Origin of the sequence: Pseudomonas sp. AM14(2022) (assembly GCF_036346455.1) — a bacterium.
GTDB classification, from domain to species: domain Bacteria; phylum Pseudomonadota; class Gammaproteobacteria; order Pseudomonadales; family Pseudomonadaceae; genus Aquipseudomonas; species Aquipseudomonas putida_A.
The window spans coordinates 1-57085 of sequence record NZ_JAOTNY010000010.1 but is presented as its reverse complement, the minus strand read 5'-3'; the positions used below and the strand labels follow the sequence as shown (position 1 = coordinate 57085).

At 59.3% G+C, this 57085-nt stretch carries 53 protein-coding genes (1 of these 53 cut by a window edge); 26 read left to right on the top strand and 27 right to left on the bottom strand.

The annotated features are described in order from the left end of the window. The 3 genes from flgG to V3W27_RS19425 form a co-directional block, all read right to left on the bottom strand. Window positions 1-613, bottom strand: partial view of a flagellar basal-body rod protein FlgG gene (flgG, locus tag V3W27_RS19435; RefSeq protein WP_003222804.1) — the 5' portion only. Its footprint begins 173 nt before the window's first position; the window shows 613 of its 786 coding nt (coding positions 1-613); it begins with the start codon at window positions 611-613; its stop codon lies off the left edge, out of view. Between the two features lie 45 nt (window positions 614-658). Continuing rightward, complete coding sequence (locus V3W27_RS19430; protein ID WP_007965507.1) at window positions 659-1399, bottom strand: flagellar basal body rod protein FlgF; 741 nt, start codon at window positions 1397-1399, stop codon at window positions 659-661. A gap of 271 nt (window positions 1400-1670) precedes the next feature. Continuing rightward, on the bottom strand, window positions 1671-3233 hold the full coding sequence (locus tag V3W27_RS19425; protein ID WP_047600009.1) for a sigma-54-dependent phenylalanine hydroxylase transcriptional regulator PhhR: 1563 nt from the start codon (window positions 3231-3233) through the stop codon (window positions 1671-1673). A gap of 383 nt (window positions 3234-3616) precedes the next feature. Between V3W27_RS19425 and phhA the strand changes: the two genes are divergently transcribed. From phhA to V3W27_RS19395, 6 genes are all read left to right on the top strand, one after another. Next, on the top strand, window positions 3617-4408 hold the full coding sequence (gene phhA, locus V3W27_RS19420) for a phenylalanine 4-monooxygenase (RefSeq protein WP_330207305.1): 792 nt from the start codon (window positions 3617-3619) through the stop codon (window positions 4406-4408). 118 nt (window positions 4409-4526) lie between these two features. Beyond that, the gene (locus V3W27_RS19415; RefSeq protein ID WP_003222798.1) at window positions 4527-4883 is read left to right on the top strand and encodes a 4a-hydroxytetrahydrobiopterin dehydratase; all 357 of its coding nucleotides are present in this window, start codon (window positions 4527-4529) and stop codon (window positions 4881-4883) included. Beyond that, on the top strand, window positions 4883-6076 hold the full coding sequence (locus V3W27_RS19410) for an amino acid aminotransferase (RefSeq protein WP_330207304.1): 1194 nt from the start codon (window positions 4883-4885) through the stop codon (window positions 6074-6076). The genes V3W27_RS19415 and V3W27_RS19410 overlap by 1 nt, the downstream gene beginning before the upstream one ends. A gap of 267 nt (window positions 6077-6343) precedes the next feature. Continuing rightward, the gene (locus V3W27_RS19405) at window positions 6344-6475 is read left to right on the top strand and encodes a hypothetical protein (RefSeq protein ID WP_256214475.1); all 132 of its coding nucleotides are present in this window, start codon (window positions 6344-6346) and stop codon (window positions 6473-6475) included. A 69-nt stretch (window positions 6476-6544) separates the two neighbouring features. Further along, on the top strand, window positions 6545-6727 hold the full coding sequence (locus V3W27_RS19400) for a hypothetical protein (RefSeq protein ID WP_025113527.1): 183 nt from the start codon (window positions 6545-6547) through the stop codon (window positions 6725-6727). A gap of 103 nt (window positions 6728-6830) precedes the next feature. Then, the gene (locus V3W27_RS19395) at window positions 6831-8030 is read left to right on the top strand and encodes an MFS transporter (protein WP_330207303.1); all 1200 of its coding nucleotides are present in this window, start codon (window positions 6831-6833) and stop codon (window positions 8028-8030) included. A gap of 62 nt (window positions 8031-8092) precedes the next feature. Here V3W27_RS19395 and V3W27_RS19390 read toward each other — a convergent pair whose 3' ends face one another. Continuing rightward, on the bottom strand, window positions 8093-9391 hold the full coding sequence (locus tag V3W27_RS19390; protein WP_247267728.1) for a hypothetical protein: 1299 nt from the start codon (window positions 9389-9391) through the stop codon (window positions 8093-8095). Window positions 9392-9590: 199 nt separating this feature from the next. After that, complete coding sequence (arfB, locus tag V3W27_RS19385; protein ID WP_103368136.1) at window positions 9591-10004, bottom strand: alternative ribosome rescue aminoacyl-tRNA hydrolase ArfB; 414 nt, start codon at window positions 10002-10004, stop codon at window positions 9591-9593. 146 nt (window positions 10005-10150) lie between these two features. Here arfB and queC point away from each other — a divergent pair, with 146 nt between their 5' ends. Next, on the top strand, window positions 10151-10849 hold the full coding sequence (queC, locus tag V3W27_RS19380) for a 7-cyano-7-deazaguanine synthase QueC (protein WP_247267729.1): 699 nt from the start codon (window positions 10151-10153) through the stop codon (window positions 10847-10849). Between the two features lie 62 nt (window positions 10850-10911). Here queC and V3W27_RS19375 read toward each other — a convergent pair whose 3' ends face one another. The 3 genes from V3W27_RS19375 to V3W27_RS19365 form a co-directional block, all read right to left on the bottom strand. Then, complete coding sequence (locus V3W27_RS19375) at window positions 10912-11787, bottom strand: queuosine precursor transporter (RefSeq protein ID WP_150367971.1); 876 nt, start codon at window positions 11785-11787, stop codon at window positions 10912-10914. Further along, a complete protein-coding gene (locus V3W27_RS19370) occupies window positions 11771-12376 on the bottom strand; it encodes a helix-turn-helix transcriptional regulator (RefSeq protein ID WP_247267730.1) in 606 nt (201 codons plus the stop codon). The genes V3W27_RS19375 and V3W27_RS19370 overlap by 17 nt, the downstream gene beginning before the upstream one ends. Window positions 12377-12586: 210 nt before the next feature. Further along, complete coding sequence (locus V3W27_RS19365; protein WP_330207383.1) at window positions 12587-12973, bottom strand: hypothetical protein; 387 nt, start codon at window positions 12971-12973, stop codon at window positions 12587-12589. On the opposite strand from V3W27_RS19365, the gene glyA reads away from it, so the two are divergent. Then, window positions 12948-14297, top strand: coding sequence for a serine hydroxymethyltransferase (gene glyA / locus V3W27_RS19360; RefSeq protein WP_150367969.1), 1350 nt, complete (start codon window positions 12948-12950; stop codon window positions 14295-14297). The genes V3W27_RS19365 and glyA overlap by 26 nt on opposite strands. Before the next feature lie 54 nt (window positions 14298-14351). Here glyA and V3W27_RS19355 read toward each other — a convergent pair whose 3' ends face one another. Next, window positions 14352-15773: an amino acid permease gene (locus V3W27_RS19355; RefSeq protein ID WP_183781817.1), complete on the bottom strand. Its 1422-nt coding sequence runs from the start codon at window positions 15771-15773 to the stop codon at window positions 14352-14354. Between the two features lie 893 nt (window positions 15774-16666). Here V3W27_RS19355 and V3W27_RS19350 point away from each other — a divergent pair. Together V3W27_RS19350 and V3W27_RS19345 are read left to right on the top strand one after the other, a co-directional pair. Beyond that, a complete protein-coding gene (locus V3W27_RS19350) occupies window positions 16667-16804 on the top strand; it encodes a hypothetical protein (protein WP_003222780.1) in 138 nt (45 codons plus the stop codon). Window positions 16805-16875: 71 nt separating this feature from the next. Next, entirely contained in the window at window positions 16876-17841 is a 966-nt protein-coding gene (locus V3W27_RS19345; RefSeq protein ID WP_041073062.1) for a hypothetical protein, read from the top strand. Window positions 17842-18038: 197 nt separating this feature from the next. On the opposite strand, the gene rluB is transcribed toward V3W27_RS19345, so the two are convergent. The 6 genes from rluB to V3W27_RS19315 all read right to left on the bottom strand — a co-directional run bounded on the left by rluB (window position 18039) and on the right by V3W27_RS19315 (window position 23050). Beyond that, a complete protein-coding gene (gene rluB, locus V3W27_RS19340) occupies window positions 18039-19253 on the bottom strand; it encodes a 23S rRNA pseudouridine(2605) synthase RluB (RefSeq protein WP_027613970.1) in 1215 nt (404 codons plus the stop codon). A gap of 142 nt (window positions 19254-19395) precedes the next feature. Then, complete coding sequence (locus V3W27_RS19335; protein ID WP_027613971.1) at window positions 19396-19587, bottom strand: DUF1289 domain-containing protein; 192 nt, start codon at window positions 19585-19587, stop codon at window positions 19396-19398. Between the two features lie 145 nt (window positions 19588-19732). Next, window positions 19733-20710 carry an SMC-Scp complex subunit ScpB gene (gene scpB / locus V3W27_RS19330; protein WP_330207302.1) on the bottom strand — a complete coding sequence of 326 codons (978 nt, stop codon included), beginning with the start codon at window positions 20708-20710 and terminating at the stop codon, window positions 19733-19735. Between the two features lie 11 nt (window positions 20711-20721). Then, window positions 20722-21420 carry a segregation and condensation protein A gene (locus V3W27_RS19325; protein ID WP_171061841.1) on the bottom strand — a complete coding sequence of 233 codons (699 nt, stop codon included), beginning with the start codon at window positions 21418-21420 and terminating at the stop codon, window positions 20722-20724. A 123-nt stretch (window positions 21421-21543) separates the two neighbouring features. Then, the gene (locus V3W27_RS19320; RefSeq protein ID WP_007966016.1) at window positions 21544-22173 is read right to left on the bottom strand and encodes an L-threonylcarbamoyladenylate synthase; all 630 of its coding nucleotides are present in this window, start codon (window positions 22171-22173) and stop codon (window positions 21544-21546) included. Between the two features lie 13 nt (window positions 22174-22186). Next, window positions 22187-23050 carry a PHP domain-containing protein gene (locus tag V3W27_RS19315; RefSeq protein WP_027613974.1) on the bottom strand — a complete coding sequence of 288 codons (864 nt, stop codon included), beginning with the start codon at window positions 23048-23050 and terminating at the stop codon, window positions 22187-22189. 87 nt (window positions 23051-23137) lie between these two features. On the opposite strand from V3W27_RS19315, the gene V3W27_RS19310 reads away from it, so the two are divergent. The 6 genes from V3W27_RS19310 (at window position 23138) to V3W27_RS19285 (ending at window position 27663) form a co-directional block, all read left to right on the top strand. After that, a complete protein-coding gene (locus V3W27_RS19310) occupies window positions 23138-23734 on the top strand; it encodes a septation protein A (protein ID WP_027613975.1) in 597 nt (198 codons plus the stop codon). Window position 23735: 1 nt separating this feature from the next. Then, a complete protein-coding gene (locus tag V3W27_RS19305) occupies window positions 23736-24035 on the top strand; it encodes a YciI family protein (RefSeq protein ID WP_007966019.1) in 300 nt (99 codons plus the stop codon). 297 nt (window positions 24036-24332) lie between these two features. Continuing rightward, window positions 24333-24743: a translation initiation factor 2 gene (locus V3W27_RS19300; protein WP_027613976.1), complete on the top strand. Its 411-nt coding sequence runs from the start codon at window positions 24333-24335 to the stop codon at window positions 24741-24743. Window positions 24744-24750: 7 nt separating this feature from the next. Beyond that, window positions 24751-25428, top strand: coding sequence for a response regulator transcription factor (locus V3W27_RS19295; RefSeq protein WP_097090171.1), 678 nt, complete (start codon window positions 24751-24753; stop codon window positions 25426-25428). Between the two features lie 263 nt (window positions 25429-25691). Continuing rightward, window positions 25692-26141, top strand: coding sequence for a Spy/CpxP family protein refolding chaperone (locus V3W27_RS19290; RefSeq protein WP_047600020.1), 450 nt, complete (start codon window positions 25692-25694; stop codon window positions 26139-26141). Between the two features lie 181 nt (window positions 26142-26322). Next, window positions 26323-27663, top strand: coding sequence for a sensor histidine kinase (locus tag V3W27_RS19285; protein ID WP_330207301.1), 1341 nt, complete (start codon window positions 26323-26325; stop codon window positions 27661-27663). A gap of 110 nt (window positions 27664-27773) precedes the next feature. Here V3W27_RS19285 and V3W27_RS19280 read toward each other — a convergent pair whose 3' ends face one another. Beyond that, the gene (locus V3W27_RS19280; protein WP_183781800.1) at window positions 27774-28340 is read right to left on the bottom strand and encodes an NAD(P)H nitroreductase; all 567 of its coding nucleotides are present in this window, start codon (window positions 28338-28340) and stop codon (window positions 27774-27776) included. A 121-nt stretch (window positions 28341-28461) separates the two neighbouring features. Here V3W27_RS19280 and V3W27_RS19275 point away from each other — a divergent pair, with 121 nt between their 5' ends. Next, window positions 28462-29916, top strand: a complete 1455-nt coding sequence (locus V3W27_RS19275; protein ID WP_135295191.1) for a TrkH family potassium uptake protein — start codon at window positions 28462-28464, stop codon at window positions 29914-29916. On the opposite strand, the gene V3W27_RS19270 is transcribed toward V3W27_RS19275, so the two are convergent. Then, window positions 29873-30928 carry an AraC family transcriptional regulator gene (locus tag V3W27_RS19270; protein ID WP_330207300.1) on the bottom strand — a complete coding sequence of 352 codons (1056 nt, stop codon included), beginning with the start codon at window positions 30926-30928 and terminating at the stop codon, window positions 29873-29875. The genes V3W27_RS19275 and V3W27_RS19270 overlap by 44 nt on opposite strands. Window positions 30929-31092: 164 nt before the next feature. On the opposite strand from V3W27_RS19270, the gene V3W27_RS19265 reads away from it, so the two are divergent. Together V3W27_RS19265 and V3W27_RS19260 are read left to right on the top strand one after the other, a co-directional pair. Further along, window positions 31093-31404, top strand: a complete 312-nt coding sequence (locus V3W27_RS19265; RefSeq protein ID WP_003222750.1) for a DUF962 domain-containing protein — start codon at window positions 31093-31095, stop codon at window positions 31402-31404. Between the two features lie 26 nt (window positions 31405-31430). Further along, window positions 31431-32021: an HD domain-containing protein gene (locus V3W27_RS19260; protein ID WP_097090176.1), complete on the top strand. Its 591-nt coding sequence runs from the start codon at window positions 31431-31433 to the stop codon at window positions 32019-32021. A gap of 120 nt (window positions 32022-32141) precedes the next feature. Here V3W27_RS19260 and V3W27_RS19255 read toward each other — a convergent pair whose 3' ends face one another. Then, a complete protein-coding gene (locus V3W27_RS19255; protein WP_007966031.1) occupies window positions 32142-32957 on the bottom strand; it encodes a UDP-2,3-diacylglucosamine diphosphatase in 816 nt (271 codons plus the stop codon). Between the two features lie 136 nt (window positions 32958-33093). Between V3W27_RS19255 and V3W27_RS19250 the strand changes: the two genes are divergently transcribed. Both V3W27_RS19250 and V3W27_RS19245 read left to right on the top strand, forming a co-directional pair. Further along, window positions 33094-33858 (top strand): AraC family transcriptional regulator, encoded by a 765-nt coding sequence (locus V3W27_RS19250; RefSeq protein ID WP_027613983.1) that lies wholly within the window; start codon window positions 33094-33096, stop codon window positions 33856-33858. 74 nt (window positions 33859-33932) lie between these two features. Beyond that, on the top strand, window positions 33933-34826 hold the full coding sequence (locus tag V3W27_RS19245; RefSeq protein WP_027613984.1) for a DMT family transporter: 894 nt from the start codon (window positions 33933-33935) through the stop codon (window positions 34824-34826). Here V3W27_RS19245 and V3W27_RS19240 read toward each other — a convergent pair. Then, entirely contained in the window at window positions 34820-35107 is a 288-nt protein-coding gene (locus V3W27_RS19240; protein WP_027613985.1) for a SelT/SelW/SelH family protein, read from the bottom strand. The two genes, V3W27_RS19245 and V3W27_RS19240, sit on opposite strands and share 7 nt — an antisense overlap. A 71-nt stretch (window positions 35108-35178) precedes the next feature. Here V3W27_RS19240 and V3W27_RS19235 point away from each other — a divergent pair, with 71 nt between their 5' ends. After that, a complete protein-coding gene (locus V3W27_RS19235; RefSeq protein ID WP_330207299.1) occupies window positions 35179-37380 on the top strand; it encodes a patatin-like phospholipase family protein in 2202 nt (733 codons plus the stop codon). A 142-nt stretch (window positions 37381-37522) separates the two neighbouring features. Here V3W27_RS19235 and V3W27_RS19230 read toward each other — a convergent pair whose 3' ends face one another. From V3W27_RS19230 to recQ, 3 genes are all read right to left on the bottom strand, one after another. Next, the gene (locus V3W27_RS19230) at window positions 37523-39292 is read right to left on the bottom strand and encodes a FimV/HubP family polar landmark protein (RefSeq protein ID WP_247267738.1); all 1770 of its coding nucleotides are present in this window, start codon (window positions 39290-39292) and stop codon (window positions 37523-37525) included. Window positions 39293-39420: 128 nt separating this feature from the next. After that, window positions 39421-39855 carry a MarR family transcriptional regulator gene (locus V3W27_RS19225; RefSeq protein WP_027613988.1) on the bottom strand — a complete coding sequence of 145 codons (435 nt, stop codon included), beginning with the start codon at window positions 39853-39855 and terminating at the stop codon, window positions 39421-39423. Between the two features lie 133 nt (window positions 39856-39988). After that, the gene (recQ, locus tag V3W27_RS19220) at window positions 39989-42118 is read right to left on the bottom strand and encodes a DNA helicase RecQ (RefSeq protein ID WP_247267739.1); all 2130 of its coding nucleotides are present in this window, start codon (window positions 42116-42118) and stop codon (window positions 39989-39991) included. 396 nt (window positions 42119-42514) lie between these two features. On the opposite strand from recQ, the gene V3W27_RS19215 reads away from it, so the two are divergent. The 3 genes from V3W27_RS19215 to V3W27_RS19205 all read left to right on the top strand — a co-directional run bounded on the left by V3W27_RS19215 (window position 42515) and on the right by V3W27_RS19205 (window position 45225). Continuing rightward, window positions 42515-43102, top strand: coding sequence for a UPF0149 family protein (locus V3W27_RS19215; protein ID WP_007962155.1), 588 nt, complete (start codon window positions 42515-42517; stop codon window positions 43100-43102). 10 nt (window positions 43103-43112) lie between these two features. Continuing rightward, on the top strand, window positions 43113-43508 hold the full coding sequence (locus V3W27_RS19210; protein WP_098967773.1) for a YbaN family protein: 396 nt from the start codon (window positions 43113-43115) through the stop codon (window positions 43506-43508). A gap of 223 nt (window positions 43509-43731) precedes the next feature. Further along, complete coding sequence (locus tag V3W27_RS19205) at window positions 43732-45225, top strand: hypothetical protein (protein WP_330207298.1); 1494 nt, start codon at window positions 43732-43734, stop codon at window positions 45223-45225. A gap of 115 nt (window positions 45226-45340) precedes the next feature. Here V3W27_RS19205 and V3W27_RS19200 read toward each other — a convergent pair whose 3' ends face one another. The 3 genes from V3W27_RS19200 to V3W27_RS19190 form a co-directional block, all read right to left on the bottom strand. Continuing rightward, complete coding sequence (locus V3W27_RS19200) at window positions 45341-47587, bottom strand: autotransporter outer membrane beta-barrel domain-containing protein (RefSeq protein WP_330207297.1); 2247 nt, start codon at window positions 47585-47587, stop codon at window positions 45341-45343. A gap of 285 nt (window positions 47588-47872) precedes the next feature. Beyond that, complete coding sequence (locus V3W27_RS19195) at window positions 47873-49825, bottom strand: hypothetical protein (RefSeq protein WP_330207296.1); 1953 nt, start codon at window positions 49823-49825, stop codon at window positions 47873-47875. Window positions 49826-49982: 157 nt separating this feature from the next. Further along, window positions 49983-51932, bottom strand: a complete 1950-nt coding sequence (locus V3W27_RS19190) for a hypothetical protein (RefSeq protein WP_330207295.1) — start codon at window positions 51930-51932, stop codon at window positions 49983-49985. Window positions 51933-52466: 534 nt separating this feature from the next. Between V3W27_RS19190 and V3W27_RS19185 the strand changes: the two genes are divergently transcribed. After that, window positions 52467-55532 carry a hypothetical protein gene (locus V3W27_RS19185; protein ID WP_330207294.1) on the top strand — a complete coding sequence of 1022 codons (3066 nt, stop codon included), beginning with the start codon at window positions 52467-52469 and terminating at the stop codon, window positions 55530-55532. 194 nt (window positions 55533-55726) lie between these two features. Here the strand turns inward: V3W27_RS19185 and V3W27_RS19180 are convergent, their stop codons facing one another. Both V3W27_RS19180 and V3W27_RS19175 read right to left on the bottom strand, forming a co-directional pair. Next, window positions 55727-56086, bottom strand: a complete 360-nt coding sequence (locus tag V3W27_RS19180; protein WP_330207293.1) for a DUF6124 family protein — start codon at window positions 56084-56086, stop codon at window positions 55727-55729. Window positions 56087-56226: 140 nt separating this feature from the next. Then, complete coding sequence (locus V3W27_RS19175; protein WP_330207292.1) at window positions 56227-56598, bottom strand: DUF6124 family protein; 372 nt, start codon at window positions 56596-56598, stop codon at window positions 56227-56229. Window positions 56599-57085: the final 487 nt, after the last annotated feature.

Genomic DNA, 57085 nt, shown 5'->3' with positions numbered 1-57085 from the left:
TGCCGATTTGCGGCGCGCCGGAAGCAGCGGTTTCCAGGAACAGGTTGTTGCCCACTGCCTGCAGACCGGCCGGGTTGATGAAGTCGGCGGTTTGCAGGTTGCCGATCACCTGAGCGGCCGGGTTGCCTGGCACCGTGATCGACACGGTGCCGTCGGTGCCGACGGTGAAGCTCTGCGCGTTGTTCGGGATGACGATGGCCGGCTCCAGGGCGAAACCGCTGGCGTTGACGATCTGGCCGTTGGAGTCGAGGTGGAAAGTACCGTCACGGGTGTAGGACGTGGTGCCGTCCGGCTGCAGGATCTGGAAGAAACCGCGACCGTCGATGGCCATGTCCAGCGGCTGCTCGGTGGTTTGCAGGCTGCCGGCGGTGAAGTTTTTCTGGGTGCCGACGATGCGCACACCGGTACCCAGTTGCAGACCCGACGGCAGTTCGCTGTCCTGGGTCGACTGGGCGCCTGGCTGACGCTTGATCTGGTACAGCAGGTCCTGGAACTCGGCACGGTCACGTTTGAAACCCGTGGTCGAGACGTTCGCCAGGTTGTTGGAAATGGTGGTCAGGTTGGTGTCCTGGGCGGACAGACCGGTTTTGGCAACCCATAGAGCCGGAAGCATTCGATTCTCCTCGTGCGCCTGTTTTACGGCGCGACGTTCTGATAATTAGCTGATCTGCAAGACCCGAGCCATGGCCTGGTCGTCGTCTTTGGCGGTGTTCATCATCTTGACGTGCAACTCGAACTGCTTGGCCAGGGCCAGCACCGAGGTCATTTCTTCCACGGCGTTGACGTTGCTCGACTCAAGGAAACCCGACACCAGTTTGACGTTGGCGTCGGCCGGCGCCGGCTGGCCGTCCTTGGTGTAGATCGAGCCGTCGAGGCCTTTGTTGAGGTTCTTGATGTCCGGGTTGACCAGTTTGATCCGGTCGACTTCCGCCATGACGCGCGGGCCTTCGCCCATCGCACGAATACTGATGGTGCCGTCTTCGCCGACTTCGACCTGCTGCTCCGGCGGCACGGCGATCGGACCGCCGTTGCCGAGTACCGGCATGCCGTTGCCGGCGCGCAATACGCCGAGGGCGTCGATGTTCAGGCTGCCGGTGCGCACGTAGCTTTCGCCACCGTTAGGGTTCTGCACGGCAATAAAACCGTTGCCGGTCACGGCGACGTCGAGGTCACGCCCGGTCTGCACCAGCGAACCGGCGGTGAAGTCGGTGGCGGGCCGTTCACTCATGGCAAACGCACGCGCCGGAAAGCTGTCACCGAACACCGGCATCGAACGCGCCTGCTCCAGGTCGCGCTGAAAACCATTGGTGGAGATGTTCGCCAGGTTGTTGGCATGGGCCTTTTGCGCCAGTGCGTTCTGACTGGCGCCGGTCATTGCCACATAAAGGTACTTGTCCACACTCTTTCCTCTGCATGCCGGACGTTTGCCGCCCACCGCTGTACTGCTGAGCCATAAGCAATTTGCAGACCAACTTTTTTCTGGCGGCTTGCGGCCCGGTAAACAAAGGACTTGCGGGGGTTTGTGGGGAAACTGGAAATGTATCGAAGTCGAAAAACCGGCGGTGTTATGCCGCTTGGCGGCAAAGGATCAAAAGATCGCAGCCTTCGGCAGCTCCTACATTGAAATGCTTCCCCCTGTAGGAGCTGCGGCACGCTGCGATCTTTTGATCTCAAGCTTCAGGATCTTTACCGACCTCATACTCACGGAGCTTGTTGGCAATGGTGGTGTGCGAAACCCCCAACCGCTTACCGAGTTGCCGACTGCTCGGGTGTTCGGAATACAAGCGCTCCAGCACCGCTTTCTCGAAGCGTCCGACGATCTCGTCCAGCCCGCCCTCCAGCGAGAAATCGCCAAGCGGCTGACGCACGCCGTAATCCGGCAGGCGGATGTGTTCGACCTTGACCGTGCCGCCCTCGCACAGTGAGACCGCCTGGAACAGCACGTTCTCCAGCTGCCGCACGTTGCCCGGCCAGTGGTAATGACTGAGGCGATCCATCGCTGCCGGCGCCAGTTTCGGCAGCGAACAGCCGATCTGGCGGCTGGCCTGATCGAGGAAGTGTTCCACCAGCGGAGTCAAGCCGTCGAGGCATTCGCGCAGTGGCGGGATGTGCAGCGACAACACGTTCAAGCGGTGATACAGATCCTGACGAAACTCGCCGCGCGCGCACAGTTCGGACAAGTCGACCTGAGTGGCGCAGATCACTCGCACGTCCAGATACACCTCTTCGTCGCTGCCGACCCGGCGGAAGCAGCCGTCCTGCAGAAAGCGCAGCAACTTCACTTGCAAGCGCGGGCTCATTTCACCGACGCCATCGAGGAACAGCGTACCGCCCGCCGTCAGTTCCAGCAGGCCGAGCTTGCCTTCGGCGCGCGCGCCCTCAAAGGCGCCGGGGCCGTAGCCGAACAGTTCGGTCTCGGCCATCGACTCCGGCAGCCCTGCACAGTTGAGCGCCATCAGCGGCGACTGCCCGCGCGGACTGGCGAGGTGACAGGCGCGGGCGAGCAATTCTTTGCCGGTGCCGGTTTCGCCTTCGATCAATAGCGGCGCATCCAGCGGCGCCATGCGCCGCGCTTCACGCACGACAGCGGCCATCACTTTCGAGCTCTGGAAGATACTGTCGAAGCCACGCAATTCCTGTTTGCGCACGTTATAGATGCGCTCACCGACGCGGTCGGCGCGGTGCAAGGTCAGTACCGCACCGGCCATGGCTTCGCTGTCGTCGTGCTCCGATTGCAGCGGCGCGATGTCGGCGAGAAAGATGTCGCCCTTGACCTTGACGCGCATGCCGTTGATTCGCGACTTGTTGGCGCGCACCAGTTCCGGCAAATCGAAATCCTCGGCATAGCGCGACAGCGGAATCCCCGGCACTTCATCCACGCGCACTCCGAGCAACTGCGCCGCCGCGCGGTTGGCCGCAACGATCGAGCCGCCCATGTCGATCGACAGCACCGGGAATTCCAGCGCGCCGAGCAACGCGTTCAACTCCATGTGCCGACGCTCGCTGGGCATCAGCCCGACGCGTTTGACCCCAAACACTCCAGCAATCGCCTCGAACTTCGGCCGCAGCGCCTGGAACTGGATGTTGATCAGGTTCGGGCAGTGCAGATAGATCGCATTGCCGTGCTCGCCGCCGACCTCGCCGCGTGCAACGTTGATCCCGTACTCCACCAGCAGGTTGAGGATGTCGCGCAGGATGCCGATGCGGTTTTGGCAGTGGACTTTGATACGCATATAAAGAGGCCCGACGAGGATGAGGGGTTAAACACAATCCCTGTGGGAGCGGGCTTGCTCGCGAAGGCGGTGTGTCAGCTGAATGAATGGTGACTGACACACCGCTTTCGCGAGCAAGCCCGCTCCCACAGGGATAGCGCCCCGACTTTTCTGTCGAGGCGAGCAGATAGTTGTCAAGATTATGTGACAGCCACAGCCCTTTTCAAACCTGCAAATCACCGCAAATGCGTGATATCAGCCAAAGCGTAACGATTTTTTTACGAAATGCGGTGGTTGTTCCTACCAGGAACGCACTCAACCTGCTGCATCACGCCGCACTCTCGGGTAATTCTCAGTCCATCGCTGGACATAACAAGAACGAATTCCCCTAGCAGGAGAGCAGTATGAAGCAGACGCAATACGTGGCCCGCGAGCCCGATGCGCAAGGTTTTATCGACTACCCCGCCGAAGAGCATGCGGTGTGGAACACGCTGATCACCCGCCAGTTGAAAGTGATCGAGGGTCGGGCGTGCCAGGAGTACCTGGACGGTATCGAAAAACTCGGTCTGCCCCACGACCGCATTCCGCAGCTGGGCGAGATCAACAAGGTGCTCGGTGAGACCACCGGTTGGCAGGTTGCCCGCGTCCCGGCACTGATCCCCTTCCAGACCTTCTTCGAATTGCTCGCCAGCAAACAGTTTCCGGTGGCCACGTTCATTCGTACCCGCGAAGAACTGGACTACCTGCAAGAGCCGGACATTTTTCACGAGATCTTCGGCCACTGCCCGCTGCTGACCAACCCATGGTTCGCCGAATTCACCCACACCTACGGCAAACTCGGCCTGCAGGCCACGAAGGAAGAGCGCGTGTATCTGGCGCGCCTGTACTGGATGACCATCGAGTTCGGCCTGGTCGACACCCCGCAAGGCAAACGCATCTACGGCGGCGGCATCCTGTCCTCGCCGAAGGAAACCGTTTACTCGCTGTCGGACGAACCCGAGCATCAGGCCTTCGATCCGCTGGAAGCCATGCGCACGCCGTATCGCATCGACATCCTGCAGCCGCTGTACTTTGTCCTGCCGAACCTCAAGCGCCTGTTCGACGTCGCCCATGAAGACATCATGGCCATGGTTCGCCAAGGCATGCAGCTGGGGTTGCACACACCGAAGTTTCCGCCAAAACCGAAAGCCGCGTGATCCGCGACTTTTGCTGAGAATTGAGTCTGTCAGTCGCCGTCACTTTGGTTTAGCGTGACGGCATTGACGGGCCGATAGCTTCTATAAAAAAAACACACTCGATTTCAGGAATCACACCATGTCCACTTTGAACCAAGCCCACTGCGAAGCCTGCCGTGCCGATGCGCCACAAGTCAGCGACGAAGAACTGCCGATCCTGATCAAGCAGATCCCGGACTGGAACATCGAAGTACGCGACAGCATCATGCAGTTGGAGAAAGTTTTCCTGTTCAAGAACTTCAAGCATGCTCTGGCGTTCACCAACGCCGTCGGCGAGATCTCCGAGGCCGAAGGTCACCACCCGGGTCTGCTGACCGAGTGGGGCAAAGTCACCGTGACCTGGTGGAGCCACTCGATCAAAGGCCTGCACCGCAACGACTTCATCATGGCCGCGCGCACTGACGAAGTGGCCAAGACCGCAGAAGGACGCAAGTAATGCACTTTGACGCCATCGGCCGGGTACCCGGCGACCCGATCCTCGGTTTGATGGAGGCCTATGCGCAGGACACCAACCCGCGCAAGTTCGACCTCGGCGTTGGCGTCTACAAGGATGCCCAGGGCCTGACGCCGATCCCCGAAGCAGTGAAAATCGCCGAGGCGCGACTGGTCGAAAGCCAGGACACCAAGACCTACATCGGTGGTCACGGCAATCCGCTGTTCGGCAAAGTCATCAATGAACTGGTGCTTGGCGCCGACTCGAAGCTGATCGCCGAACAGCGCGCCGGCGCCACCCAGACTCCGGGCGGCACCGGTGCCCTGCGTCTGGCAGCCGACTTCATCGCCCAGTGCCTGCCGGGCAAGGGCGTGTGGCTGAGCAACCCGACCTGGCCGATTCACGAAACGATTTTCGCCGCCGCCGGGGTCAAGGTCAGTCACTACCCGTACGTGGGCAGCGACAACCGCCTCGACGTCGATGCGATGCTCTCCGCACTCAACGAAGTGCCGCAAGGCGACGTGGTTCTGCTGCATGCCTGCTGCCACAACCCGACCGGTTTCGACCTGAACCATGACGACTGGCAGCGTGTGCTCGACGTGGTGCGCCGCCGTGACCTGCTGCCGCTGATCGACTTTGCCTACCAGGGCTTTGGCGATGGGCTGGAGCAGGACGCATGGTCGACCCGACTGTTCGCCGCCGAAGTGCCCGAGCTGCTGATCACCAGTTCCTGCTCAAAGAACTTCGGCCTGTACCGCGACCGTACCGGCGCGCTGATTGTCTGCGCGAAAACCGCCGACAAGCTGATCGACATCCGCAGCCAACTGGCCAACATCGCCCGCAACCTGTGGTCGACGCCACCGGATCACGGCGCGGCCGTGGTGGCGACCATCCTCGCCGACCCTGAGCTGAAAGCGCGCTGGGCCGATGAAGTGGAAGCCATGCGCTTGCGCATCGCCCAATTGCGCAGCGGTCTGGTCGAAGCACTGGAACCACACGGTCTGCGCGAGCGCTTTGCGCACATTGGCGTGCAACGCGGAATGTTCTCCTACACCGGGCTGTCGCCGGAGCAGGTCAAACAACTGCGTGAGCAGCACAGCGTGTACATGGTCAGCTCGGGTCGGGCCAACGTCGCCGGGATCGACGCCACGCGCCTGGCACTGCTGGCCGAGGCCATCGCCAACGCCTGCAAATAACCCCGCAATCCCCCTGTAGGAGTGAGCCTGCTCGCGATAGCGGCGTATCAGCCAGCATATGAGTTGACTGACACACCGCCATCGCGAGCAGGCTCACTCCTACAGTTGTTTTTGCGGCGACCTTTGTTATCGCGCCCCCCTGCGGCCATCTGTCGCATTATTTTCAATTAAAAGTCTGATTGTCATTTTTCCTGCTGTATCCTGCGCAGGCTTTCAAGAAGCGCGGATCTACCAGATCTATCAACAGACTTAGCGAGGAGCGCAACCATGCACGAGATTCCTAATCTCCCCTTCCCAAGCCTGCACGTACCTGAGCAGACGACCACGCAACAAGCCGGTGCCCAACAGCCCGAGCCGAAAGAAGCCGTTGAGAGCCGCCAGGCCGACAGCGAAGAGTAAAACCCGCCGTACAGACCGTGTGGAAAGCGCTAAGATGCGCTTTCCACACTGCCTGAAACCGAGCCCGCCATGACCGACGAATTCTCTGAAAGCCAAGCCGCCGTCCTGATCGGCGCCACTGAGAAAATGATCGAGATCTGGAACCGCCTCTCCCCGGAAAAGCAGGCCGCCCTGCTCGCCCGTTTCGGCAGCGAAGAAAATGCCCTCGCCGCCCTCGTCACCACGCAACTGGTCGCCCCGGCCAAGTCGTGAATCTGCCCTGCGGCAAATAGTTTTACTTTTCCCCGCCCCTGACGCGTCCGCGCCGGTATCATAAGCAGCCTATCTAATCCTGCTTTGCCGTGGATCGTTTCCCATGTCGTCCTCTATGCCACAACCCCAGCACCCCCTGGCGGTCACGCTGCAAGTCGTGTCCATCGTCCTCTTCACCTTTATCGGCTACCTGAACATCGGCATTCCGCTCGCCGTGCTGCCGGGTTACGTCCACAGTGACCTGGGTTTCGGCGCGGTGATCGCCGGGCTGGTGATCAGCGTGCAATACCTCGCCACCCTGCTCAGCCGTCCGTACGCCGGTAAGATCATCGACAACCAGGGCAGCAAGCGCGCGGTGATGATTGGGTTGGCCGGTTGTGGCTTGAGTGGCGTGTTCATGCTGATTTCGGCGTGGACACCGAACTTGCCGATGCTCAGCCTGATCAGCCTGTTGATCGGTCGTCTGGTGCTGGGCAGCGCGGAAAGTCTGGTGGGCTCCGGCTCTATCGGCTGGGGCATCGGCCGGGTTGGCGCAGCGAACACCGCCAAAGTGATCTCGTGGAACGGCATCGCCAGTTACGGCGCGCTCGCGGTCGGCGCGCCGTTCGGGGTCTGGCTGGTCGGCCAGCTGGGATTGTGGAGCATGGGCGTCAGCATCATTCTGCTGGCAGCGCTGGGCCTGCTGCTGGCGTGGCCGAAAACCGCGGCGCCGATTGTCGCCGGCGAGCGCTTGCCGTTCATGCATGTGCTCGGTCGCGTGTTCCCCCACGGCTGCGGCCTGGCGCTAGGCTCGATTGGTTTCGGCACCATCGCCACCTTCATCACCCTGTATTACGCCACCCGGCACTGGGACAACGCAGTGCTGTGCCTGAGCCTGTTCGGCGCCAGCTTCATCGGCGCGCGACTGCTGTTCGGCAACCTGATCAACCGCCTCGGCGGCTTCCGCGTAGCGATCGCCTGCCTCTCGGTGGAAACCCTCGGCCTGTTGCTGCTGTGGCTGGCACCGGATGCACATTGGGCGCTGGCCGGGGCGGCGTTGAGCGGCTTCGGTTTCTCGCTGGTGTTCCCGGCGCTGGGCGTGGAGGCGGTGAATCTGGTGCCGGCCTCCAGCCGTGGCGCGGCGGTCGGCGCGTACTCGCTGTTCATCGACTTGTCGCTGGGGATCACCGGACCATTGGCGGGGGCGATTGCGGCGGGCTTCGGTTTTGCTTCGATCTTTCTGTTTGCCGCCATTGCCTCACTGAGCGGCCTGATGCTGAGTGTGTATTTGTACCGCATTAAACCAAAACACCACTTTCATTGATCGCCCAATATTGGCCATTCATTGGTTCCGAATGGCCAATGCACAACCGCGGCTTTTATAAGCTATCCATGCAAACGGAAAATGGCGAAGCTACCGTTTTCTCTATTTTTACTGGATACAAACACAATTTTTCGATCTTCCTGAACAGCGAGATCGTGAATAATCTGGTCTTTAGGAAATACAACCTTTCCAGCAACACCAAACCCCTCGTCCCAACCCATGTCTTGTTCAAGACTGGCAATAAATGCCTGGCTATCCGACCCGCCACGCAAATAAGCATAACCTGCTACCACAACGGTTGATTTCAAATTATAGAGTGCTGCTTTCGTCATATAGATATCGCTGAAATCATCAGTGATAAATCCTCCCCACCCTTGTTTGCCAAAAAGTGGATCTTCCTCGCCTTTGAGCCCGCGACGTTGAAGCTGGAGAAACAGATACTGCGGAACTCCATTATCCGAAGTACCTATAATATAAAACTGAGAACGATCATCGCGTTTCAGAATGACGCTTTTAACCGAAGGTACTCCATCATAATATCCTCCGACCCCAAAACTGGCGTCAAGATCACCACGAGCATCATACCGGCCAACAAACCAACTTTTATCACGCAGCCCCTCTGAAGCGGCGACAATATAACCATCGCCTTGGCGAAACATATCCTGTCCTATGACTAAAATAGATGAACCTCGAGAAACCAATCGGTACCCGCCATTACCGAACGTTTCGTCCAACCCACCGTTATTTTTTAACTTGACCACAAACGCCCTATCGAAAAATCCTCTGTCGTCAAGCGTGGTCAGAAGCAAAACGCCGCCATCGTCCAATAATTCCATAGTTCCGTGGTAGTCGCGCCCCTTATCCGCCAGAGGTTGCTTAACCTTTGGAACATCTGAACTTGCAGGAGCAACCTCTTTCAGATCCAGACTCCACAACATGACGCCTTTGCTGCCAAACCCTTCATCAAGTTTCCCATTCAAATCGAATCGAGCCAGGCCGGTAGCACGATTAAAGCCGTCTTTACGAGCGAAGAACCCCAACACATACTTGCCATGAACACTATCAAACTTCACGCTATAGGGCTGCGGCAAATCCCACCCAGGAAAAAACTCCGAGAGTTTAAAAAAAACACTACCCGCTTTTCCGAAACTCTCGTCGATACCTCCTTCCTCATCAAGCATGCACAGGTAAATCTCTTGCCGCTCCTCGTCAGTTGCTGCGCAAAGAATCCTGTTCGGTTCTGAGAGAAAAGTGACGACCCGAGGTTGAAGCCTCTGACCTTGTTCTCCGTATAAAACGACCTCACTGCGCACACCAAAATCAGTATCAGGAGTACCACGCACAACATTTAAGTTATTCATTTACTTTTGCTCAATCAATGAAAAGAGAGCTCAGTAAACGTGTAACAGCAATCCGGCACACCTGTCAGATATGACAGTCATGTAGACCAATTAGTTATAAAAGAGTCGTTCAATGTCCGGAAATTGATTAAGTTGAGAGGTGCGTAATGGAGACAATGCCCGCTCCGGATGAAATGGAACAACTCCATGACACCAACCCTTAAAAATCCACCTTGCCGCGCCCGGCCTTGATGCTGCCGCGCTTGGTCTTGGATTCGAGCCGGCGCTTCTTCGAGCCGAGGGTCGGCTTGGTCGGGCGGCGCTTCTTTTCGACCTTGGTGGCGCTGAGGATCAACTCGGTCAGGCGCTCCAGCGCATCGGTCCGGTTGGCTTCCTGCGTGCGGTACTGCTGAGCCTTGATGATCAGCACGCCATCGCTGGTGATGCGACTGTCACGCAGCGCCAGCAGCCGTTCCTTGTAGAACTCGGGCAAGGACGAGGCCGGAATGTCGAAGCGCAGGTGCACGGCGCTGGAGACCTTGTTGACGTTCTGCCCACCGGCGCCTTGCGCGCGGATGTACGTCAGTTCGATCTCGGCATCCGGCAAATGCACGTTGTTGGAAATCACCAGCATGGAAAAAAGTCCGAATTCAGAGCGTGCAGGATACCGCGATTAGCCACAAAGCAGGTCTCCTGCGGCCATGCGCAACTTCTTGCATCAATCGTTTCGCGTTATGATCCCCAGCGAAAATTTACCAGTTCAATGCAGGAAGCATAAGCATGAGCAATAAAGCAGTTATCGTTTTTAGTGGCGGACAGGACTCGACGACCTGTTTGATCCATGCACTGAGCCACTATGACGAAATTCATTGCATCACGTTTGACTATGGTCAGCGTCATCGCGCGGAAATCGAAGTCGCGCAGCAACTGGCCAAACAGCTCGGCGTGACCGTGCATAAAGTGATGGATGTATCTTTGCTGAATGAGCTGGCCATCAGCAGCCTGACTCGCGACAACATCCCGGTTCCGACGGTTAATAGTTCTGGCGAAAGTCTGCCAAGCACCTTTGTGCCGGGAAGAAACATCCTGTTTTTGACCCTCGCCTCTATTTACGCCTATCAGGTACAAGCCAGAACGGTCATCACCGGGGTTTGCGAAACGGACTTCTCGGGCTATCCGGATTGCCGGGACGAGTTCGTCAAGGGACTGAACAAAGCCCTTGAGCTGGGCATGGATTACCCATTGAAACTTGATACTCCGCTGATGTGGCTGAACAAGGCGGAAACCTGGGCGTTGGCCGATCATCACCATCAGCTTGATTTGGTTCGCCACCAGACACTGACCTGCTACAACGGCATAACCGGTAGCGGATGTGCAAATTGCGACGCTTGCAATCTTCGCGCAAAAGGCCTCAATGAGTTTCTGGAAAACAAGGATGAGGTGATGAACAGCTTGAAAAGGAAGCTGAATCTGCAATAAAGCACCCAGCATATAAAAATGCGCTCACCTGAAAATTTCGAGTGAGCGCATTATTTAATCCATCAAGCCTGACTACCCGTCAGATACCTCTTGAACAATGACCTGGCACCGTATGCCGGCATGATATTGAAGAACGCAAAACCGACCTTTATCGCGATCTGGACGTAAATCATGCTGAGTATCGCGCTATTCTCCATCGTCCCGTAAAAGGCGATGTAGCAGAAAAGAAAACTGTCGATTATCACCGCAAACAAAGTACTCAGAAACACCCGCAAGAAGAGAAATCGGGAGTTGGTCAGTTCTTTGATTTTGCACAACAGATAAGAGTTTATATTTTCCGACACCAGAAACGATATAGACGAAGCTACCAGCACCGACGACAACTGACTGATCACATCATTGTAAGGCCCGTCGAGCTTCCACCCGGGTAGGCCGGGAAGGTACGTAGTCATGGCCAGCAAAATGATAATGGCCGCATTACTGATGAACGCGAAGAGTATCGCCTTGCGCGCCAACCGGAGGCCGAAGGTTTCATTCAGCAAGTCGACGATCAAAAACGTCAGCGGATACAGGAAAGTACCCGGCGTTACGACAATATCAAAATATTCCAGATAGATAGGCTTGGTCGCCGCAATGCTGGTAAAAATATAAAGCGTGAACAGCATCAGGTTCAGAATGATATAAATCATCCAGGAACTCTCGTGGCGATCATTTATTTCATAAGCGGTAAGCGACCCTCCCTGGGAGTAGAATTTCTTGTACAGATTCTTTACTTCTATCTTGTTCAGATTATCCATAATCTCACTATTCAACACTTCACTCAGCTTTATTTTAATTATCTTGCCTGTCGCAATGACCATGATCACCGCCAGGCTTTTTCCGTTTTCGAACCCCAACAGCTTATATTTGGTGTTTTCCCTTTCAACGCTGCAATCCATTAAATCGTTCCTCGATTATATCCCCGACAACACAAATACTCTCCAGCGCAAGATCAACCTCAGTTGTTATGAATAACCTTTTACTGACCTTGTCATACACCAGTTTTTCCTTGTCGATACTTGCCGTGCCTTTCTGCACGATCAGCAGGTCGCCCGGTTCATTCATGCCACTGACTTCATTTTCCAGCAGGACGCCTATCAAATTGAAGGACGTTCCAAAATAGTAAGTCAGTGGAAAAATCGTCGCCAACTCGCCGATTCGCTTATCCAGATTCTGCAGAAGCAGACTTTCCTTGATGACAGGCACTGCCGCCGGGTTCATGTTGCCCTGCGGCGAGATGCTGCTGTCGATGATTTCCTTTTCTTCAAACGAGATTGTCTCTATCTCTTCGTAGGACACTCCGAAAAAGTCGGAAATCTTGCGCACAGTGGACTGCTGTACGTTGACCACTTTACCTTCAAGAATGTTGTAGATCGTGGTTCGGGTCAGTCCACTGGAGTTGCATAACGACAGCTGCGTTTCCCCACGACTCTTTATCAGGTACTTGATATTGTTCTTCAGATTCTCCGATCGTTCTCTTCTGTGCATGGAATGCTTACCGTCTTTTATAAAGGCAATTTGGAAATACCCCTCGAATCATCATTCAGGGACTCAACAGACCCACTAGAAAATAGTTGTACGGGTATTAGAGCCGCGGCAGATCATAGCATTCCCCCTCCCTGATTTCGGCATAAACATAGTGTGAATAACGCCGCTGGTATGAATCAAAAAGAACAATTCGAAATCTGTACTGACTCGTCAGTTCTGCTCATCGGCCAGCAAAATCTCGTGAATAGCGATCCTTCCCGCCTGCAGTTTTACACCCTGAGGCCCGGAAAAAAGAATCATTTTATTTGAACAATGTTCATTTTTCTGATTAATTTTCTGGTGTTCCGCCGTGAAAAACCTATGATGCGTCGGGCAGACCGGACTGTCGGCAGCGACCGCAGTCAACAGAAAACGGGCCGGCGATACAGAGATTAGTTTGCGCGCAGTGCCGCGAAAACAAGGAATCCGCTGTATCCGGTCGGGCAAGGGCAGAAACGCACGCACCCTCCGGTAAAACCAAGGAAGTCGCGCTCGTTCGCAGCGCGCTGCACACAGGGAAGGAATACAGACAATGGCAGTCCATACCGAACCGCTCATGAACCAGGCTGATCTGCTGCAACGGGGCCTGGCGGATCTGTGGGCGCAAGACGCCGAACTGGCAGGGATCCTCGACGCGGAAGTTGCCCGTCAGCACCAGGTGCTGTCGCTGGTCTCCTCCTCTTGCGCCGTCAGGCCCATGACCCTGGCCGCCTCCGCTTCGGCACTGGTCAATGTGACGGCCGAGGGGCTGCCCGGCAGACGTTACGGCGGCGGGTGCGAAAACGTCGATCTGGTCGAAGCGCTTGCCATCCGCAGAGCGCGGGAACTGTTCGATGCCCAGTACGCAAGCGTGCAATCGCATTCGGCATCAAACGCCAATTACCACGTGCTGACCGCCCTGCTCGAACCAGGCGATACCTTGCTGGGAATGGGCGTCAAATACGGCGGCCATCATACCCATGGCAGTTCCACCTCATTCGCCGGCATTTACTACAAGGCGATTCGGTACGGCACGACTTCAGCGGGGGTCATCGATTACGACCAGGTGCGCAAACTGGCGCTCGCCCATCGCCCACGCATCATCATGTGCGGCGCGACGGCGTACTCACGGGTCATCGATTTCCAACGATTTCGCGAGATTGCCGATGAAGCCGGCGCCATCCTGCTCGCCGATATTTCGCATATCGCCGGACTGGTTGCCACAGGGCGGCATCCCAGTCCGATCGACGTCGCACACGTCACCACCACCTGCACCCACAAACAACTCATGGGCCCGCGCGGCGGTCTGATCCTTTCGGGTCAAGCGGCGAACACCAAGGTGCCCGGCTTGAGGACGACATTCAGCCGCGCCCTCGACCAGGCCGTTTATCCGCGAATGCAGGGCGCGCCTGCCGTCAACATGATCGCCGCGAAGGCGGCGGCTCTGGCTTACGCAAAGTCCACGGAGTTCGACAGAAGCATGGGGCGGGTTCGCAGCACGGCTGACGAGTTCGCCAGCGCCTTTCAGGCTCACGACTACGAAGTCGTCGGCGGGGGCAGCGAAAACCATACGGTATTGATTCGGTTGCGTGGCGGCATCACCGGCGCCATTGCCGAGTCGGCGCTGGAGCGTTGCGCAATTATCGTGGACAAATATCGTGTACCGGGCGAGACACGCCCTTCACTCATTACCAGCGGTCTGCGCATCGGCACGGGCTCCATCGCGCAGCGCAGAATCGATCCGCAGGGATGTCGCCAGATCGTCGATCTGATCTGCCGGATCCTCGACAGTGTGAGACCGATCAGCGAGCAGGATTACCTGCTGGAACCGGCCTTGCGCGAGCAATTCCGGTTGCAGACCGAAGCGTTCTGCACAGCCCATCCCATCGCCGAATACGTCTGACGACCAATAAAAAACCCGGCACATTGGCCGGGTTTCTCACTTTCTGCGTCTGGCTTACTTCGCGGCAGAACCCGCCGCGTGCAGCACCTGCTGCGCCCCACGCTTGTTCTTGATCACGTAGCAGACCCACATGAACACGACCCACACCGGAATCGCGTACACCGAGATCTGGATGCCCGGGATCAGCAGCATCACGCCAAGGATGAACACCACGAACGCCAGGCAGACATAGTTGCCGTACGGGTACCACAGCGCCTTGAACAGTGGTGTCTGCTGCGTCTTGTTCATGTGCTGACGGAACTTGAAGTGCGAGAAGCTGATCATCGCCCAGTTGATCACCAGCGTTGCAACCACCAGCGACATCAGCAGTTCCAGCGCTTGCTGCGGGATCAGATAGTTGAGCAGCACCGCCACCAGCGTGACAGCCGCGGACGCCAGGATCGAACGCACCGGCACGCCGCGCTTGTCGATCTTCGCCAGACCTTTCGGTGCATCGCCCTGCTCGGCCATGCCCAGCAGCATGCGGCTGTTGCAGTAGGTGCCGCTGTTGTACACCGACAATGCCGCGGTCAGCACCACGAAGTTGAGGATGTGCGCAGCGGTGTTGCTGCCGAGCATCGAGAACACCTGCACGAACGGGCTGCCGCTGTACGAATCGCCGGACGCGTTGAGGGTTGCCAGCAGGCTGTCCCAAGGAGTCAACGACAGCAGGATCACCAGCGCGCCGATGTAGAAAATCAGGATGCGGTAGATCACCTGGTTGATCGCTTTCGGGATCACGGTTTTCGGCTTGTCCGCTTCGGCGGCGGTGAAACCGAGCATTTCCAGACCGCCGAAAGAGAACATGATGATCGCCATCGCCATCACCAGACCGCTGACGCCGTTGGGGAAGAACCCGCCGTGCGACCACAGGTTGCTGACCGAGGCCTGCGGGCCGCCATGGCCGCTGACCAGCAGGTAGCTGCCCAGCGCGATCATGCCGACGATCGCCACGACCTTGATGATCGCGAACCAGAATTCGGCCTCCCCGAAGACTTTGACGTTGGCCAGGTTGATCGCGTTGATCAGCACGAAGAAGGCGGCGGCGGTGACCCAGGTCGGGATGTCCGGCGCCCAGTAGTGGATGTACTTGCCGACCGCGGTCAGCTCCGACATGCCCACCAGAATGTACAGAATCCAGCAGTTCCAGCCCGACAGGAAACCGGCAAAACCGCCCCAGTACTTGTGCGCGAAATGGCTGAAGGAACCGGCCACCGGCTCTTCGACGATCATCTCGCCGAGCTGGCGCATGATCATGAAGGCGATGAAGCCGCAGATGGCGTAGCCGAGGATCATCGACGGGCCGGCGGATTTCAGCACCCCGGCCGAGCCGAGGAACAATCCGGTACCGATCGCGCCACCGAGGGCGATCAGTTGAATATGGCGATTTTTCAGGCCGCGTTTCAGCTCGCCTGATTGCGAGTTTTGTCCACTCATGAAAAAGGTCCCACGCAAGGTTTGATGATGTTCAGTAGACGTTGCTGCAAGGTTGCGATTTCAGACAACCCCGATCAAACCCCAGCGCAAGCACCAGGAATTCAGCGTTTTTACAACGGTCATGCGTCACCTGTTTGTTTTTATCTGTGACGAAATCGAACCCGACACGCTTGTGACGTGGCGGAGTGAACAAGGCGGATAACCTTGAGGTTTGCGCGATTACGCAGAGGGTCACAGTTAAAACGCGGCGCATTGTACACCGCTAACCCCCTGCTGCCAGACCCCGCTGGATCAGCGTGGCGCTTGCCGGGATTGCGTGGGTCCGCCTCGAGAGACTCGGGCGGCTGCAAAAATTGAGTCAGGCCTTTGCAGGCCATCGACGGGGACGAGCGAAAAACCGCCCCACGGAAAGAAGTGGAGATCGATCACGGCGTTCATTGCGCCTCCTTCTTGTTATTCACCTGCACGACAGGCATGAGGCGCATCTCACCCTGCAAACAGCGCTGAAACAAGCGCGCCAGAGCCCTGCGCGACGCCTTTGCAGCCGGGCTTCGGCAGGTTTTCCTTACAGCCTCGGCAAGGGGGTATATCCACTGGGCTTTACCGGGGTTTTCGTAAACTTTTCTTTACGACGCGTAACGCAGATTTTCCATTTCGGAAAATTCTGTAGGACGTCTGCAAATTGACGGTAGCAAGCTTGCTAATGAAAGTTACCGCTTAGTTTTTTGTTTTCAAATAAGAAATCCGCAGCTTGAAAACAGAATAAAAAGTTTATTTAAATTTTAAATAAATAATTTTTTGCATTACAAAACACCCTGAACTAGGTTCTTCACGTCTTGCCGGCCAACTCGACCGGCCAGTCATAACCGTGAAAGTCATCTAGGAGATCGACCATGCAAGCACTGGAAAAAGACCTGGACACCGAACTGCAACTGGACGAATGGTTCGAAGCACCGACCCATGAGGCGGCTGTGGAAATGATGCAAGCCGACGCGGTGGTTCCGTTCGGCACGGCGATGTGGCCTCTGTAAGACATCCCCGGGCAGGCACGATCCGGCCGGTCGTGCCTGCCGCTTTCTTCACGGTCAGTCAGGGAGGACTCATGGATAAGCCCCGCGCGATCTCGCATTTCCTTTACTACCTCGAACATCACCCTGCCCTTGCCGGTCTCGATTCGGCGAAGGTACTGCTCGGCCACACCGCCGATTACGAAGCCCTGACCGGCGCCATCGCCGAACAGGCCGGCGATCATCCCCGCTTCACGTTCAGTGCCCGTCGCCTGGACCTGGAAAGCACCGCAACGCTGACCGCGGCGATTGCCGACAGCGATCTGTACATTTTCTTCTACGACTCTTCCACCCTGCCCAACCCGCGCCCCGACGGCCCGGAGTTCGTTCGCGCCCTGCAGGGCGTGATGGCGGAAAACTGGAAGAAGTCGCTGCTGTTCAAGGATTACGGCGACTATTTCTACGACACTTTCAGCGTCACCCCGCAGCGCATCGCCGGGCTCAACAGCCACTTGATCCAGCGCATGTCCCAAGCGACGACGCTGAGCTTCAAGGACGACCACGGCTCCTGGTTTGAAACGCCGCTGAGCAGCATCAAGAAGTGGACCGACATCAACGGTGTCGGCAACTTCGACCTGGCCCCCGGCGAAATCGCCACCCACAGCGAAGCCATCAACGGCCATGTGAAATTCAAGGGTACGTTCCTCAGCACCATCCCGTTTGCACGCAAGTACGGCGTGCTGGAGTCGCCACTGGAACTGTGGATCGAGAATTCGACCATCAGCCGCATCGCCACCGATGTGCCGGGGCTGGAACACGACTTCAACAAATACCTGGACGCCAACCCGTCAAACCGACGCATCGAGGAATTGGGGATTGGTACCAATGAAGGGGTGAAAGATCTGTATGCGCGCAATGCCGGGTTCGAAGAGCGGCATTGTGGGTTGCATCTGGGACTGGGCGGTGGGGCCAAGGGCAGTCATCACCTGGACCTGATCTTCTCTGGCGGGGTGTTGGCGCTGGATGACAAGCCGGTGTTTGATGGGCGGTTTGTGTTTTAAGCGACTGACGCCTTCGCGAGCAAGCCCGCTCCCACAATGGGATTTGTGTTCGATGCCGATCCAATGTGGGAGCGGGCTTGCTCGCGAAGAGGCCGGCTCAGGCAACACAATACTTTCGCCAGACGAAAAAAACGCCAACCCTGCGGTGGCGTTTTTTGCTTTAGCTCGAAGCTTGCCGCTCAAAGCTCACAACTGCTTTATTCCGGCTTCTTGCGACCGAAACCCGGACGCTGACCGGAACCGGCCGGAGCACCACGACGCTTGCCCGACGGCTTGTCGCCGTCGACCAGTTTGATCCCCGGACGCTTCGGTGCAGGCTTGGCCGGACGCTTGTTGGTGGTGTCGGCAGGACGATCCGCCACCGGCGTACCGCGACCGGCCGGCGCACGACCTTCGCCACGCTCGGTACGACCACGCGGAGCGCGCTCGCCATCCGGACGTGCAGCCGGCTTGCGACCCGGACGCTCGCCTTCGATCTGCGGCTCACGGCTCGGACGCGGACCGGTCGGCGCGCCAGCGGCTGGACGCAGGGTACGCACGCGCTCGGTCTTGGCCATCGGCCGCGACGATTTGCGCTGCATACGCTCCAGCTTGTCCTTGCTCTTGGCGTTGAGTTGCGGCATCGCCACCGGGGTCAGACCGACTTCGGCGCTGAGCACGTCGACTTCGTACTGGCTCATTTCGCGCCAGCGGCCCATCGGCAGGTCGGAGTTGAGGAACACCGGACCGAAACGCACGCGCTTCAGACGGCTGACCACCAGCCCTTGGGATTCCCACAGACGACGAACCTCACGGTTACGGCCTTCCATCACCACGCAGTGATACCAGTGGTTGAAGCCTTCGCCGCCCGGTGCCTGTTGAATGTCGGTGAAACGTGCCGGGCCGTCTTCCAGCACCACGCCCGCTTTCAGGCGCTCGATCATCTCGTCATCGACTTCACCGCGTACACGCACGGCGTACTCACGGTCCATCTCGTAGGACGGGTGCATCAGACGGTTGGCCAGCTCACCGTCAGTGGTGAACATCAGCAGACCGGTGGTGTTGATGTCGAGACGACCGATGTTGATCCAACGGCCTTCTTTCGGACGCGGCAGCTTGTCGAACACGGTCGGGCGGCCTTCAGGGTCGTCACGGGTGCAGATTTCGCCATCGGGCTTGTTGTACATGATCACGCGACGCACCGACTCGGCAGCCTCTTCGCGCTTGATCACCTTGCCATCGATGGTGATGGCGTCGTGCATGTCGACACGCAGGCCGAGGGTGGCGTCTTTGCCATTGACCTTGATCCGGCCCTGGCTGATCCAGGCTTCGACGTCACGGCGCGAGCCAACGCCGATACGGGCGAGGACTTTCTGCAGTTTTTCGCCTGCTGGGCCGATTTCCTGGTCGTCTTGCTGATTGATGTCACTCATCTGGGCACCTCCCGGTGTGGTCTGTTCAGGCGACGCCTGAAGCATTGAAATCTGGTTTTCGGGCGAAGGGATCGCCGAAGGGTCGCGAATCATACGCGGATGTGCGCCATCGCGCATCAGAGACTAGCTGATCGATCGCCAGTTATTTGTTTTTCCGCCGACCGGCGCCACCGAGCTTGATCAGGCGCAGCGCGGCTTCGGCCAGCACCGTGCGCTTGTCGTCCTTGTCGAGTTTCTTCCAGGCACGGATCTCGCGCTTGCTGCGGCCACAGCCGAGACAGATGTCGTCGCTGAATTTGCACAGGCTGATGCACGGGTCTTTGGTGGAACTCATCGAATACTCCAGAACGACACTTGCCCCTGTAGGAGCGGGCTTGCTCGCGAATGCGGTGTATCAGGCAATACATGCATATCTGACACACCGCATTCGCGAGCAAGCTCGCTCCCACAGGGGTTGACCAGTGATCTTGAAAACCGTGTCAGTCCTCGAACTCACGGCGTTCGGCTTCGATGGCTTCCGCCAGCGCACGGGCCTCAGCTTCTTCTTCGCTCAGCTCGGATTCAGGTTCTGGCACCGGTTGTTCGAGGGCGGCGACGGCGGCCAGAAGCTTTTCCCGGGCTTCGGCAACGCCCAGCACATCCTCTTCCGGTTCGGCTTCAGGCTCGGCCTCAAGTTCAACTTCAATCGCCGGCTCGACGGTCTCGACTCCCGGCTCAGTCGTCGACGCTTCACCATCAGCCGCATCGCGCAACAGATCATCGAAGTCGGTCTTGATCCCCTCCTCCATGCTGTCCAGCTCCAGCAGCAAGGTGTGGAAGCTGGTTTCTTCCTTCGGCTCTTCCGGCTCGGCGCTGGCGTCGGCCTGTTCCTGCAGGCCCTGCGGTACCGGTGCGTCGTCGAAATCGAGGACTGGCTCGGTTTCCATCTCGCGCAGTTCGGCCAAGGGTGGCAAGTCTTCGAGGTTCTTCAGGTTGAAGTGATCGAGAAACGCCTTGGTGGTGGCGAACATCGCCGGTTTGCCCGGCACGTCGCGGTAACCGACGATGCGGATCCACTCGCGCTCGATCAGCGTCTTGACGATGTTGGTGTTGACCGCCACGCCCCGCACGTCTTCGATCTCGCCGCGGGTGATCGGCTGGCGATAGGCAATCAGCGCCATGGTTTCCAGCAGCGCCCGGGAATAGCGCTGCGGACGTTCTTCCCACAAACGTCCGACCCACGGCGAAAACTTCTCGCGGATCTGCAGGCGGTAGCCGGAGGCGACTTCCTTGAGCTCGAACGCGCGGCCCTCGCAGGACTTGGCCAGCAGGCTCAGGGCTTTCTTGAAGACCGGCGGTTCGGGGCGCTCGCCTTCTTCGAACAGTTCGTAGAGGCGTTCAAGCGATTGCGGTTTTCCCGAGGCCAACAGAAAGGCTTCAAGCAGGGGCGCCAGCTCGCGGGGTTCAGTCAGGTTCATGTTTCGACTCGTTATTCGGCTCGGGCTCGCACGTGGATCGCGGCGAACGGCTCATTCTGCACCAGCTCGACCAAGGATTCCTTGACCAGTTCAAGGATCGCCATAAAGGTCACCACCACACCGAGGCGACCTTCCTCGGCAGTGAACAGCTCGACGAATGGCACAAAACCACCGCCCTTGAGCCGTTCCAGCACATCGCTCATGCGCTCGCGGGTCGACAGTGCCTCGCGGCTGACCTGGTGGCTCTCGAACATGTCGCCCCGGCGCAGCACTTCGGCCATGGACATCAGAATCTCTTCCAGCGCGACATCCGGCAACAGCTTGCGCGCCCGGGCTTCCGGGGCGTCGAGCTTGGGCACGACCACATCGCGACCGACCCGGCTCAGGCCATCGATGCCTTCGGCGGCAGCCTTGAAGCGCTCGTATTCCTGCAAGCGGCGGATCAGTTCGGCGCGCGGGTCGTCCTCTTCGTCTTCGACGGTTTCGGCGCGCGGCAGGAGCATCCGCGACTTGATCTCGGCCAACATCGCCGCCATCACCAGGTACTCGGCGGCCAGCTCCAGACGCACCGACTGCATCAGTTCGACATAGCCCATGTACTGACGGGTGATTTCCGCTACCGGGATGTCGAGGATGTTGATGTTCTGTTTGCGGATCAGGTACAGCAGCAGGTCAAGCGGGCCTTCAAAGGCTTCGAGAAACACTTCCAGCGCATCCGGCGGGATGTACAGGTCCAGCGGCATTTCCGTGACCGCCTGGCCATAGACCATGGCAAACGGCAGTTCCTGCTGGGCGCCGGCCTGGGGATCGACAACGGTTTCCACTGCGGACATTCAGGCCTCGACCATGAACGGCGCGGGGTCGCCGCAACCGACGCGGATCACTTCCGGGTCGTCGCCGGTCAGGTCGATCACGGTGGACGCCTTGATCCCGCCGAAACCGCCGTCGATGATCAGGTCCACCTGGTGTTCGAGCAATTGACGCATTTCGTACGGATCGCTCAGCGGATCTTCATCGCCGGGCATGATCAGGGTCACGCTCATCAGCGGCTCGCCGAGTTCGGCCAGCAACGCCAGGGCAATCGGATGGCTCGGCACCCGCAGGCCGATGGTGCGTTTCTTCGGATGCAGCAGCAGACGCGGCACTTCGCGGGTGGCGTTGAGGATAAAGGTGTAAGGCCCCGGCAGATGCGCCTTGAGAATGCGGAAAGTGCCGGTGTCGATCTTGGCGTAGTTGCCCAGTTGCGACAGGTCGCTGCAGATCAGCGCGAAGTTGTGCTTCTCGTCGAGCTGGCGCAGACGGCGCACGCGCTCGATCGCGGTCTTGTCGCCGATCTGGCAACCGATGGCGTAGGAAGAGTCCGTGGGATAAATCACCACCCCGCCCTTGCGGATGATCTCGACTGCCTGTTTGATCAGGCGCGCTTGCGGGTTTTCCGGATGGATCTGGAAAAATTGACTCACGTTTTCTACCTGTTCAGACGGCGGCAATATCTGTGTCATGTTTGAACCGACACCACAGGGGTGGAAGGTCCTCGGGAACCGGCCGGTACTGGCCAATCTCGGACCAGCCTCCAGGGCCATGGAAATCACTGCCGGCGCTGACCAGCAGACCGAACTCGCGGGCAAGGATTGCCAGGCTGCCGACCTGTTCCGCGGGCTGATGGCCATTGACCACTTCGATTGCATGCCCGCCCGCTTGAATATAGTCGGCAATCAGCTTTCGGCGCTTGCTGCGGGTGAAATCGTAGTGCCATGGATGCGCCAGACTGACCCACGCTCCGGCGGCGCGCAGGGTGCCGACGGTGTCTTCCAGCGTCGGCCAGTGTTGCTTGACGTCACCCAGCTTGCCGGCGCCGAGCCATTTACGGAACGCCTCGGCGCGATCCTTTACAAAACCTTCACGCACCATCCAGTCGGCAAAATGCGGACGGGCCGGGGCGTTGCCGCTGTCGCCCAGCTCCTGCTGGATCTGCCGGGCGCCGTCGAGGGCACCGGGCATACCTTTGAGGCCGAGCTTGCGGCTTATTTCTTCCGACCGCAGCCAGCGGCCATCGTGCAATCGGGCGATCGCCTCGACCAGTGGCGCGGCGTTGACGTCGAAACCGTAGCCCAGCACGTGGATGGTCGCGCCGCCCCAGGTGCAGGACAGTTCGACGCCATTGACCAGTTGCATGCCCAGTTCTTCGGCGGCGCTGCGCGCTTCGGCGAGGCCTTCGAGGGTGTCATGATCGGTCAACGCCAGGACTCGCACGCCGTTTTCGAACGCACGCGCAACCAGAACCGCCGGCGCCAGGGCGCCATCGGAGGCCGTGCTGTGGCAGTGCAAATCAACATTCACGGGGAGTTGTAACCTCAAATCAGCTGGCGCTATCGCGCGCCCATATGTTTGTTATTATGCCGCCACATCCAGCTTCTGGCTCTCACTGTGAAACAATTCATCGATTTCATCCCGCTTCTGCTGTTTTTCATCGTTTACAAACTTGATCCACGGGTTGTCGATATCGCCGGTCACGAAGTCACTGTAGGTGGTATTTACAGCGCCACGGCGATGCTGATCATCAGCTCCCTGGTGGTCTACGGCGCGTTGTTCATCAAACAGCGCAAGCTGGAAAAGAGCCAATGGCTGACCCTGATCGCCTGCCTGGTGTTCGGCAGCCTGACCCTCGCGTTCCATAGCGAGACCTTCCTCAAATGGAAAGCCCCGGTGGTCAACTGGCTGTTCGCCCTGGCCTTCATCGGCAGCCACTTCATCGGTGACCGCCTGCTGATCAAACGCATCATGGGCCACGCGCTGACCCTGCCGGATCCGGTCTGGACCCGCCTGAACATCGCCTGGATCGCCTTTTTCCTGTTCTGCGGGGCTGCCAACCTGTTCGTGGCGTTCACCTTCCAGAGCATCTGGGTCGACTTCAAGGTGTTCGGCAGCCTGGGCATGACCGTGCTGTTCCTGGTCGGTCAGGGCATCTACCTGTCTCGCCATCTGCATGACGCCGATACCACAACGCCAAAAACCGAGGACTGACATGCTCTACGCAATCATTGCCACCGACGTCGCCAACTCGCTCGAAGCCCGCCTCGCCGCGCGCCCGGCCCACCTCGAACGCCTGCAAGTGCTCAAGGGCGAAGGCCGCATCGTACTGGCCGGCCCGCACCCGGCAGTCGACAGCAATGATCCGGGCGCTGCGGGTTTCACCGGCAGCCTGATCGTCGCCGAATTCGACTCCCTGAGCGCCGCCCAGGCATGGGCCGACGCCGATCCGTACATCGCCGCCGGCGTGTACGCCAACGTGATCGTCAAGCCGTTCAAGCAAGTTTTGCCGTAACCAAGGAATGTGGAGGGGCTCTGTGGCGAGGGGATTTATCCCCGATGGTTGCGCAGCAACCCAAAGCCATCCAATGCGGTGTGCCTGACACACCGCATGCTCCCATTTCAGGTCTGCTTCGCAGCCCATCGGGGCGGTGCGACGTTTCGCTGAATCCCCTCACCACAACAGCTCTCTCGCCACACTCAACCCACTCCAAGCACTGAACCTTCCCGGTTCTAACCGCTCTCAATCGCTCATTATTCTCGTTTGCCTGCCGACAACCTGCCCAATATCCATTTGCAAGCAGGAATCGCAATGCGCAAAGGTCCGTTGTGTCTGATGTGGGTCACGTTGTCGATCATGGCGCCCGCCCATGGTGAGGAAACCACCGAAAGCGGCAGCTCCACGCCATTGTCGTTAAGTGCCGGCAGTCAGATTACCGAACTGCAGCAGCGCCTGAAGGCCAGCGAGCAGCAGCGGGAAGAACTGAGCAAACAACTGCAAAATGCCGATAACACCCGCGAAAGCGCCCAGCTTGCCCGGTTGCGTCAGGAGAACCAGCGCCTGAAGCTGCAACTCAAGGAAGCCCAGGCCAGTCCATTGCCGCGTCTGTTGACCGAACAGCAGCAATGGTTCGTCACCGGCGCCGGGGTAGCGCTATTGGCGCTGCTGTGCGGTATCTTTGCCAGTGGAGCAAGCCGAAAACGTCGGCAATGGCTAAATTGAGTGAGTCATGAGCGAGCTGTTACTGATTGATGATGACCAGGAGTTGTGCGAACTCCTGAGTAGCTGGCTGAGCCAGGAAGGCTTCCAGGTACGCGCCTGCCACGATGGCCAGAGCGCGCGCAAAGCGTTGGCCGAATCTGCCCCGGCGGCGGTGGTACTGGACGTGATGCTGCCCGACGGCAGCGGTCTGGAACTGCTCAAGCAATTGCGCAGCGAACACGCCGATTTGCCAGTGCTGATGCTCTCGGCCCGTGGCGAACCGCTGGATCGCATCCTCGGTCTGGAGCTGGGCGCCGACGATTACCTGGCCAAACCCTGCGATCCGCGTGAACTCACCGCACGCCTGCGTGCCGTATTGCGCCGCAGTCACCCGGCTGCCGTGTCGACCCAGCTCGAACTCGGCGACCTGAGCTTCAGCCCGGTGCGCGGCGTGGTCAGCATCGACGAGAAAGAACTGACCCTCACCATGTCCGAAAGCCGTTTGCTCGAAGCCCTGCTCAAGCAGCCCGGCGAACCGCTGGACAAACAGGAACTGGCGCAATTGGCCCTCGGCCGCAAGCTGACCCTGTACGACCGCAGCCTCGACATGCACGTCAGCAACCTGCGCAAGAAGATCGGCCCCCACCCCGACGGTCGCCCGCGAATCGTCGCCCTGCGCAGCCGCGGTTATTACTACAGCCTGTAAACCGTTTGCTTCTCTGTGGCGAGGGAGCTTGCTCCCGCTGGACTGCGCAGCAGTCCCTCGTTTTTGATTTGAAAAGCGAGGGGCCGCTTCGCTGCCCAGCGGGAGCAAGCTCCCTCGCCACAGGCGGATTGCCAGAGATATTTGTCAGGTCGGGATCGAAGCGTCTTTACCCAAGCTTTACGCAGCGCTGACCGCCGCTGACCTTGATCTCCGTAATCTGAACTCATCCGGAACGTACCGGGAACGAGACAAGGAGATACACCATGCGCAAGACTCTTATCGCTCTGATGTTCGCTGCCGCTCTGCCAACCGTCGCCATGGCCATGCCACAGGATGGCGGCCCGATGGGTGGCCCGCTCGACGGCCCACGCCACGGCGGTCAGATGCACGGCGAGCACGGCAAAGGCCCGTACAGCCAACTCGACCTGTCCCGTGAACAACGTGATCAGATCCGCAAGATCATGGGCGAGCAGATGCATGAGCGTCGCCAGGTAGTCGAGAAGTACCTGGAAAAACTCTCGCCGGCTGACCAGAAAGCCATGAAAGACGAGATGGCCGCCAACCACAAGAAAGCCGAAGCTGACGTACGCAACCTGCTGAAACCGGATCAACAGAAGAAATTCGACGAGATTCAGAAGAAACAGGCTGAACGCCGCGCCGAATGGGCCGAGTTCAAAGCGTGGAAAGCGCAACAACCGCAAAAAGCGCAATAATGCGATAACCTCGGATCCGACGGCTAAGCGCCGTCGGTTCTGTTGCCACTCAATCCAAATGTGGGAGCGGGCTTGCTCGCGAATACGGTGTATCAGACAAAGTAATGTTGACTGACACACCGCATTCGCGAGCAAGCCCGTTCCCACATTGTTGAGTTTTTTGTTTGATTGAGGATTTTCTGTGCGTTCATTGTTCTGGCGTATTCTCGCGAGCTTCTGGCTGGCCATTGCTCTGGTGGCGGGGCTGTCGATTCTGCTCGGGCACATGCTCAACCAGGACGCGTGGATCCTCAGCCGCCATCCCGGCCTCAACACTCTGGCCGCCGAATGGACGCAAACCTACGAAGCCCAGGGCGAAGACGCCGCGCAGGACATCCTCGAACAGCGCAAACGCCAATATCACATCGATGTGCAGGTGCTGAACGAAAGCGGCGACCCGGTGGTGCGTGGCACCTTCCCGCGTCGCGCCGCCGCCTTCGAAGCCCGGCAGAACAACGATGACCGACGCCTGCCCTGGCGGCGCCTGACCGACGAATTCACCAGCGAAAAAACCGGCGACACCTACCTGTTCATCTTCCGCATCCCGCACCCGGAGCTCGACGCCTGGCACCGCGAAAGCCTGCTCTGGCCGCTCAGTGCGCTGGGCATTGCGCTGGTGGTGCTGACCCTGTTCAGCCTGCTGGTGACCTTCTCCATCACCCGCCCGCTCAGTCGTTTACGCGGTGCGGTGCATGATCTGGGGCAGACCACCTATCAGCAGAACAGCCTGGCGAAACTGGCCAACCGCCGCGATGAGTTCGGCGTGCTGGCCAACGACTTCAACCGCATGGGCGCGCGCCTGCAAAGCCTGATCGGCAGTCAGCGCCAGTTGCTGCGCGATGTGTCCCACGAACTGCGCTCACCTTTGGCGCGACTGCGGATTGCGCTGGCACTGGCGGAACGGGCCAACCCGGAAGAACGGGAAAAGCTCTGGCCACGCCTGACCCGCGAATGTGATCGGCTGGAAGCGCTGATCAGCGAGATTCTGGTGCTGGCACGGGTCGATGCCGACAACGCCAGTGCCGAAGCGGTAGACCTGAATGCGCTGCTCGGCACCTTGCAGAAAGACGCGCAACTTGGCTCGCCGGAGCAGACCGTGCGCCTGAATGCCGAACCACACCTGACGCTGACCGGCTGGCCGACCATGATCGAGCGCGCCGTCGATAACCTTTTGCGCAACGCCCAACGCTTCAACCCGGTGGGACAGGCAATCGAAATGCAAGCCACACGTCAGGGCGAGCGAATTGTGGTGAGTGTGCGCGACCACGGCCCGGGTGTGCAGGCCGAGCATCTGAGCCAGTTGGGCGAACCGTTCTACCGGGCCCCGGGGCAGACGGCGGCCGGGCATGGTCTGGGCCTGGCGATTGCCAAGCGCGCGGCGGAGCGGCATGGCGGGAGTCTGCTGCTGGCCAATCATCCTGAGGGCGGGTTTGTCGCCAGCCTGGAATTGCCGTTGGTGCCGGGCGCCGTCGTGCAACCCTGATCAAACCTGTAGGAGTGAGCCTGCTCGCGATAGCGGTGGATCAGACAAAAATTCATTGACTGATCCACCGCTATCGCGAGCAGGCTCACTCCTACATTTGATCGGTGGTGTCAGGCCTTGGCGGGCCAGGCGCTGACGAATTCGGTCAGATCAACCTTCTCCACCACACGCGGCTCTTTCTGCGGCGTGCCGAGGTACAGAAAGGCAATCACCTGCTCGTCTTCAGCCAGGCCCAGTCCCTTGGCCACGTGCGCCGAATAAGCCAGATCACCGGTACGCCACACCGCACCAATCCCCTGCGCGTACGCCGCCAGCAGAATCCCGTGAGCCGCACACCCCGCCGCCAGCAACTGCTCGGCCTTCGGATACTTGACGTGATCCTGCAGTTTCGCGATCACCACGACCACCAGCGGCGCCCGCAGCGGGCCGTTGCGCGCCTTGTCGATCATCGCTTCAGTGACTTCGCCTTCCTGCATCTGCGCCGCTTCGGCCAGCAACTCGCCCATTTGCTCACGTGCCGCGCCTTCGACGGTGAGGAAACGGTACGGCTGCAAGTGGCCGTGATCCGGTGCGCGCAGGGCTGCGCCAAACAGGGCTTCGCGCTGCTCGGCGGTAGGGGCCGGTTCGACCAGGCGTGGAACGGAAACACGGTTGAGCAACGCGTCGAGAGCCTGCATCGGCCACCTCCTGAGAAAAATGTGCGGCTATTCTAGCGGTATCCGGCAACAGGGTGCCGGTTTACATGCCCTGCCCCACGGGTAGAATGGCGCCCTTCCTACATCAGCCCGAGCGGACTTCATGGCGTTGCCGACCTTACGGATCATTGGTTTCATCATCGGCATCTTCCTGATCACCCTGGCCATCGCCATGGTTGTGCCCATGGCCACCCTGGTGATTTTCGAGCGCACCGGCGATCTGCCGTCGTTTCTCTGGGCGAGCATGATTACCTTCGTCGCCGGCCTTGCACTGGTAATCCCCGGCCGCCCCGAACACATCCACCTGCGCCCGCGCGACATGTATCTGCTGACCGTCAGCAGCTGGCTGGTGGTGTGTATTTTCGCCGCGCTGCCTTTTTTGCTGACCCAGCACATCAGCTACACCGACTCGTTCTTCGAAAGCATGTCCGGCATCACCGCCACCGGCTCGACCGTGCTCAGCGGGCTCGACACCATGTCGCCGGGCATCCTGATGTGGCGCTCGCTGCTGCACTGGCTCGGCGGCATCGGCTTCATCGGCATGGCGGTGGCGATTCTGCCGTTGCTGCGCATCGGCGGCATGCGCCTGTTCCAGACCGAATCGTCCGACCGCTCGGAAAAGGTCATGCCGCGCTCGCATATGGTGGCGCGCCTGATTGTGGCGGCCTACGTCGGTATCACCATCCTCGGCAGCCTGGCGTTCTGGTGGGCCGGGATGAGCCCGTTCGATGCGATCAACCACGCGATGTCGGCGATTTCCACCGGCGGTTTCTCGACCTCCGACCAGTCCCTGGCGAAGTGGACGCAACCGGCGGTGCACTGGGTCGCGGTGGTCGTGATGATTCTCGGCAGCCTGCCGTTCACGCTGTACGTGGCGACCATGCGCGGCAACCGTCGTGCACTGATCAAGGATCAGCAAGTGCAGGGTTTGCTCGGCATGTTGCTGGTGACCTGGCTGGTGCTCGGCACCTGGTATTGGTGGACCACCAAGCTGCACTGGCTGGAAGCGCTGCGGCACGTGGCGCTGAACGTGACGTCGGTGGTCACCACCACCGGTTTTGCCCTCGGCGACTACAGCCTGTGGGGCAATTTCTCGCTGATGCTGTTTTTCTATCTGGGCTTTGTCGGCGGCTGCTCCGGCTCGACGGCGGGCGGGATCAAGATCTTCCGTTTCCAGGTCGCCTACATCCTGCTCAAGGCCAACCTTAACCAGCTGATTCATCCGCGCGCGGTGATCAAGCAGAAGTACAACGGTCACCGTCTCGACGAAGAGATCGTGCGTTCGATCCTGACCTTTTCGTTCTTCTTCGCCATCACCATCTGCGTGATCGCCCTGCTGCTGTCGCTGCTCGGCGTCGACTGGATGACCGCGTTGACCGGCGCTGCCAGCACCGTGTCCGGCGTCGGCCCGGGCCTGGGCGAGACCATCGGCCCGGCGGGCAACTTTGCCACCTTGCCGGATGCCGCGAAGTGGATTCTGTCGTTCGGCATGCTGCTCGGCCGACTGGAGATCATTACGGTGTTTGTGCTGTGTATTCCGGCCTTTTGGCGTCACTGACCGGCGCCTGCAACAGCCGCGCCCGGTAATCGCCGGGCGTGGTGTCGAACCAGCGGCGGAACGCACGGAAGAAGTTGCTCGGATCGGCAAACCCCAGCAGATAGGCAATCTCCAGCAAGGTCATGTTCGGCTGTGCCAGATACTGCTCGGCCAGTTCGCGGCGGGTATCGTCGAGCAACTGCTGAAAACTGGTGCCCTCCTCCTGCAAACGGCGCTGCAAGGTGCGCTGCGACAGATGCAGGGTCTGCGCCACGGTATCGCGCTTGGGTTCGCCCTGTGGCAGTAATCGGCACAACACCTGGCGCGCCTTGTGGGTCACGCGACTTTCGGAAAAACGCGCCAGGTATTCCCCGGCAAACCGGTCGTGCAGCAGCGCCATGGCTTCGTTGGCGGTGGGCAGCGGCGCTTCCATGTCGGCCCGTTCGAAAATCAGCGCGTCGTAAGGCGAGTTGAACATCAAGGGGGCATGGAAAGCTTGCCGGTAGGGTTGCAAGTCTGCGGGTTCGTCACCCTGAAACAGCACTTTGACCGGGTGCAGGGTGCGTCCGGTCAACCAGCCGCACAGGCCAAGCGCACAGGCCAGCGAGGCTTCGGCGCTCTGCCGGGTTGGCGGCAGGTGATCGCCATGCACCGTCAGAATCAGCGCATAGCCTTCTTCGAGCAGACGAAAACTCAGGTCGGCGCTCTCGGCGATGATCCGCTGATAACGCACCAGGCGTTGAAAGCCTTCGGCCAGCGTGTTGCTCGACATCAAGGCATAGCCGGCAACGTGGAACGACGCCGGGCGTACCACCTTGCCCATGTTCAGGCCGATCGCCGGGTTGCCGGACAGCTCGACCGCCCGTTGCCAGAGGCGGGTCATGGAATCTTGCGGGAAGCGCGCATCCGGATCATTCAGGGCGGCGTAATCGAGCCCCAGTTGCTTGAACAGTACCCGGCAATCCAGGCCGTCCATCTCCAATGCTTTGACAATCCCCATCGCCCAGCTTGCAGAAGTCGTTCGTTCGCTCATGGCGTTATTCTTTTACATGATGGATCGCATGTGACGACCCGATTTGCGAAGGATACTAAAGTGGCGCCCATTGTCACTGGCTGATGCCAGTGTTCACTCTAGACTCAAATAAGCTACCCGCCGAACAACTTGCCGTCAGAACAATAACCACAGAGATCGCAGTCGTGGAAAACATCAAGCAATTCAACACTTTCGCCGAGTTCTACCCGTATTACCTCAGCGAACACGCCAACAGTACCTGCCGACGATTGCATTTCATCGGCACCACGCTGGTGATTTTCATTCTGGCCATGACCATCGCCAAAGGCGCTTGGCTGCTGTTGTTGGCCCTGCCGCTGGCCGGTTACAGCTTTGCCTGGGTCGGCCACTTCTTCTTTGAAAAGAACCGTCCGGCGACTTTCCAGCATCCGCTGTACAGTCTGCTCGGCGATTTCGTCATGTACCGCGACATGATCCTCGGCCGCGTGGCGTTCTGAAACCCGACCCACCAGGAGGCTTGCCGATGAACGCCAATGCCCGCTTCACTCACATGCAGGACGGCACGCAGGAAGACTGGGCGATCATCGCCGCGGACTTCAGCGCCTACGCTCGGCAATTGCCGTCGCGGATCATCGCGCACCTGAAGTTGCTCGAAGGCGATTTCGGCGGCTTCCCGGTGGATCGCCTGACCCATTCGCTGCAAACCGCAACCCGCGCCTATCGCGACGGGCGTGACGAGGAATACGTGGTCTGTGCACTGCTGCATGACATTGGCGACACCCTCGGCTCCTACAACCACCCGGACATCGCGGCGGCGATTCTCAAACCGTTCGTCAGTGCCGAGAATCTGTGGATGGTCGAGAAGCACGGGATCTTTCAGGGCTACTACTTCTTCCATCACCTGGGCATGGATCGGCATCTGCGCGAGCAATTCGCCGCGCATCCGCAGTATCAGGCCACGGCGGAATTTTGCGCCAGGTACGATGCGGCGGCGTTCGACCCGGCCTATGAAACCCTGCCACTGAGCTTCTTCGAGCCGATGATGGAGCGGCTGTTTGCCCAGCCGAAGCACTCGATCTACAAGGCGGCGATGGAAGAACACAGCCCGGCCTGAGAACACCACAGATCAATGTGGGAGGGGGCTTGCTCCCGAAGGCGGTGTGTCAGATAAACATGTACTTACTGATACACCGCATTCGGGAGCAAGCCCCCTCCCACAGGAGATATCTGGGGTCTAGGCAATCTCGGCAACCTTGGCGGCCTTGAGCTGTGCCTCACGCGCCTGTGCATCCGCCAGGCGATACAGCTCGATCGTGCCGTCCCAGTGCTCGATCAACGCCGTGCACGACTCCACCCAATCGCCGCAATTGAGGTAATCCACCTCGCCGACCTTGCGGATCTCGGCATGGTGAATGTGCCCGCAGACCACGCCGTGCAATTCGCGTTTCACGCATTCGTGGGCGATGGCTTCTTCGAAGTCGCTGATGAAGCTCACTGCCGTCTTCACCTTGTGTTTCAGGTACGCCGACAACGACCAGTAGCCGTAGCCATAACGCGCTCGCCAGTGATTGAGCCAGCGGTTGAGGGTCAAGGTGAATTCGTAGGCCGAGTCGCCGAGGAAGGCCAGCCAGCGATGGTAGCGGGTGATCACGTCGAACTGGTCGCCATGGATCACCAGCAGGTGCCGGCCATCCGCCGTGACATGCACCGCCTCGTCGACCAACTGGATGTTGCCGAGAATCAGCTTCGAATAACGGCGCAGGAATTCATCGTGGTTGCCGGTGACGTAGATCACCTCGGTGCCGCGCTTGCTCATGGTCAGCAGGCGACGGATCACGTTGGTGTGCGCCTGCGGCCAGTACATGCCACCGCGCAGCTTCCAGCCGTCGATGATGTCACCGACCAGATAGATCTTGTCGGCGTGGTAGCCCTTGAGAAATTGCGACAAGTGCTCTGCCTGGCAATCCCGCGTGCCCAGGTGCACGTCGGAAATCCACAAGGTACGCACCCGTTGTTTGCGGCTGGGTTTGGCGAGCTCGGCGCTGGTCATGGGCAACCCTCTGCGATGTTTTCGCCACTGTGCACGTGCCGGGTGAATCGACCATGACAGACAGGCGTCAGTCGTGTGACAGCGCGCAAGCCCGTCGCCCCGGTGTAGACTGGCGCTCACTTCGGAGACTTCTTCCATGCGCCCGATCCTCACCCTGCGCCAATACACCCACGACCTGATCGTCCACAGCCACGACCACGCGCAACTGGTTTTCGGGCTGTCCGGCGCGCTGGATTTCGAAGTCGAGGGTCAGGGCAGCCAGGTGCGTCAGCAGAGTTTCGTGGTGGTTCCAGGCGGCGCGCATCACGCCTGCGGCAGCCCCGATGGCAGTCGTTGTCTGGTGCTGGACGTGCCGGACGGGCCATGGCTGAACGATTCGCTGGGCGAGCACGCCGACGCCAGTCAGCGCTTGCTCGACCAGCCTGCGCGATTGTCGCTTGATGCCGGGCAAAGCCAATTGGTCCACTGGCTGGCGCACAGCCCGGTCAGCGATCCGCTGATCGCCCAGCAAGGCGCAGTGTTGCTGCTGGCCAGCCTGAATCACGCCAGACCTGCCGAACATTCGGCGCGGCGCCTGCCCTACGCGGCGCTGGATGCGCACATCGAACAATACGCCGCCTACCCGCTGCAAGTGGCCGATCTGGCGCAGATCGCCGGGCTGTCCAGCGCCCGCCTGCATGCGCGCTTCATGGCTGAATGCGGGCAGACACCGATGGACTACATTCGCAGCCGGCGCCTGCACAAGGCAGTCTGCCTGCTGCGCGACACGGCGCTACCCATCGGCGAGATCGCCAGTCGGGTCGGCTACAGTTCGCAAAGCGCGTTCGCGGCGGCGGTGTTGCGCGAGTTCGGCGCTTCGCCGGGGCAGTTGCGCCGCGACTCCTGCGACAAAAAACGCTAGTTCGCCGACAGACTTCTGCGCCGCAACGCGTTTCAATGGGCAACATTGAAACCGTGTTCGGATTAAGGATTGCAATGACTCCGCGTACCGCCCTCGGCGCCCTGCACATTGGCGCTCTGATGTTCGGCCTGACCGGTGTGTTCGGCAAACTCGCGGCCGCCTCGCCGGCGGTGATCGTCTTCGGACGTGCAGCGTTTGCCGTGCTCGCCCTGGCCTTTTTCGCCCGCTTCGCCAGTCAGCACGGCTGGCGGACACTGCAGGCGGTCGACTGGCGGCGCCTGGCGCTCAGCGGCGTGTTGCTGGCCGGGCACTGGGTGAGTTTTTTCATCGCGGTGAAGGTCGCCGGCGTGGCCATCGCGACCCTGGGCTTTACCAGTTTCCCGGCGTTCACGGTGATTCTCGAAGGGCTGATTTTCCGCGAACGCATCCGCGCCAATGAAATCGTGCTGGTGGTGCTGGTCAGCGTCGGTCTGGTGCTGGTGACCCCGGCGTTCGATCTGGCCAGCGGCGCCACTACCGGGTTGCTCTGGGCGGTGCTGTCGGGCTTGCTGTTCGCCCTGCTGTCGCTGACCAACCGCGCCAGCTCCGGACGCATCCCGGCGGTGCAGGCCGCGCTGTGCCAGAACGTGGTGGTGGCGCTGTGTCTGCTGCCGGTGGCTGCGCCGCAACTGAGCGAAGTGCGCGCGCTGGACTGGCTGTGGATCGGTCTGCTCGGGGTGTTCTGCACCGGTGTCGCCCACAGCCTGTTTGTCGCCAGCCTCGCGGTGATCAAGGCGCGCACCGCCGCCGTGGTGTTCGCCATGGAGCCGGTCTACGGAATCACCGTCGCCTGGTTGCTGTTCGATGAAAACCCGACCGTGCGCATGCTGATCGGGGGGGCGCTGATCATCATCGCCATCGTGGTCTCGGCGCGGATGTCAGGCAGCGCCGACAAGAAAACCGTCGCCGCCGAAGCCGCGTCTCACTGAGTGCGGTCGTTGTGGCCGAGGTCGCGCTCAGGGTCGATCTGATCGCGCACCCGCTGCTTGAGCACCTTGGCCTCGGGAAAACCACCGTCGGCCTTGCGCTCCCAGATCTGCACGTCGTCGCAGCTGATGTGAAACACCCCGCCGGTGCCGGGCACCAGTGAGACCTTGCCGAGGTCATCGCCGAAGGTGCTGAGCAGCTCCTGCGCCAGCCACGCAGCTCGCAGCAGCCACTGGCATTGGGTGCAATAAGTGATGACGATTTCCGGTTTTGCAGCAGACATGTGCGCTGAAACTCCTGAGACAGAGGGCGCCGCTATAATAGCCGGCTTTATCGCTTGCCCCGAGACTCACCATGCGCCGTTTGCTGTTCTGCCTGCTGCTTGGCTTCCTGCCCCTCTTTGCTAATGTCACCGTGCATGCCGCCGAAGCGCCCCGCCCGAAAGTCGGTCTGGTGCTGTCCGGTGGCGCCGCCCGTGGCCTGGCGCACATCGGCGTGCTCAAGGCGCTTGAGGAGCAAGGCATCAAGATCGATGCGATTGCCGGCACCAGCATGGGCGCGGTGGTCGGTGGCCTGTATGCCTCGGGCTACAAGATCGATGAACTGGAAAAACTCGCGCTGAACATCGACTGGCAGCAGGCGCTGTCCGACGCGCCGCCCCGGGAAGACGTGCCGTTTCGCCGCAAGCAGGACGACCGCGATTTTCTGGTGAAACAGCAACTGAGTTTTCGCGATGACGGTAGCCTCGGCCTGCCGCTGGGGGTGATTCAGGGCCAGAACCTGGCGCTGATGCTGGAGAGCCTGTTGGCGCACACCAGTGACACCCGCGACTTCGACAAACTGCCGATCCCGTTCCGCGCCGTCGCCACCGACATCGCCAACGGCGAAAAAGTGGTGTTCCGCAAAGGCCACCTGCCGCAGGTGATCCGCGCCAGCATGTCGATTCCGGCGGTGTTTGCCCCGGTCGAACTGGACGGGCGGCTGCTGGTGGACGGTGGCATGACTGACAACATCCCGCTCGACGTCGCGCGGGAGATGGGTGTCGACGTGGCAATCGTGGTCGACATCGGTACGCCGCTGCGCAACCGCAAACAACTGACGACCGTGGTCGATGTGCTGAACCAGTCGATCACCCTGATGACCCGGCGTAACTCCGAAGAGCAACTGGCCGCCCTCAAACCCACCGACGTGCTGATCCAACCGGCGCTGGCGGCATTCGGCGTCACCGATTTCGGCAAGGCCCAGGAGATGATTGACGCCGGTTACCGCGCCACGCGGATTCTCGACGCCCGCCTCGCTCAGCTCAAACCTCACGAATCTCAAGACGCCGAACTGAATGCAGCCCGGGCCCCGGGCCAGCGCACGCCGATCATCACCGCGATCAGGGTCGAGAACAATTCGAAAGTCGGCGATGAGGTGATTCGCTATTACATCCGTCAGCCGATCGGCGAGCCGCTGGATCTGGGCCGACTGCACTCGGACATGGGCACGCTGTACGGCCTGGATTACTTCGAACAGGTGCAGTACCGCGTAGTGCACAAGGGCCAGGATCACACGCTGGTGATCAGCGCCCGGGGCAAACGCAGCGGCACCGATTACCTGCGGGTCGGCCTGAACCTTTCGGACGACATGCGCGGTGACAGTGCCTTCAATCTCGGCGCCAGCTACCGCATCAACGGCATCAACCGCCTCGGCGCGGAATGGCTGACCCGCGCACAAATCGGCGACAAACAGGAGCTCTACACCGAGTTCTATCAGCCGCTGGACGTTGGCTCGCGCTACTTCGTAGCCCCGTATGCTGCGTTTGAAGCGCAGAACGTCGATGCTGTGCTCGACAACGATCCGATCGCCCAATATCGCGTCGAACGCTACGGTTTCGGCCTCAATTTCGGCCGGCAGATCGGCAATAACGGTGAAATCCGCTTCGGGGTCGGCGAGGCCTGGGGCAAAGCGGATGTGCGCATCGGCGATCAGGACCTGCCGAGAGAAAACTTCACCGAAGGGTTCTACTCGCTGAAGTACTCGTTCGACTCGCTGGACAATGTCTACTTCCCCCACGAGGGCAAGGACGTCAGCCTGACCCTGATGCAATTCGAACCGGGCCTCGGCTCGGACACGCGCTACCGGCAGTGGGAATTCAAGCTCGATAAAGCCATGAGCCATGGCCCGGATACACTGATTCTCGGCGGCCGTTATGGCCGAACGCTGGACGATGCCAATGTGGTGACGTCGAGTTTCCTGCTCGGTGGTGCGCGGCAGTTATCAGGCTTTCGCGAGGATTCGATTTCCGGGCAGAACGTCAGCCTGCTGCGCGCCGTGTACTACCGCCGGTTGACGCCGCGTTCCTATCTGCCGCTGGACTTCCCGCTGTATGCCGGGGCTTCGCTGGAGCGTGGGCGGGCGTGGAACAACGACAATGAATTCGACAGCGGCTACATCAATGCCGCCAGCGTGTTTATCGGCTTCGATACGCCTTTGGGACCGCTGAACTTCACCTATGGCTTGAATGATGCGAATGAGCAGGCGGTTTATCTGAATCTGGGGCAGACGTTCTGATCATTCAGGTGGATCTATATTGCCTGCCAGGCCGCCTTCGCGAGCAAGCCCGCTCCTACACTGAAACGCATTCCAACTGTGGGAGCGGGCTTGCTCGCGAAGGCGATAGTTCAGTCAGCGAACAATTCCGCTGACTCAACCTTCAGCGAATCCCCGCCAATAACGTCCGCGCCGTTTGCCTGAGGGGTTCATCCCCTTCCTTGAGCAACTCATTGAGCAAGGCAATCGCGCTGTCGATATCCCCGTCATCAATGCAGGTCTGCGCCTGTTCGAGCTTCTCAGAACCGTATTCCGGCTCAGTGCCCCCAAGCTCCAGCGGTTCCAGCACCAGCGATTGCTCCGGTTCGCCGAACTCGTTGAGAAAGTCATCGTCCAGCGGCTGCGCGTCCGGTTCGGGGATCCACTCCAGCTCCGCCTCTTCGCTGGCCGCTGTTTCGGGCAGCTCGAAGTCCGGCGGCAGGATCTCGAGATCGGAGTTCGATGCAGTCCGCTCTACGGGCTGCTCAGGTGTCAAACGACTGTCTTCAAGATCCCAACTGGACGCCATCGACAGCTCACCCAGATTCAACTCGAAATCATCCTCGGGCGCCGGTGACGCAGGAGCAGCCACTGCCGCAGCAGCGACGATCGGCAATACCGGGGTAATCGGCGCAGCGCCGGTCAACTTTGGATGCCGCTCACGGATCGCGGCCAGTTGCTGCGGATCAACTCCTGCATCACGCAAGCGACTTTCCTGTTGTTCATAAGCTGCGCTGTCCCCTTGCCGCCCCAACACTTCGAGCAATTGCACACCCAACTCGGTGCGCTCGGGCTCCTTGTCCATGGCATTGCGCAACAGCCCGACCGCCTCACTCAAACGCCCATAGGCCAGATAGATCCCCACCGCCTCCAGCACATCGCCGGCCGCCGGTTCTTCACGGTGTTCGGTGGCTGCGCGGATGCTTGCCGATTGGGGGGCTGGCGGCTCTTCAGGATCTGTTTGTCGAGCTGCCGGGAGAGCTGCCAGTGGTGCGGTGCCCTCCACCAGCTGCCGCCGACGCCGTACGAACAGCCCGGCACCCAATAATCCCAGCAGCATCAACAAGCCACCGAGCAGCGGCCAGTTGAGTCCATCGTCGGCAGCTTCAGGCGCGGTGATGACTGGCGCGGGAGTTGGCGGCGTGATGGCTGGTGCCGGTGGCTGTTGCAGTTCGCTCAAACGCGTTTGTAGATCACTGACCTGCTTTTTACCGTCGGCAATCTGCACATCTTGCGCCTGCAGTCTGGCGTTGAGTTCGTCCACGGTCTTCTGCAACTGCTGATTGAGCAACACGCTGGCCGCCAATTGCTCGGCCACGGCATCGTTGGCTGGCGCCGCCGGAGCAGGTGGCGCTGAAGGGGCGGCGTCGCGCTTGCCCTGAGCAGCCTGAGGCGCCGCCGTGGCAGGTTCGACGGTGGGAAATTCAGAGGATTGCGCACGTGGATCGGGCTCGTCGGTGGCCGGCACGATACTCGGCGATCCGGGTGGATCGATCAGCAGCGTGTACTCGCGCAGCAGGCGGCCATTGGGCTGATTGAGCTGCACCAGAAAATTCAGGAAGGGTTCATTGACCGGTTTGCGCGAGGTCACCCGGATCATCTGGCGATTGCCATGCAGGATCGGGGTGAACTTGAGGTCATTGAGGAAGAACACCCGCTCGACCCCGGCCCGGGCGAATTCATCCGCGGTGGCCAGGCTGGCCGAGAGGTCGCTGGCACTGAGGCCAGCGGCATCCACCAGCGCGATGTCGGCCTTGAGCGGCTGATTGAGGGCTGAGTGGACGGTGATGTCGCCCAACCCCAGTGCCATCGACCAGGTCGAATAGCTGAATACACCAGCGACCAGCAGCCATCTGGCGCCACCGCGCAGTACAACGTGCCGACTTGCGAGCATGAGCATCCCTTAAATAAGCAAAACCGGTTTCTATGCGTTCGCACATCCGGTACGAACACGATATTGCCCAGTAGTTCTTATAGTCTGCTCTGCGCGATCCCTCAAAAAACCGGCGCGCGGTTTATGCCTCAAGATTTTTCCAGGTTGCCCAGAATGTGCCCGTGAACGCGCATGCACACCTTAAGATCCGCCTCGTCGACGCCTTCGAACAATTCGTGGCGCAACTGTGTAGCGATGGTTTCGATTTGTTCGATCAGCGGCAACGCCGGGGCGCAGAGCACGATTTTTTTCGCCCGGCGGTCTTCCATCACCGACTGACGTTGCACCAGGCCCTGGCTTTCCAGGCTGTCGAGCAAGCGCGCGAGGGTCGGCCCTTCGACACCGACGCTTTGCGCCAGCTCGCGTTGGGTCGGCGCGTCTTCGAAACGCGCCAGATGCAGCAGCACCAGCCAGCGCGCCTGGGACAAGCCCAGACCGGCCAGCCGGCGATCCAGTTCGGCACGCCAGCCACGAGACATCTGGGCCAATTGCATGCCAAAGCGGTGTTGATCGGTTAACGGCATAAAACACTCATGAGTAGACTGACAAATAGAGAAAAACTAATTATTAGTCAGCTAAGCATGACATTTGGCTATAGGCAAGAGCCGACCTGTACTGAATCGTTACAACTGCCTGACGGTTGGCGCAATCGCCCTCTTACATTTCGAATTCCGATTGCAGCGCAGCCCTTACGCAGTAAAGAACACCCTCCGGAACCCGACCGGCGAACAGCTCGGCCACTTCGGCGACCGACGGCAACTCGCCCTCGCCGTCGAGGAACGCGTCCTGCACTTCGCCCATCAGTTCTTCAGGCAAGTCGAGCGCCTGCTCCAGCGACAACTGTTGCTTGCCGATGGCCTCGGCGAGCATCGTGTAGACGTTCTTTTCCGAGCATTGCAACTGCCCGGCGATCTGCATCGGGGTCATGCCGGCGCGGGCCAGGGTGATCAGTTCGTGACGCACATCGGCCACCACTTTCGGCGCCTCGGCCTCGCCGCCGAGCACTTCGAGGAAGGCTTCGCCGTAACGTTCCAGCTTGCGCGCACCAACACCGCTGACCCGCGCCATGTCGGCCAGCGAGGTCGGCTGGCTGCGGAGCATTTCCAGCAGGGTCGAATCGGGGAAGATGACGTACGGTGGCACGCCATGCTCTTCGGCGAGTTTGCGCCGCAGTGCACGCAAGGCTTCCCACTGTTCGCGCTCTTCCCCACGCACCAACTGACTGGCCGGACTCTTGCTGGCGGTCTTGGCGGTGACTTGCGGCTTGAGGTCGCGGCGCAGCTCCAGGCTCACTTCGCCCTTGAGCAATGGCCGGCAGGTATCGCTCAGGCGCAGGCCACCGTAGCCTTCATGATCGACGTCGGCCAGACCACGCGCCACCAGTTGCCGGAACAACGAGCGCCATTCGCTCTCGCTCAGCGCCTTGCCGACGCCGTACACCGACAGGTGCTGATGGCCAAAGCTGCGGACCTTTTCGTTGTCTTTGCCCAGCAACACGTCCACCAGATGGCCGACGCCATAGCGCTGGCCGGTGCGATAGATCGCCGACAGTGCCTGACGCGCCGGCTCGGTGGCGTCCCAGGTCTGCACGCCGTCGACGCAGTTGTCGCAGTGGCCGCACGGCTCGGGCATGTCTTCGTCGAAATACGCCAGCAGGGTCTGCCGGCGGCAGCGGGTTTCTTCACAGAGCGAGAGCATCGCATCGAGTTTGTGCTGCTCCAGACGCTTGTGGCGCTCATCGCCTTCGGAGTTCTGCAGCATCTGCTTGAGCATCACCACGTCTTGCAGACCGTAGGCCATCCACGCATCCGCCGGCAGGCCATCACGGCCGCCGCGCCCGGTTTCCTGATAGTAGGCCTCGAGGGATTTCGGCAGATCGAGGTGCGCGACGAAACGCACGTTGGGCTTGTCGATGCCCATACCGAACGCCACGGTGGCGACCATGATCAGGCCTTCCTCGTTGAGGAAGCGCTTCTGGTGATAGGCGCGCAAATCGTTGGGCAAACCGGCGTGATACGGCAGCGCCGGGAAGCCCTGCTCGCTGAGGAACGCGGCGACTTCCTCGACCTTCTTGCGCGACAGGCAGTAGACGATGCCGGCATCGCTGCGCCGCTCGGCAAGGAACGCGAGCAACTGCTTGCGCGGCTGTTCCTTGGGCACGATGCGGTAGAAGATGTTCGGGCGGTCGAAGCTCGACAGGAAACGCTCGGCGTTCTGCAGGTGCAGGCGGGTGACGATTTCTTCGCGGGTACGCTTGTCGGCGGTGGCAGTCAGGGCGATGCGCGGTACGTCGGGGAACATTTCCGCCAACTGGCCCAGTTGCAGGTATTCCGGGCGGAAATCATGGCCCCATTGCGACACGCAATGCGCTTCGTCGATGGCGAACAGGGCGATGTTCAAGCCTTGCAGGAACGACAGCATGCGCGGCTGCACCAGACGCTCCGGCGCCAGATAGAGCATTTTCACTTCGCCACGCTTGATCCGGTTGGCGAGGTCACGTTGTTGTTCAGCGCTCAACGTGGAGTTCAGCGCGGCGGCGGCCACGCCCAGCTCTTCGAGGGTGGCGACCTGATCGTCCATCAACGCGATCAACGGCGACACCACCACCGCCAGGCCTTCGCGCAGCAGCGCCGGTACCTGGAAGCACAGGGACTTGCCGCCACCGGTAGGCATCAGCACCAGCGCATCACCGCCGCTGGCCACGCGCTCAATGATTGCACCCTGACGGCCACGGAAACTGTCGTAGCCGAAGATGTCCTTGAGGACGCGTTGAGCCTGTTCGAGCATAAAAACTCCAAAAATCTACCGAAACATCCCTGCACAGGCTGGTTCAGGACAGCCACAGCTGCTTAAACAAAACGTAAGAACGCATTGCAATGACAGCCGCAATACGCGCAGGGAGCGCAAAACGCGGCAGTATACCCGAGCGTTCCCCGGCACAGGGTGCCGCTGATAAGACTCCGCTAGCCGCCAACACGAAAACCCTGTGGGAGCGGGCTTGCTCGCGAAGGCGGCGTGCCAGTCGATGCAAAAGTGTCTGATACGCCGTATTCGCGAGCAAGCCCGCTCCCACTGGGATATTCGTGTTGCCTGTAATTGCGGCAAATCTGCCGTGCGGCTGGCTTGAGCGCTCAAGAAGGCCTAGAATTCCCGCATTGTTTATTCCCCCAAGGTAGCCCCGTAATGTCCTTCGCTGAGCAACTAACCCGCCTGCAAGTCTTTCTCGACGCCGACGAGCTGCACGAAGAGGCGCTGGATTACGTGGCCGCCCACGGTTACCTGACCGCCCTGTCGATCTGTGCAGAAGACGTACCGGAGCGTGAGTGGATCGACGCCCTGTTCGCCGAAGAGCCGCATTACAGCAGCGAGGCCCAGCGCGAAGAAATCGAAGCCACGCTGATCGGTCTAAAGGCGCACATCGCCCGTCAACTGGCGTCCGACGAAGAATTCGAACTGCCGTGCGACCTGGACCTGGGCGACGAGCCGGACGACTCTGAACTGCGCGGCTGGTGCATCGGCTTCATGGAAGGCGTATTCCTGCGTGAAGCGGCCTGGTTCGAAACCGCTGAAGAAGAAGTCAGCGAAATGCTCCTGCCGATCATGGTCGGTTCGGGCTTGTTCGACGAGCAGCCAGAGTTCGAAGACATCGCCAAGGACGCCAACCTGATGGACGACATGATCGTGCAGATCCCGGAAGCCCTGACCGCGCTGTACCTGCTGTGCCAGGCGCCAGACGAAAAACCGGCGATCCTCAAGCCACGTCACCACTAAGATCCGGCCTATGGACAACCCCATAGGCAACCGCTCCCTGATGTTGCGCTACTTCCTGCTGGCCGTCGGCTGGCTCAGCGTGGCATTGGGGGTGATCGGGATTTTCCTGCCGGTTCTGCCCACCACCCCTTTCCTTTTGCTGGCGGCCGCCTGTTTCGCCCGCAGCTCTCCGCGTTTCTATCAATGGCTGGTCGAGCACCCGAAGCTCGGGCCATGGATCCGCGACTACCTCGACGGCAACGGCATTCCGCTCAAGGGCAAGGTCTACGCGATCGGGCTGATGTGGGCGAGCATTCTGTTCTCGTGCTACCTGGTGCCGCTGCCGTGGGCACGGGGGTTCATGTTGACCAGCGCGGTGTTGGTGACGGTGTACATCCTTCGGCAAAAGACTTTGGATAAATCCTGAATACCGCCGCCCCCGCTACATCTGCATTTATCCCCGATACAGCGCCTCAGGCCGTCTATTTCGTGTGTTTCGAGCCAGTTATCCAAGTGCCCTGGCACTGACCGCTCGTCGGACAAAACCTCCTACCTGTTATTTCTGACAGTAGGCAGCACTCGCCATATCAGGCCCAATCAATCAACGCCTTCCTCGCAGAGCCACCTGTCCTTCGCCGAGGTTTTTCGTCATGACGCACTTTCACTCCTTCCTGTTTCCACGCTTGCAGACTGAAGTTCCGGGGCTGAAACTGCGTCCCTTGCGGATTTCGGCCATGATAGAGCCGATCGTCAATGGGGACGGCGGTATCAACTGCAAAACCTACTACCAGTTTCCCGACGGTTTGTTCTGCGCCGTCGATGCCTACGCCGAACCCATGCGCAAAGGTGACACGCTCGATATTTATTGGGGCAAGGATCACAAGATCTTTACCCGGGTTCTGCAGGACGACGAAGACGGCAGCAACCAACCGGTGTTTTTCTTCCTGCCTGTGACGAACATCCTTCCCGGCTGGGTCGACGAGGTCTACTACGTACTGACCCGCGCGGGCAGCACCAGCCCCGAGGAGCCCGCCACGCCCTTGCGAATATTGGTGAAGCTGGATCTGCCAGGCGGCAAAGACGATGAACCCCATTTGCCCGGACATGCAAAATTGCACATCGTGCAGCTGCCGCGCGACGTCATCGTTAACGGCGTGGATGCGGTTTGGGCAGCCAAGGGTGTGCCGATGGTTATTCCTCCCTACCCGAACATCGCCGTGCGCGACGTTATCCAAGTGCAATGGGGCAACGCCTTCTTGTCACCTCATACCGTCAGCGCCGATGAGGCAGCCGGCACGGCACCTATCGAGATCACCGCACACCAGGACGATATTGTGGCCGGTGGCGACGGCAACGCGCAGGTGGTGCATTACGGGATCCATGACGAGGTATTCAACCACTCCGAGAAGTGGTCGCTGAGGACCACAGTCAAAGTCATGTCCGGAATCCGGCAGCTGGATAAGCCGATTATCCAGGAGTCAGTCAACGGCATCATTGATCTCGACAAATTGAACAATCGCGATGTCAACGTGCATGTTCGCGCCTCCACCAGCGATTTCCAGGTGGGTGACACCGTCACCATGACCTGGGTAGGCACACCACCCACCGGTGCTCCGCTGCCCAACCAACAATCCCAGAGGGTGGAAAGCTTCCCCAGCATCCTCATGTTTCAGATTCCGAATGCGCAGGTCCGGGCGATTGCCAGGGGAACCGCAGACGTATCGTATGTGCGCTACAAAAAGGACGATGGCTCTGCGCTCCCCTCCAGGCACGAACTCGCCACGGTGGAAGGCCGGATCCCCGCGCCGGTCTTAAGCGAAGCCGCGGGCAATACGGTGAGTGCCGATATCACATCGGCCACCGTGAACATTCAGTACCCGGGCATGACCATGGACGATATCGTCGACATGGCCTGGCTGGGCACCAAGGCCAATGGCATTCCCTACTTGTATGAGGCTCGGCACATCGTCAGCCCGCAGGACGTGGAAAATCATCTCGTGACCTTGTACGTGCCGGGAAAACATCTGCGGGTGCTGGAGAACGGTGCGCTGAATCTGTTCTACCGGGTGTCCCGTGACGGGCCGCACTGGCGGGGCGCGCATGAGTCCGGACATCAGGAAATCAACGTGTTGCGATTCACCTGAGTCGCAGGCGTCAGGTCAACCCGCCGGCCCGGACAGCGGGTTGACCGGCAGTCCAGCACAAAAAAACGCCCGGCAGGTGCGAGGCGTTTTTCAGGTATTCACATCATGACGCTGCTTACCAGGTCCAGCGCGCTCCGAAACTCAAGTCATACGGTTTCTCGATGGACTTGCCATGGCTGTAGTCGTAACCGGCATACACTTGCAGGTCCTTGGTCAATGCCACTGCAACGCCTGCGCCCAGCACACCACGGGTGCCAGACAAGTCGTTGTTGAACTGATTATCAGCGTTGACCGTCACGCGGTTGTTATTGATGAACTCGTGCTGCACCGCAACGCGCACATAAGGCTGGGCGACCATGCCATTGCCCATGTTGAAATTGCGGCCTACAGTGGTTCCCGCTTCACCCAGCACCGAGCGGCTGCGATCACCGTCGGCCTCCATGCCATTGTCCAGATCAAAGTTGCGCCCCTGAACCACCGCTGTCGACAGTTTGCCGTACGGCTCGATGAAGTAGCCATCCTCCAGTTTGATCTGGCGACCGAACTCCGCCGAAGCGCTGACACCGGAGCTGTCATAACTGCCCTTGGCGCGGGTGCCATCGCTCATGCCGACTTTCGTATCGCTCTGAAAGCGGTTGAACTTGAGCAGCGCATCAAAGTAGTAACCGCTCTGCTTGTTCATCCAGGTCACGTAAGGGCCCAGATAGTAGCTGTCGACCGTACCCGAAGTCCCCTGTGCGACGTCCAGATTGGTATGGCTGTAGCCACCCATGATCCCGGCCACCCACAGACTGTCGCCCAGGTGCGTATCCGCCCCCAGCGAAAGCCCCTGCTGGGTCTGCTGATAACCCACTCCGGAAGCGGCGTTGATGTTGTACTTGTTGCCGTAGGTGCGCATCCACAGGCCGGTGTCACCCCCATTGAAACGCAACTCGCCCATGCGGCTGCGCCATGTTGCCGCCTCGGCATACAACAGCGTCACCGGAGCGTTGAACAGCGCCAGTACCGATTTCGCCCCGGGGCTGATGGTCTTGGTGGTCGGGTCGAGAAACCATTCCGTACCGCCCTCCCCCACTTCTCGCCGAGCGAGGTCATACGACCAGGTACCCAGATCGACATGCCCGCCTCTCAGGGCAAATTGCGCGTCGCCGGCGGCGGTGTGCACCAGGGTCAACTGCTGCGGGTTCACCGCGTCCAGACCGGAAGCGGCCACCAGTAATCCGAATTGCCCGGTGGCAACACCCGTGACATTGAGGAAGTCGTGCAGACCGGTAGCGAAATTGCCCTTCATTTCGAACGTACTGGAACCATCCGGCGAGCCGGCCAGCGTGCCGACGTTCAACTGGTAGAAGGTATCTGGCACATCCTGCGCACCAAAGCGCACCGTCCCGCCATTCATGGCGAGTGTTCCTACAGTGTCAGCGCCTGTGAGGGTCCAGCTCGAACCGCTGTTGACGGTCACACCGTTGACCTTGTCGAGACGGCCGGTCAGTTGCGAGTTGTTCTGCAGGGTGACGTTGGCGGTCGAACCGTTTTCGACCAGCACATCGCCCTTCATGTTGCCCTGATCGAAGGTGAGATTGGCGGTACTGTTGCCGGCGACGTTGACGTTGCCTTGCAGCGTGCTGTCGCTGACAGACATGCCCGCGGTGGAAGCGCCCTGCACCGTCAGCACGTTGCCGTTGCCCCCCGTCAGGGAGGACTGGTTCAACACCTCAAGGGTGGCATTGATGCCCTTGTCCACAAGAATCGCATCACCGGTGCGGCCTTCCACACTGGCGTTGTCGAGCCGCAGTGAATTGTTGCCCAGGCCCGAGGGATCCCTGCCCATAGTCACCCCGGTCTTGTCGCCGCTGATAACCGTGTTTGCGGAGGCGCGTACGTCCCCCCCCAATATGTTCAGGCCGGTACTGTCAGCTCCAGTGCCCGTCACCTGACTGTTGATGAGCGTGAGCGTGCTCAAGCCGGTGACCTGAGCACCGATTTCCCCACCCTTGAATTGACTGTCGGTTGCAGTGACCGTGGAGCCCAGGGTCGAGCCGATAGACCGATTGACCGCCAGCCCCATAAAGTCGCTGGTCACGATGGCGCGAGTGAGATCACCCGTGCTGCCGGTTATGCGGATACCCTCCAGCCCACTGTCGGCATTGACCGTTGCGCCGTTGATATTCAACGTTGATCCGGACGTGACAGACAGACTCTGGGTGGTGGCCCCCGCGATGTTCAGCACACTTGCGTTGCGTACCAGATAATCGCTCTGCGGTGTGCTTGCATCGATATTCAGCGTATTGCCGTTATCGACAATAACGGCGGCAAAAGAATGCCCGCCGGTAAAAAAAAATGCTGGCAGCACGACCAGCATTTTAAAGAGTCCTGCCGCAGCATTTTTTTGCAGCGAAACATGGTTTTTGTTCATGACGTGGCTTCCTGAATGTTCATCACCTCACATCTTTCAGAAGAAACGCCAAAAGACTGTAAGAGGCGCGAACAATACCTATCCGGGTCAAGCAAAAATGTAGGAGAAGTCCTAGCTCCGGACGGAAAAGTCCTTTCCCGCTCGAGGAATGATCCGCCTGTTTCAGCAACCGTTTCAGCGAGGACACGGGAGGCGTAGCGGCCTCCCGTGTTTCCTTTGAAACGCGTTGAATCAGGTAGGCAACGGGCAACTTCCGCCATCACCCGGATTGACCAGGTACACCCTGACCAAATGCTCTTTGGAGGGAACCTCGCGCCCGTTAATAACAGCCGTATAACCGACTCCACCCCACGCATTCAGAGTCGCGAGCAAGGGCTCGTATGGGATCTTCACAATGAAGCCGGACGCGGCCTCCTGATCTGTCGGTGTGTAGAACACCTCCTTGTCTGTCCCGGGTTTGGGGTTTGCACCGCCGTCGTCGGTATAACCCTGATAGGTGAATGTCAGCTCTTGATTCGCCAGTGCCAATTCCCCGCCCGGGACGTGCACCTCGACCACCACACCCTCGATGGGATCTAGGCGCAAGGCTTTGCAGTTCAGCCAGTCAGTATAGTTAGGATCAAGGTGTAAAAATGCCGGATCAGGGACAGTGTCCTCTTGAATCTCCACATCCACCTCCTGAGGTTCTGAAATATCTACGTTGTCGTTCAGCGAATGACCGATGACGTAAGGCATCGGGTGCGTTGGATCACCGTTACCTGCCGCCGCAAAAACGCTCCACTCGACTTCCCACTTCAGAGTTGTGGGAACAGGGTCTGGAATCGTAACGAGGCCGCCATCCTCCTCAGAAACAAGCTGGCCCGCATATACAAGTTGAACGGTGTCATTTTCCTTGGCGTCGGTATAGGTATCGACCGTGACAGTAACAACCTGATCTTTGTCGGCTTCTCGCAACGTATTGACAGGGCCCCCGGAACCTCCCTGAACCGTCACCAACGCCAGATTCGGATTGGTCGGGTCTGGATTTTCCGGATCAATCGGCAGACCGGGCTTTCGCAAATCAACTTTAACTTCTTTGGAAATCGGAGTTGGCGGGTAATAAGTGCTGCCGCGTTTGATTTGGTACTCGACCTCTACAGTTTTTTCACCAGGGTCGCCGTTGAACACGTCTTTAAACGAAATATCGACGTAAAACGGGAACCCGCTGATGGTCTTCGCCATCTGCAGAATGCCGTCGTAGGTCACCACCAACTCATCTCCCGGCAAGTAGTGGGTGTATTCGTCATAGATTCCCACGCCCAAAGGGTGTTGCGCATCCGCCAGATCGACCAGACCGTCACCGACACCGTCATACAGCGGAATACTAAGGGGCAACAGCCCCTCGGGTGGGTCCGTCAGAACGACCGTAACGTGGACTGGTGGAGAAAAAGTACTTGGGTTTCCCTTACGGTCGGTGACTCTGAAAAAAAGCGCGTGAGTCCCTTCATCTTGCTTGAATACTTGTTCAGCGGTAAGTCTAAGCACGATATCAGTGGTGGTATCAGTCCGGGTGACCGAATCGACAACCTCTGCCAACACTGTCGAGTCCCCATATAACAACTCTATAAAATCGCCAATCTTCATATCTCCATAATTAGAAATCTTAATGGCTACAAAACCATTATCGTCCAGATATTTTTTGGTAATACCGTCATTTATTATTTCATCCGGAAGTCCAACCGGAAAAAACGGGTGCGGAGGAGTTCTGTCAACATTGCACTTCAACGGAACAGAGTTGCTCTCATTACCGCCTTGATCGATAAAGTATCCCAACTCATGTGTCCCCGGCCTATCGGTGTATCCGACAGGAAACGTCATGTCGATTTCAAGAATATCGGGGTCCAGCGGCGTCGTATAACGGTATCGAGTAGAGGGTATCCGACTTCCGTCAAACGTCAGATCAATGAAGCCCGGTATCACCTCCGGGTCGTCAGCCTCCGCAGGCCTCGGAACCAGACATTTGAAAGGCTTTCCCTGCAGGCTTAGCGGAATCTGGTTGGTTTCATCATCCGCCGTATCGTCTAGAAATGGGTTGTCTGGATGCACTTTGATCACGGGCGCATCAACTTTTGTAACAGCATGGCGAACTTTCATATAATCGACCCGACTTTGTTCAGCGGGCGTCAATGGTTTCGGACTTGCCATTTTTCAACTCCTTCAGAAACGGGCTTTATCTGCCCGGAATTTTGTCAATCAACTAACGCCCAAAACGCGGGCACAACACTCTCTGTCAGCCACGAATAAATACTCGTGACTGTCCCGACTAAAAACGGCTAATGCACTTTAATTAATCAAATACCCGTTACGGTTCCGTGCAGGTTTCATTAGTGGGTGAGCACACTGCACCACTGGGCATGGTTCTATTGATAATCACGAACTCTTTTTTTGAAACACCCTGCCCACCCGTAAACTTTTTCAAGGTGTAATGACATAACGCCGAACCCTGGTTTTCCATCGGCGCTATCAATTTTTCGTAATCGGTCACATGCACTTCAAAACCGTTTCTTGCCTGATCCGCACTCAAAGTGGTGAAGAACGGTTTCGCGGCCCCGGGAATGGGCGTGGTGCCATTCGGTCCCGCGCATCCCTGCCAGAACAAAGTCACGATGTCCTTCTCGTCAAACGCCGGGTTGCCTTCAATCCTCACGCGCACCCGCTCCCAGAGACGCGGTTTCGCACAGCAGTCAAGCGTTCCTCTGATGCCAGCGTCAGGGAACGAAGGCTCTTCGAGACCTTCGATAATGATGATCGACACCTTGACGGGCGTGAATGGCGCCAACTGCTGGTTGACGCCATTGCTGGTGGTGTAATGGACCGGCAACGCCGGGTTCAGCCGGTCCTGGTCAATGACCGACCATGGAATATTGAACGGCACTCTCTTGCCGGCAACGTCACCGCTCTGGACGATGTATCTCGCCACGGGCGTACTCATGCTCCCCCAATAAACTTCGATCGTGTGTCCTCGTTCAGGTGCGTCGAACAAGGTCAGGAAGCCGTCGGCGTCCTCGCCGAAATCTTCGGTAAGCAATGTGTTCAGCACCTTGGAGTTGGCGCCGTAGATCTCCAGCAAGGCAAGCTTGGGGTTCAACAACGCCGGCGCATCGGCGTGATCCTGGCCTGCCACCGTCAGGTTCACCGATACCAGGGTTTCCATTGATGGTTTGCTATCGACGCCCCCTGAACGCACGCGGTAAGTGACACGAGCATTCACCGGCCCCAGCCCCTTGGCTGTGAGCGCACTCCACGGCACAGGGATCACGCAAGGAAAGTTGGCCGGGTCGACATCCTGCGGCGGCAGAACAGTGCCATCCCAGTCCAGCAGTATCTGATCGCCGCTCAACGGATTGTCATAGGCATCGATTTCGACCGTCACCGCCCCTTGGTTGACCGCTCCCTCCCGGGCGTGCTGCCGATCGATCAAGCCTCTGTCCGACAGGGGGATGCGCGGAGGTTTGTGAACGGGCACCCCCGGGCTCAGATCGACGAACACAGGCAGCGGCCGCGAGCGCGGCCCCCGGTTTCCGGCCCAGTCGCGCAAGCGATAATAGATGTATCGCTGTCCATGACCGCGCAGGCGAATTTCGTCTGCGTAGACGGTGATGATGAGTTGATCGTTATCGATATCAAACTGACTGAACGCCTGCTCGCGGATTTCGGTTTCGAAGTCCGGTGGCGTGTTGGTGTCCGTCCAGTAATAAATCGCCCGGTCACGAGCCTTTACGTCCAGATAGAGGCGTACTTTGAAACGAACCTGACCGTGCTCGTCCAAATAGTCATCGGTGATGTCGCCCTCAAGATCCAGCAGCTCCAGCATCGCCGGTTCCTGGCCGTCATCCGGCGGCACTCTATCGACAGTGATGGTTTTTTTCAGCGATTCCGCGTCGTTGCCACCAATCACGAGCTTGTACGACAGGTCGTAAACGCCAGCTGCCAGGTCCCCTTGAGGCACCGAAACAATCTTGTCACCCGGATCAATGGGAATATCGAACGGGAACACCCCCGCCGTGTCGTCATCAAAGGGAAGCCCCCGTCGCCTGAAGCCCACCAACACGACGTCTTTTACGAATTCCGGCTCTGTCGAGAAATCCCACGCCGGAATCGTGATTTTCAAATCGCGATTCAATACATCGCGAGGTAATAGCCCGTCCGGGCTCTCATTACCCTCTTCGTCTTTCAGGATATCCGGAACAATCGGTTCTGGAATAACCACAAGACTTGTTTCGACATCGCCGCGCGCGTGTTGCGGATCCATCGACGACTCTTCTGGGGGCACCATTGCGAAACTCCACGGCAATTGAGCGGGCAGTGTTCTCGCGCAGGGCAGTCGTGAAGATAAAACGGGCCATTGACTGACGATGGCGTGGAACGTTTGTGACCCAATTAGATGCCTGCCGGAAAAAGCTGACTACTGTCAGAAATACTAGGTTTGCTTACCGTTTGTCGGGAAGCCGATGGAAACGACTGAACAGTCAGCTCAGCGTGAAGCTGTATTTTTGTTGAGCAGAAGGGGGTCACCGCAGAGTCGACTTCCCTGCGGCAGCGCCTACGGGGAAGTCGTTTCAGGCACGCAAAACCCGCCCCCCGACCGTTCATCGCAAATACGTCCTTACCTGTAATTTCTGACAGTAGCCAACGCTCGCCACCTGCCCCTAAATAACCCAGAGCCTTTGCTTCCCACGACTCTGGAGTCTTCAGCATGCTTATTCAGCCCCCTCGCCTCCCGGCCCCCAAGTCTCTGCGGCAACTGGAAATACCCGACCGTACGCAGCCGGCCCTGGAGGGGGGGGTGTGGGGGATCAATATCGCCGCCGCGCAGTTGCTGGCGCCCGACAAGGGGCTGAAAGTCTATTGCCCACCCTGGTACCTTATGGGTTTAGGTGACCACATCGAGCTGCTGCTCGACGGTATTCAGGTCGACCAGACCACCCTCGTCAAGCCAGAGGATGTCGGCGAGCGTGTCACCCTGTATGTCCCGCCCACGCGGTTCGTGACCGGGGCCTATACGCTGCAATATCGGGTCAAGGTATTCGAACAGACTCCGGAAATTTCGCTGCCTCCGGTGAATATCTTCGTCAAACTCGAACGGCCCGGCGGCAAGGATGAAAACGGCAGTGCCCCGGGGCATTCCGAGCTGTACATGTACATCGATCCGCGGATCATCAACGATGGCGTGGACAAGGAAACCGCCGAAACCGGCCTCGACATCATCATCAAGGCCAAACCCGGCAGCAGCAGCCTGTTGCCCTACCCCAACATGGCCGTGGGTGACCGCTGCAAATTGACCTGGGGTGGCTGGTTCGAGTATTCGCCACGGGTGACCCAGGATCACATCGATGACCCGCAGGGCCATCCACTGGTCATCCATGTCGACAAGGCCACCATCCTCGCCGCCGGCGATACCGATAGCCTGGCCGTAGCCTTTGAAGTACACGACATTGTCGACAACCGCTCCGAAGACTGGTGCGCCGCAGTGCGGATTGCCGTCGATACCGGCAACAAGCGCCTGCCGCCTCCCATGGTCAAAGAGGCCTTCAACAGTGAGCTGGACATGGACAAGCTGGGAGAGGCGCCGCTGACCTTGCAAGTGGTGGTCGATGCGCCTGAATTCCGGATCGGCGATGTGATCATCGGCCTGGGCAAGGGCACCACGCTGGACGGCGAACCGATCAACGTTGAAGTCCGCGGCGAGCCCCTCATCAGCGTGGGCAACATCTACGAATTGGCCCTGCCAAGCGCCGACATACGTTTGCTGGCCAAAACCCAGGCCGTGTTCAGTTATCGCGTGGAACGCAGCGGGTCTGATGATCGCTCCTCCAGCGGGCGCTTCGTCAGTATAAAAGGAGAAACCCGACGCCTGCTCGCACCGATTGCCGTGGATGCGCAACAAGGGGCACTCGACCCTGATCGGGTGTACACCACCGCCGTCATCCCCTTTGATCCGATGATGCAGGTGGGCATGGTCATCGTTCTGCGCTGGGTCGGCACCCGCCAGGATTTCAGCGTCTACGACCCGGAACTGGACTGGCACACCCTTAGCAAGGGCGATATCGACGACAAAGAACCGATCCCGATCATCGTCGAAGGCAAACACCTCAAAGCCATCGAGGGCGGCACGCTGGATTTGTTCTACGTGCTGATGGCCGAGGGCAACGATGGAGGCATCATTCAGCGTGAGTCACTGCACCATGCTCTGTTGCGGGTGGGTGAACCGCTGCTGGAACTGGTCGCGCCCATCGTCCTCGGTGAGGCCGGCGGAACACTCGAACCCGAGGACCTGCCCGGCGGTTCGAGCAAACTGACCGCCCCGGCTGCCGCCGAACCCACCAAAGCGGGTGACAAGGTCACCTATACCTGGCGCGGCTCGAAAACCGGCAAGACCAGCGACTCGGTGCCGATCAATTCGCTCAATGCCGGCAAAGCCATCGATTTCACCCTGAACCCGACCTTCGTCCAGACCCACATCGAACCCAATCGCGGCGGCACTGTGGACGCGATGTATGAAATCCTCAGGGTGGCGGCAGGCTCCACGCCGGAACGTGTCAGCTACTCGCGGACGTTGAATTTCACTGTCGGCGAAGCCGTGCTGCTGACCCGGCCGAAGGTTCAGCAGGCCGAGGCCGATGGCACTACCTTGCAGCCGATCAAGGCCGTGGAAGCCCTGACCGTCAACATCGATTCGCAAGACTTGCTGCTCAGCGATCTGCTCAGCGTGACCTGGACCGGCGCACCCGGCACCGCCGCCGGCGGCTCGCACACCACCCCGGCCAGACCCATCAGTGAAACCACGCTGACAATCGAACTGCCGGTCACCGTGCTGGCATTCAACCTGGGCAAAACCGTCACCGTGACGTACACCGTCATCCGCAACGGTGCGCCCCGCACCTCGTTGCCGCTGTTGTTGAATGTCGGCACCTTGCCGGACTCAAGCTTGATCCTGCCGGTGATCATGGACGCCGACGATGACGGCGAGGGCCAGGAGTTCAACGTAGGGAATCTGACCAGCAATGCCACCTATCGCATGGGCGTCTGGCCGTTGATTGCCACAGGCCAATATGTCTGGCTGCGTCTGAGAGGGACGAACGCGGATGGCAGCGACTACAACCTGCAGATTCATACGGCACCAGGCTCAATGGTCAGCGACAAGTGGCTCGAACAAGGTTATTACGAGCGGAGCATCGCCTTTGCAGGCTTGAGAAACCTTAAGGATGGCAGCCCGCTGACCATGGAATTCAAGGCCGCGTTCGGCAAGAGCACGGATGAGGATGAAGCGGCGGTATTCCCTGTGCGCACCTACACGATCAAAGCGGCTCTTGCTCTGGTTATCAATACCGAGCCTGTATCGCTTGGCGGCTGGATTTTCCGGTCCGATCACACTCCCACAAATCCTCCGGGTGGCAGTTTTGTCGACAGGCAGGCAAGCGGGGGCGTCCCACCCTATCAATACTCATCAAGCAACTCAGCGGCCGCAGAAGTGAATATCACCAATGGTCGGGTGATTTCCAAAGGCAACGGTACCGCTGTCATTACGGTTCGCGATAGTGCAAACCAGACGGTGTCCTACCCTGTTTCAGTCTCGAACGTATATCGAATCTTCGGAACCGGCGCGTTCAATACCTATACCCAATGCAGCAATGCGGCGGCTAATCAGGGTGGGCGAATTCCGTCCTTGGCGGAGTGGCGTTCATATATCAGCACCTATGCGGGCTTAGCGACAGACCATGTATGGTGCTGGGCGGCTGATTCGGCCGGCACTGGCAAACGCTGGGCGATTTATCCGGCCACAGGAGAAACGAAGGCTTTAAGAGATCTGGGTTTTGGAGGCGACACGGCAAACGGGTACGGCATCAGGTAATCCGGGCTTGATACCCCGCAACAGCCACCTACTCAGGACAATCTGAATACAACGGATAAGGATAGGGATTTATCTGATGGCAATCGCGAGCAGGCTCGCTCATGCAATGGATCTTGCCGGGCACTTAACCAGTGACCAACGCAGATCCACTGTGGGAGCGGGCTTGCTCGCGAAAAGGCCATTACTGCTGTCGGCTATTCCTTTGGCACAACATTATCCAGTACCTGATTCACCGCCAATTCCCCGAGCATCACCACCTGCGCAATGCCCAACACCGTATTACGACCCGGCCCCTCCAGCGTGCCGGCGAAATCGCCGAGCATGACCGTGGCCGAGGCCAGGGATTCGCAGGCGTTGGCCAGCAGGGATTCGGTGTCGGTTTGCGGGTTGACCATGAACATGCTGCTGGGGGTGTACGGCGTGGCCATGATATGCGCGGGTGCGAGGTAGTGGTCGAGAGCGCGTTCGGCGGCTTCGTGGAGTTTTCTGGAGTTGAGGGATTCGTAGGGTGATAGCGGGTCTGTGATTGGCGGATTGGGCTTGGTTTCGGACATCAGCAGGAACTCCGATCAAAGTACTTTGAAAGAATGACTCCCTGTAGGAGCTGCCGAAGGCTGCGATCTTTTGATCTTGTTTTTTAAAAGCAACATCAAAAGATCGCAGCCTGCGGCAGCTCCTACAGGGGACCGGGTGATTAGTTCGGCACGCGGCGGCCGTCCAGTACCCGGTTGACCATCAGTTCACTGAGCATGATCACCTGATGCAGCATCAGCATCGCCCGGCGCTGTGGGTTGTCGACGGTGTCGCCGATGTCGCGGGCCATGTCGCTGGCGGCGGCCAGGGATTCGCAGGCTTCGACGAGCAAGGTTTCTTCATCCACCTCGGGGTCGATGAGGAAGATTCTGTTCGCCTTGCATGACGAGGTTGAAGGGATCGAGATCTTCAGGGCGCCGGGGTTGAGGTAGAAGTTGATGGCGCGGTCGGTTGCCGCTTTTATCTTCTGCGGGTCGAGGGCCGGGTCGTACGGGATCGAGGTGTCCGGGGGGTTGGGTGTGGCTTTGAACATAGGTGACTCGCTGTTTTGAATAAGTGAGGAGCCATCACTCTCGCTACCAAACGAAGGGTGGCGGCCATTTGTGGGTTGGTAGACCGGTCAAAACAGTAAACCCGGCGCTCCCGAAGGAGCCCCACGCATGGCCACCATCAAAGCAGAGCCCCAAAAACGGACCTGTAATGTGGCGCACGACTGTAATGAAACGGGCTACCAAACCCGATCACTGATTTTCAGTGACAGGGAAACGATATAGCCCGCCCCATAGCCGTGTAAGCCGGCGGATTCTGGCGTACGCGTAGGTAACGGCGCAAGGCGTTGTAGCCGGCATGGCGTAACGGTTCGTGTACTTTAAACGTGGTTGCGGGGTTATGTTTATGTGCGGGGTTTGCTCTGTTGTTTTGATTTTGTCTGGCAAGCCGCTTTCGCGAGCAGGCTCGCTCCCACAGTTGGAATGCGTGCATTCAGGCGGGAGGTTGGTCGGCTGGGAGGCCGCCATCGC

Excerpts from the sequence above, each read along its gene's own strand:
- V3W27_RS19425 (WP_047600009.1), bottom strand. The coding sequence starts at position 3,233 with ATGCGTATCAAAGTCCACTGCCAAAACCGCATCGGCATCCTGCGCGAC.
- phhA (WP_330207305.1), top strand. The coding sequence starts at position 3,617 with ATGAAGCAGACGCAATACGTGGCCCGCGAGCCCGATGCGCAAGGTTTT.
- V3W27_RS19415 (WP_003222798.1), top strand. The coding sequence starts at position 4,527 with ATGTCCACTTTGAACCAAGCCCACTGCGAAGCCTGCCGTGCCGATGCG.
- V3W27_RS19410 (WP_330207304.1), top strand. The coding sequence starts at position 4,883 with ATGCACTTTGACGCCATCGGCCGGGTACCCGGCGACCCGATCCTCGGT.
- V3W27_RS19405 (WP_256214475.1), top strand. The coding sequence starts at position 6,344 with ATGCACGAGATTCCTAATCTCCCCTTCCCAAGCCTGCACGTACCTGAG.
- V3W27_RS19400 (WP_025113527.1), top strand. The coding sequence starts at position 6,545 with ATGACCGACGAATTCTCTGAAAGCCAAGCCGCCGTCCTGATCGGCGCC.
- V3W27_RS19395 (WP_330207303.1), top strand. The coding sequence starts at position 6,831 with ATGTCGTCCTCTATGCCACAACCCCAGCACCCCCTGGCGGTCACGCTG.
- V3W27_RS19390 (WP_247267728.1), bottom strand. The coding sequence starts at position 9,391 with ATGAATAACTTAAATGTTGTGCGTGGTACTCCTGATACTGATTTTGGT.
- arfB (WP_103368136.1), bottom strand. The coding sequence starts at position 10,004 with ATGCTGGTGATTTCCAACAACGTGCATTTGCCGGATGCCGAGATCGAA.
- queC (WP_247267729.1), top strand. The coding sequence starts at position 10,151 with ATGAGCAATAAAGCAGTTATCGTTTTTAGTGGCGGACAGGACTCGACG.
- V3W27_RS19375 (WP_150367971.1), bottom strand. The coding sequence starts at position 11,787 with ATGGATTGCAGCGTTGAAAGGGAAAACACCAAATATAAGCTGTTGGGG.
- V3W27_RS19370 (WP_247267730.1), bottom strand. The coding sequence starts at position 12,376 with ATGCACAGAAGAGAACGATCGGAGAATCTGAAGAACAATATCAAGTAC.
- glyA (WP_150367969.1), top strand. The coding sequence starts at position 12,948 with ATGGCAGTCCATACCGAACCGCTCATGAACCAGGCTGATCTGCTGCAA.
- V3W27_RS19365 (WP_330207383.1), bottom strand. The coding sequence starts at position 12,973 with ATGAGCGGTTCGGTATGGACTGCCATTGTCTGTATTCCTTCCCTGTGT.
- V3W27_RS19355 (WP_183781817.1), bottom strand. The coding sequence starts at position 15,773 with ATGAGTGGACAAAACTCGCAATCAGGCGAGCTGAAACGCGGCCTGAAA.
- V3W27_RS19350 (WP_003222780.1), top strand. The coding sequence starts at position 16,667 with ATGCAAGCACTGGAAAAAGACCTGGACACCGAACTGCAACTGGACGAA.
- V3W27_RS19345 (WP_041073062.1), top strand. The coding sequence starts at position 16,876 with ATGGATAAGCCCCGCGCGATCTCGCATTTCCTTTACTACCTCGAACAT.
- rluB (WP_027613970.1), bottom strand. The coding sequence starts at position 19,253 with ATGAGTGACATCAATCAGCAAGACGACCAGGAAATCGGCCCAGCAGGC.
- V3W27_RS19335 (WP_027613971.1), bottom strand. The coding sequence starts at position 19,587 with ATGAGTTCCACCAAAGACCCGTGCATCAGCCTGTGCAAATTCAGCGAC.
- scpB (WP_330207302.1), bottom strand. The coding sequence starts at position 20,710 with ATGAACCTGACTGAACCCCGCGAGCTGGCGCCCCTGCTTGAAGCCTTT.
- V3W27_RS19305 (WP_007966019.1), top strand. The coding sequence starts at position 23,736 with ATGCTCTACGCAATCATTGCCACCGACGTCGCCAACTCGCTCGAAGCC.
- V3W27_RS19300 (WP_027613976.1), top strand. The coding sequence starts at position 24,333 with ATGCGCAAAGGTCCGTTGTGTCTGATGTGGGTCACGTTGTCGATCATG.
- V3W27_RS19295 (WP_097090171.1), top strand. The coding sequence starts at position 24,751 with ATGAGCGAGCTGTTACTGATTGATGATGACCAGGAGTTGTGCGAACTC.
- V3W27_RS19290 (WP_047600020.1), top strand. The coding sequence starts at position 25,692 with ATGCGCAAGACTCTTATCGCTCTGATGTTCGCTGCCGCTCTGCCAACC.
- V3W27_RS19280 (WP_183781800.1), bottom strand. The coding sequence starts at position 28,340 with ATGCAGGCTCTCGACGCGTTGCTCAACCGTGTTTCCGTTCCACGCCTG.
- V3W27_RS19275 (WP_135295191.1), top strand. The coding sequence starts at position 28,462 with ATGGCGTTGCCGACCTTACGGATCATTGGTTTCATCATCGGCATCTTC.
- V3W27_RS19270 (WP_330207300.1), bottom strand. The coding sequence starts at position 30,928 with ATGAGCGAACGAACGACTTCTGCAAGCTGGGCGATGGGGATTGTCAAA.
- V3W27_RS19260 (WP_097090176.1), top strand. The coding sequence starts at position 31,431 with ATGAACGCCAATGCCCGCTTCACTCACATGCAGGACGGCACGCAGGAA.
- V3W27_RS19255 (WP_007966031.1), bottom strand. The coding sequence starts at position 32,957 with ATGACCAGCGCCGAGCTCGCCAAACCCAGCCGCAAACAACGGGTGCGT.
- V3W27_RS19250 (WP_027613983.1), top strand. The coding sequence starts at position 33,094 with ATGCGCCCGATCCTCACCCTGCGCCAATACACCCACGACCTGATCGTC.
- V3W27_RS19245 (WP_027613984.1), top strand. The coding sequence starts at position 33,933 with ATGACTCCGCGTACCGCCCTCGGCGCCCTGCACATTGGCGCTCTGATG.
- V3W27_RS19240 (WP_027613985.1), bottom strand. The coding sequence starts at position 35,107 with ATGTCTGCTGCAAAACCGGAAATCGTCATCACTTATTGCACCCAATGC.
- V3W27_RS19235 (WP_330207299.1), top strand. The coding sequence starts at position 35,179 with ATGCGCCGTTTGCTGTTCTGCCTGCTGCTTGGCTTCCTGCCCCTCTTT.
- V3W27_RS19230 (WP_247267738.1), bottom strand. The coding sequence starts at position 39,292 with ATGCTCGCAAGTCGGCACGTTGTACTGCGCGGTGGCGCCAGATGGCTG.
- V3W27_RS19225 (WP_027613988.1), bottom strand. The coding sequence starts at position 39,855 with ATGCCGTTAACCGATCAACACCGCTTTGGCATGCAATTGGCCCAGATG.
- recQ (WP_247267739.1), bottom strand. The coding sequence starts at position 42,118 with ATGCTCGAACAGGCTCAACGCGTCCTCAAGGACATCTTCGGCTACGAC.
- V3W27_RS19215 (WP_007962155.1), top strand. The coding sequence starts at position 42,515 with ATGTCCTTCGCTGAGCAACTAACCCGCCTGCAAGTCTTTCTCGACGCC.
- V3W27_RS19210 (WP_098967773.1), top strand. The coding sequence starts at position 43,113 with ATGGACAACCCCATAGGCAACCGCTCCCTGATGTTGCGCTACTTCCTG.
- V3W27_RS19205 (WP_330207298.1), top strand. The coding sequence starts at position 43,732 with ATGACGCACTTTCACTCCTTCCTGTTTCCACGCTTGCAGACTGAAGTT.
- V3W27_RS19200 (WP_330207297.1), bottom strand. The coding sequence starts at position 47,587 with ATGCTGGTCGTGCTGCCAGCATTTTTTTTTACCGGCGGGCATTCTTTT.
- V3W27_RS19195 (WP_330207296.1), bottom strand. The coding sequence starts at position 49,825 with ATGGCAAGTCCGAAACCATTGACGCCCGCTGAACAAAGTCGGGTCGAT.
- V3W27_RS19190 (WP_330207295.1), bottom strand. The coding sequence starts at position 51,932 with ATGGATCCGCAACACGCGCGCGGCGATGTCGAAACAAGTCTTGTGGTT.
- V3W27_RS19180 (WP_330207293.1), bottom strand. The coding sequence starts at position 56,086 with ATGTCCGAAACCAAGCCCAATCCGCCAATCACAGACCCGCTATCACCC.
- V3W27_RS19175 (WP_330207292.1), bottom strand. The coding sequence starts at position 56,598 with ATGTTCAAAGCCACACCCAACCCCCCGGACACCTCGATCCCGTACGAC.